Annotated in this window: 52 protein-coding genes and 1 pseudogene (1 of these 53 running past the window's edge); 20 read left to right on the plus strand and 33 right to left on the minus strand. The window is 64.8% G+C overall.

Features of this window, described 5'->3' with window-relative positions; translation table 11 throughout:
• The 3 genes and pseudogenes from WC729_RS28525 to WC729_RS28535 form a co-directional block, all read left to right on the plus strand.
• A pseudogene (locus WC729_RS28525) lies at positions 1-127 on the plus strand (5-aminolevulinate synthase); the annotation flags it as partial.
• A gap of 252 nt (positions 128-379) precedes the next feature.
• Positions 380-2119, plus strand: a complete 1740-nt coding sequence (locus tag WC729_RS28530) for a PAS domain S-box protein (protein ID WP_372858292.1) — start codon at positions 380-382, stop codon at positions 2117-2119.
• Positions 2112-2732 carry a response regulator transcription factor gene (locus WC729_RS28535; RefSeq protein ID WP_372858131.1) on the plus strand — a complete coding sequence of 207 codons (621 nt, stop codon included), beginning with the start codon at positions 2112-2114 and terminating at the stop codon, positions 2730-2732. The genes WC729_RS28530 and WC729_RS28535 overlap by 8 nt, the downstream gene beginning before the upstream one ends.
• Positions 2733-2736: 4 nt before the next feature.
• Here the strand turns inward: WC729_RS28535 and WC729_RS28540 are convergent, their stop codons facing one another.
• The 6 genes from WC729_RS28540 to WC729_RS28565 form a co-directional block, all read right to left on the minus strand.
• On the minus strand, positions 2737-2937 hold the full coding sequence (locus tag WC729_RS28540) for a hypothetical protein (protein WP_372858133.1): 201 nt from the start codon (positions 2935-2937) through the stop codon (positions 2737-2739).
• A gap of 863 nt (positions 2938-3800) precedes the next feature.
• Entirely contained in the window at positions 3801-4961 is a 1161-nt protein-coding gene (locus WC729_RS28545; protein WP_372858134.1) for an acetyl-CoA C-acetyltransferase, read from the minus strand.
• Positions 4962-5040: 79 nt separating this feature from the next.
• Positions 5041-5802: an SDR family NAD(P)-dependent oxidoreductase gene (locus tag WC729_RS28550; protein WP_372858135.1), complete on the minus strand. Its 762-nt coding sequence runs from the start codon at positions 5800-5802 to the stop codon at positions 5041-5043.
• Between the two features lie 56 nt (positions 5803-5858).
• The gene (locus WC729_RS28555) at positions 5859-6176 is read right to left on the minus strand and encodes a ferredoxin (protein WP_372858137.1); all 318 of its coding nucleotides are present in this window, start codon (positions 6174-6176) and stop codon (positions 5859-5861) included.
• 115 nt (positions 6177-6291) lie between these two features.
• A complete protein-coding gene (locus WC729_RS28560) occupies positions 6292-8772 on the minus strand; it encodes a TonB-dependent receptor (RefSeq protein WP_372858138.1) in 2481 nt (826 codons plus the stop codon).
• A gap of 716 nt (positions 8773-9488) precedes the next feature.
• Positions 9489-10640 carry an LLM class flavin-dependent oxidoreductase gene (locus tag WC729_RS28565; RefSeq protein ID WP_372858140.1) on the minus strand — a complete coding sequence of 384 codons (1152 nt, stop codon included), beginning with the start codon at positions 10638-10640 and terminating at the stop codon, positions 9489-9491.
• A gap of 341 nt (positions 10641-10981) precedes the next feature.
• On the opposite strand from WC729_RS28565, the gene WC729_RS28570 reads away from it, so the two are divergent.
• Positions 10982-11593 (plus strand): TetR/AcrR family transcriptional regulator, encoded by a 612-nt coding sequence (locus WC729_RS28570; RefSeq protein WP_372858293.1) that lies wholly within the window; start codon positions 10982-10984, stop codon positions 11591-11593.
• A gap of 112 nt (positions 11594-11705) precedes the next feature.
• Here the strand turns inward: WC729_RS28570 and WC729_RS28575 are convergent, their stop codons facing one another.
• The 3 genes from WC729_RS28575 to WC729_RS28585 are packed head-to-tail and all read right to left on the minus strand — an operon-like array spanning position 11706 to position 15368.
• Positions 11706-12452 (minus strand): SDR family NAD(P)-dependent oxidoreductase, encoded by a 747-nt coding sequence (locus WC729_RS28575; RefSeq protein ID WP_372858141.1) that lies wholly within the window; start codon positions 12450-12452, stop codon positions 11706-11708.
• A gap of 47 nt (positions 12453-12499) precedes the next feature.
• Positions 12500-13660: a 3,4-dihydroxy-2-butanone-4-phosphate synthase gene (gene ribB / locus WC729_RS28580; protein WP_372858143.1), complete on the minus strand. Its 1161-nt coding sequence runs from the start codon at positions 13658-13660 to the stop codon at positions 12500-12502.
• Positions 13661-13694: 34 nt separating this feature from the next.
• Entirely contained in the window at positions 13695-15368 is a 1674-nt protein-coding gene (locus WC729_RS28585) for a class I adenylate-forming enzyme family protein (protein WP_372858144.1), read from the minus strand.
• Positions 15369-15537: 169 nt separating this feature from the next.
• Here WC729_RS28585 and WC729_RS28590 point away from each other — a divergent pair, with 169 nt between their 5' ends.
• From WC729_RS28590 to WC729_RS28630, 9 genes are all read left to right on the plus strand, one after another.
• Positions 15538-16644 (plus strand): LLM class flavin-dependent oxidoreductase, encoded by a 1107-nt coding sequence (locus tag WC729_RS28590; protein ID WP_372858145.1) that lies wholly within the window; start codon positions 15538-15540, stop codon positions 16642-16644.
• Between the two features lie 150 nt (positions 16645-16794).
• Positions 16795-17655: a crotonase/enoyl-CoA hydratase family protein gene (locus WC729_RS28595; protein WP_372858147.1), complete on the plus strand. Its 861-nt coding sequence runs from the start codon at positions 16795-16797 to the stop codon at positions 17653-17655.
• Positions 17656-17669: 14 nt separating this feature from the next.
• Positions 17670-18608, plus strand: coding sequence for an SMP-30/gluconolactonase/LRE family protein (locus WC729_RS28600; RefSeq protein WP_372858148.1), 939 nt, complete (start codon positions 17670-17672; stop codon positions 18606-18608).
• Between the two features lie 44 nt (positions 18609-18652).
• A complete protein-coding gene (locus tag WC729_RS28605; RefSeq protein WP_372858149.1) occupies positions 18653-19294 on the plus strand; it encodes a TetR/AcrR family transcriptional regulator in 642 nt (213 codons plus the stop codon).
• A gap of 138 nt (positions 19295-19432) precedes the next feature.
• A complete protein-coding gene (locus WC729_RS28610) occupies positions 19433-20515 on the plus strand; it encodes a zinc-binding dehydrogenase (RefSeq protein ID WP_372858151.1) in 1083 nt (360 codons plus the stop codon).
• A gap of 23 nt (positions 20516-20538) precedes the next feature.
• On the plus strand, positions 20539-21804 hold the full coding sequence (locus tag WC729_RS28615; protein ID WP_372858152.1) for a cytochrome P450: 1266 nt from the start codon (positions 20539-20541) through the stop codon (positions 21802-21804).
• A gap of 3 nt (positions 21805-21807) precedes the next feature.
• On the plus strand, positions 21808-22578 hold the full coding sequence (locus tag WC729_RS28620) for an enoyl-CoA hydratase-related protein (protein ID WP_372858154.1): 771 nt from the start codon (positions 21808-21810) through the stop codon (positions 22576-22578).
• A complete protein-coding gene (locus WC729_RS28625; protein ID WP_372858155.1) occupies positions 22563-23072 on the plus strand; it encodes a flavin reductase family protein in 510 nt (169 codons plus the stop codon). Before WC729_RS28620 ends, WC729_RS28625 begins: the two co-directional genes overlap by 16 nt.
• A 300-nt stretch (positions 23073-23372) precedes the next feature.
• Entirely contained in the window at positions 23373-25532 is a 2160-nt protein-coding gene (locus WC729_RS28630; RefSeq protein WP_372858156.1) for a TonB-dependent siderophore receptor, read from the plus strand.
• Between the two features lie 70 nt (positions 25533-25602).
• Here WC729_RS28630 and WC729_RS28635 read toward each other — a convergent pair whose 3' ends face one another.
• The 8 genes from WC729_RS28635 to WC729_RS28670 form a co-directional block, all read right to left on the minus strand.
• Positions 25603-26037, minus strand: a complete 435-nt coding sequence (locus tag WC729_RS28635) for a hypothetical protein (RefSeq protein ID WP_372858157.1) — start codon at positions 26035-26037, stop codon at positions 25603-25605.
• A gap of 3 nt (positions 26038-26040) precedes the next feature.
• Positions 26041-26655, minus strand: a complete 615-nt coding sequence (locus WC729_RS28640) for an FMN-binding negative transcriptional regulator (RefSeq protein WP_372858158.1) — start codon at positions 26653-26655, stop codon at positions 26041-26043.
• A 3-nt stretch (positions 26656-26658) separates the two neighbouring features.
• Entirely contained in the window at positions 26659-27612 is a 954-nt protein-coding gene (locus tag WC729_RS28645) for an alpha/beta hydrolase fold domain-containing protein (protein ID WP_372858159.1), read from the minus strand.
• 103 nt (positions 27613-27715) lie between these two features.
• Positions 27716-29254, minus strand: coding sequence for an amino acid permease (locus WC729_RS28650; RefSeq protein WP_372858160.1), 1539 nt, complete (start codon positions 29252-29254; stop codon positions 27716-27718).
• A gap of 109 nt (positions 29255-29363) precedes the next feature.
• A complete protein-coding gene (locus tag WC729_RS28655; RefSeq protein WP_372858161.1) occupies positions 29364-30122 on the minus strand; it encodes a helix-turn-helix domain-containing protein in 759 nt (252 codons plus the stop codon).
• Positions 30123-30225: 103 nt separating this feature from the next.
• A complete protein-coding gene (locus tag WC729_RS28660) occupies positions 30226-31239 on the minus strand; it encodes a YncE family protein (RefSeq protein ID WP_372858162.1) in 1014 nt (337 codons plus the stop codon).
• Positions 31236-32333 (minus strand): PepSY-associated TM helix domain-containing protein, encoded by a 1098-nt coding sequence (locus tag WC729_RS28665; protein WP_372858163.1) that lies wholly within the window; start codon positions 32331-32333, stop codon positions 31236-31238. The genes WC729_RS28660 and WC729_RS28665 overlap by 4 nt, the downstream gene beginning before the upstream one ends.
• A 231-nt stretch (positions 32334-32564) precedes the next feature.
• Complete coding sequence (locus WC729_RS28670; RefSeq protein WP_372858164.1) at positions 32565-32918, minus strand: hypothetical protein; 354 nt, start codon at positions 32916-32918, stop codon at positions 32565-32567.
• Positions 32919-33173: 255 nt separating this feature from the next.
• On the opposite strand from WC729_RS28670, the gene WC729_RS28675 reads away from it, so the two are divergent.
• A complete protein-coding gene (locus WC729_RS28675; protein ID WP_372858165.1) occupies positions 33174-33788 on the plus strand; it encodes a helix-turn-helix domain-containing protein in 615 nt (204 codons plus the stop codon).
• Between the two features lie 25 nt (positions 33789-33813).
• Here the strand turns inward: WC729_RS28675 and WC729_RS28680 are convergent, their stop codons facing one another.
• From WC729_RS28680 to WC729_RS28695, 4 genes are all read right to left on the minus strand, one after another.
• Positions 33814-34266 carry a RidA family protein gene (locus WC729_RS28680; protein WP_372858166.1) on the minus strand — a complete coding sequence of 151 codons (453 nt, stop codon included), beginning with the start codon at positions 34264-34266 and terminating at the stop codon, positions 33814-33816.
• Entirely contained in the window at positions 34263-35501 is a 1239-nt protein-coding gene (locus WC729_RS28685; RefSeq protein ID WP_372858167.1) for a hypothetical protein, read from the minus strand. The genes WC729_RS28680 and WC729_RS28685 overlap by 4 nt, the downstream gene beginning before the upstream one ends.
• Before the next feature lie 103 nt (positions 35502-35604).
• Positions 35605-35940, minus strand: coding sequence for a hypothetical protein (locus tag WC729_RS28690; protein WP_372858168.1), 336 nt, complete (start codon positions 35938-35940; stop codon positions 35605-35607).
• Positions 35941-35965: 25 nt separating this feature from the next.
• Positions 35966-38029, minus strand: a complete 2064-nt coding sequence (locus WC729_RS28695) for an alkaline phosphatase (protein ID WP_372858170.1) — start codon at positions 38027-38029, stop codon at positions 35966-35968.
• A gap of 156 nt (positions 38030-38185) precedes the next feature.
• On the opposite strand from WC729_RS28695, the gene WC729_RS28700 reads away from it, so the two are divergent.
• The 3 genes from WC729_RS28700 to WC729_RS28710 are packed head-to-tail and all read left to right on the plus strand — an operon-like array spanning position 38186 to position 39972.
• Complete coding sequence (locus tag WC729_RS28700; protein ID WP_372858172.1) at positions 38186-38596, plus strand: DoxX family protein; 411 nt, start codon at positions 38186-38188, stop codon at positions 38594-38596.
• Positions 38597-38607: 11 nt separating this feature from the next.
• Positions 38608-38979, plus strand: a complete 372-nt coding sequence (locus WC729_RS28705; protein ID WP_372858173.1) for an iron chaperone — start codon at positions 38608-38610, stop codon at positions 38977-38979.
• A 21-nt stretch (positions 38980-39000) separates the two neighbouring features.
• Positions 39001-39972 (plus strand): phosphatase PAP2 family protein, encoded by a 972-nt coding sequence (locus tag WC729_RS28710; protein ID WP_372858175.1) that lies wholly within the window; start codon positions 39001-39003, stop codon positions 39970-39972.
• A gap of 43 nt (positions 39973-40015) precedes the next feature.
• Here the strand turns inward: WC729_RS28710 and WC729_RS28715 are convergent, their stop codons facing one another.
• The 3 genes from WC729_RS28715 to WC729_RS28725 form a co-directional block, all read right to left on the minus strand.
• Entirely contained in the window at positions 40016-41014 is a 999-nt protein-coding gene (locus tag WC729_RS28715; protein ID WP_372858176.1) for a hypothetical protein, read from the minus strand.
• Positions 41011-41172 (minus strand): hypothetical protein, encoded by a 162-nt coding sequence (locus tag WC729_RS28720; RefSeq protein WP_372858178.1) that lies wholly within the window; start codon positions 41170-41172, stop codon positions 41011-41013. The genes WC729_RS28715 and WC729_RS28720 overlap by 4 nt, the downstream gene beginning before the upstream one ends.
• A gap of 77 nt (positions 41173-41249) precedes the next feature.
• Positions 41250-41816 (minus strand): ABATE domain-containing protein, encoded by a 567-nt coding sequence (locus WC729_RS28725; RefSeq protein ID WP_372858179.1) that lies wholly within the window; start codon positions 41814-41816, stop codon positions 41250-41252.
• Between the two features lie 156 nt (positions 41817-41972).
• On the opposite strand from WC729_RS28725, the gene WC729_RS28730 reads away from it, so the two are divergent.
• On the plus strand, positions 41973-42707 hold the full coding sequence (locus WC729_RS28730; RefSeq protein ID WP_372858182.1) for a helix-turn-helix domain-containing protein: 735 nt from the start codon (positions 41973-41975) through the stop codon (positions 42705-42707).
• 6 nt (positions 42708-42713) lie between these two features.
• On the opposite strand, the gene WC729_RS28735 is transcribed toward WC729_RS28730, so the two are convergent.
• From WC729_RS28735 to WC729_RS28750, 4 genes are all read right to left on the minus strand, one after another.
• The gene (locus tag WC729_RS28735) at positions 42714-43055 is read right to left on the minus strand and encodes a hypothetical protein (protein ID WP_372858183.1); all 342 of its coding nucleotides are present in this window, start codon (positions 43053-43055) and stop codon (positions 42714-42716) included.
• Positions 43056-43159: 104 nt separating this feature from the next.
• Entirely contained in the window at positions 43160-45070 is a 1911-nt protein-coding gene (locus WC729_RS28740; RefSeq protein WP_372858185.1) for a glycoside hydrolase family 2 protein, read from the minus strand.
• A 22-nt stretch (positions 45071-45092) separates the two neighbouring features.
• Complete coding sequence (gene uxuA / locus WC729_RS28745; RefSeq protein WP_372858187.1) at positions 45093-46268, minus strand: mannonate dehydratase; 1176 nt, start codon at positions 46266-46268, stop codon at positions 45093-45095.
• A gap of 128 nt (positions 46269-46396) precedes the next feature.
• Positions 46397-48691 (minus strand): TonB-dependent receptor, encoded by a 2295-nt coding sequence (locus WC729_RS28750; protein WP_372858188.1) that lies wholly within the window; start codon positions 48689-48691, stop codon positions 46397-46399.
• Positions 48692-48907: 216 nt separating this feature from the next.
• Here WC729_RS28750 and WC729_RS28755 point away from each other — a divergent pair, with 216 nt between their 5' ends.
• Entirely contained in the window at positions 48908-49648 is a 741-nt protein-coding gene (locus tag WC729_RS28755) for a FadR/GntR family transcriptional regulator (protein ID WP_372858189.1), read from the plus strand.
• 114 nt (positions 49649-49762) lie between these two features.
• A complete protein-coding gene (locus WC729_RS28760) occupies positions 49763-50326 on the plus strand; it encodes a hypothetical protein (RefSeq protein ID WP_372858191.1) in 564 nt (187 codons plus the stop codon).
• Between the two features lie 47 nt (positions 50327-50373).
• Here the strand turns inward: WC729_RS28760 and WC729_RS28765 are convergent, their stop codons facing one another.
• From WC729_RS28765 to WC729_RS28785, 5 genes are all read right to left on the minus strand, one after another.
• Positions 50374-52767, minus strand: a complete 2394-nt coding sequence (locus WC729_RS28765) for a TIM-barrel domain-containing protein (RefSeq protein WP_372858192.1) — start codon at positions 52765-52767, stop codon at positions 50374-50376.
• Entirely contained in the window at positions 52764-54020 is a 1257-nt protein-coding gene (locus tag WC729_RS28770; protein ID WP_372858194.1) for an MFS transporter, read from the minus strand. The genes WC729_RS28765 and WC729_RS28770 overlap by 4 nt, the downstream gene beginning before the upstream one ends.
• A 232-nt stretch (positions 54021-54252) precedes the next feature.
• Positions 54253-56418: a TonB-dependent siderophore receptor gene (locus WC729_RS28775; protein WP_372858195.1), complete on the minus strand. Its 2166-nt coding sequence runs from the start codon at positions 56416-56418 to the stop codon at positions 54253-54255.
• 283 nt (positions 56419-56701) lie between these two features.
• Positions 56702-57091 carry a hypothetical protein gene (locus WC729_RS28780; RefSeq protein ID WP_372858196.1) on the minus strand — a complete coding sequence of 130 codons (390 nt, stop codon included), beginning with the start codon at positions 57089-57091 and terminating at the stop codon, positions 56702-56704.
• 38 nt (positions 57092-57129) lie between these two features.
• On the minus strand, positions 57130-57671 hold the end of the coding sequence (locus WC729_RS28785) for a DNA/RNA non-specific endonuclease (RefSeq protein ID WP_372858197.1). It continues 676 nt past the right edge of the window; the window shows 542 of its 1218 coding nt (coding positions 677-1218); its start codon lies off the right edge, out of view; its stop codon occupies positions 57130-57132.

A 57671-nucleotide genomic window follows, 5' to 3' on the forward strand; every position in this document is an offset into this window, starting at 1 on the left:
GGTGCCGCGCGGCACCGAGCGGCTGCGCTTCACCCCCGGCCCCGCGCATGACGAAGCGATGATGCGCGAGCTGACCGGCGCGCTGGTCGAAATCTGGAGCCGGCTGGACCTGCGCAAGGCCGCCTGACATGGATGCAGCGCGTCTGGATCGGCCGATTGGCGACCCACCCCATTTGCTGGCCACGACCGGATGGACTAGCATCGCGATCCCCGGGGAGGGGCTCACCAGGTGACCATCGTAAACCGGAGTATCGATCGGGCCCAGCTGGGAACCCCAATTTTCCGCTACGCGCTTGCCTGTGTCGTCGTGGGCATTGCGGCATTGGGCAATGCGGTCCTGGAGCCCTGGATACAGGGCGAAGCACGATTCCTCTTCTACATGGTCGCCGTCCTGGCGGCGGCCGCCTTTGGTGGCACCGGGCCCGCCATCGTCGCGACGGTTGCCACGATGATCATGGCGGTCGCCGTCGGCGGGCTGCCCGATGGATCACCGGGCTTGATTCAGCTCTCTGCCTTCCTGGTCGCCACGACCATCATCATCGTGATCGCAAGGCGTCTGGCCACGTTGCAGGATCATTCTCAGGTTTCGGAGGACCGCGCGAACAAACGCGCCCGCGCGGCAAACGAGATCGCCGATGAACTGAACCTCCTGATCGACGGTACCGCGGGCTATGCGATCTACATGCTGGACCCGACCGGCCACGTCACGATCTGGAACCGGGGTGCCGAGCGGTTGAAGGGATGGATAGAGAAGGAGGTGGTGGGCCGTCATGTCTCGATCTTCTATCCGGACAGTGCCCTTGCGGCGGGCAAACCCCAAATCGACCTCGACCGTGCCCGTGCGCTGGGCAAGTACGAGGAGGAGGACTGGCGGCTCCGCAAGGACCGGACGGAATTTCTCGCCCATGTCACGATGACAGCGCTCTACGACAGCGAGAATGTGCTGCGCGGCTTCGGCAAGGTGATCCGCGACGTGACGGAGCAGCGCGCCGCCGAGCGCGAGCTGAGCGCCAATGCGGCGCTGCTGCAGTCGATCCTGTCGACTGTCCCGGACGCCATGGTCCTTATCGACAATCGAGGCCTGATCCTGTCGTTCAGTGCGGCGGCAGAGCGGGCCTTCGGCTATTCCGAGGCGGAGATGATCGGGAAGAACGTGTCCGTCCTGATGCCGTCGCCCTATCGCGAAGCGCATGACGGCTATCTCGAACATTATCTGCGGACGGCCGAGCGCCGCATCATCGGCATCGGCCGGGTCGTGACCGCAATGCGCAAGGACGGCAGCCATTTTCCGATGGAACTGGCGGTCGGCGAGGCTGTCGCGGGCGATCAGCAGGTGTTCACGGGCTTCATCCGGGATCTCAGCGAGAAGCACAGGGCCGAGGCCGAGATCGAAGAGTTACGGTCCGGCCTGGTCCATGCCGCCCGGGTCAGCGCAATGGGAACCATGGCCTCGACGCTTGCACATGAGCTCAACCAGCCGCTGACCGCGGTCGCCAATTATATGGAAGGGGTGCGGGACCTGTTGGAAAAGCCTGATCCGGAAGACCTGCCAATGATCCGCGAGGCACTTCACGACGCGGCCGGCGAAGCGATGCGCGCCGGGAACATCGTTCGCCGGTTGCGAGAGTTCGTTGCGCGCGGGGAGGTCGACAAGACGATCGAGAACCTGCTGCCCTTGATCGACGAAGCGGCCAAGCTCGGCTTGATCGGCGCCGCCCAGAAGGGTATCGACGTGCGGTTCGACCTCGCACGCACTGTCCCTGTCCTTGTCGACAAGGTCCAGATCCAGCAGGTGCTGATCAACCTGATGCGCAATGCCATCGACGCCATGGCGGAGAGCGAGCATCGTCAGCTCCTCATCGCTACCCGCGAAGAATCGCCGGGAGTCATTCAGGTCACCGTTTCGGATACGGGCCATGGCATCGCGGCGGACATCGCGGAAAACCTGTTTCAGGCGTTCAATAGCACGAAGAGTGAGGGTATGGGGCTTGGCCTGTCGATCTGCCGCACGATAGTTGAGGCGAATGGCGGGCGAATCTGGATGGAGCCGCGCGCCGGCGGCGGTACCAGCTTCCACTTCACCCTTGTCGGCATGACCCAGGAGACAATTGATGAGTGAAAGGCGCCTGATCCATATCGTCGATGACGAGGATGCTATCCGGCGTTCCGTAAGCTTCATGCTCAAGACATCCGGGTTTGCCGTGGAGGCATGGTCCTCCGGCGTCGCCTTTCTGAAAGAGGTGAAGCATCTTCAATCAGGCTGCATCCTTCTCGATGTGCGCATGCCGGAAATGGACGGCCTGGAGGTCCAGAAGCTGCTCGGCGAGCGGGGCATCGCCATGCCCGTCGTGATCCTTACCGGGCATGGCGACGTGTCGATCGCGGTACGGGCGATGAAGGCAGGTGCGGTCGACTTCCTCGAAAAGCCGTTCGACAAGGCTTCGCTGCTTCAGGCGATCGACGCTGCGTTCGACCGGATCGACCAATCCGAGAATGCCGCCGCCCGTGCCGAGGACGCCACGATACTGATCGGCGCGCTCACCGCACGGGAGCGTGATGTGCTGGAAGGTCTCGCAAAGGGGCTGCCGAACAAGACGATCGCGTTCGATCTCGGCATCTCGCCGCGTACGGTCGAGGTGCACCGCGCGAACATCATGGCGAAGTTCGATGCACGCAGTTTTTCGGACGCGCTCCGCATCGCGTTCGCTGCGGGCTACGGCCAGGGCGTCTGACGCTTCAAGCTGACAGTCCTGCGCTCTTGCCAGCAAGGGCAGCGGCCAGCTTGTTTCCAACGCGGTCCGCTGCCTTCAGGGATGGATCGAGTTGCACATGGGCATAACGCATGGTCGAGAGATTGACGTGGCCGAGGATGGCTCCGGTCAGGGCAAAGGCCTCGCCTGATGACCTCGACATTGCACCCATGGTGTCGCGAAGCATGTGTGGGGTGACGTCGATTAAACCAGCCCGTTTCAGGATCCCTCGGCCAAATTCCCGTGGTGCCCTGGAGGTGCCTCTCGCCCGACATCGCCGGGAAGACATAGTCGCTGCCCTCCTCCCGTTCGATGCCCTTGAGAAGGAGGCCGGCTGCCGTCGCGTCGACGGATTGACCTGCCGGTCTTGCTGTCACCAAGGGCCAGGACGCCACGCTCGAAGTCTCTACCTCATGCCATTTGAGCGCCGCGATCTCGTCGCGACGACACCCGGTCAACACTCATAGCCTATGTGAATGCTCGTTATTCACCCCACTACTCCAAAACCGATGAGCAGCTTGCCTGGCCCGTCGAGCGAGTCTCTGAATGCGCAGCTTGCTGGAGAGCGTCTGCCGCTATCGCCTGAATGCATGAGGGCGCGATCTGATTTGCCATCCATTTTGCTACCTCTAGCGCGGCTGGTTTTCCGCATTCGGCGCAGGTTCGTGTCCCGATTTTTGTCAGGGGCCGCGTTGGGGCCACGTATTGGAGAGGTGTAGAATAATCATCTAGTATCATGATGTTAATTGGCGGGTTCGAGTCCTGTAAGCGCACCATTTCCTCCCTACAAATTCCCGACGATCAGAATGGCGTAGCGACCGCCTGTCATGACCCGACACAGCCTCCATCGGACCTCAGCGATGGGCCGGTCACGGAACCCGCCTCCAGTGAAGTAACGAAAAGCCAGGCGTCAACGCCTTCCCTCAAGGAGCCGCACTGCCGTGCCGGCGCCCCGGGCATCGGGCCTACCAGGGATGAAACCCGCCTCGCGGCACCGGCGATGAACACCTCGCGACCATCCATTGGTCCCGAACGGTCCTTCATTGCCCGTCAGAGGCGTTCGATGATCGTCACATTGGCGATGCCGCCGCCCTCGCACATCGTCTGCAGGCCGTAGCGCCCGCCGCGTGCCTTCAGCGCGTGTACCAATGTGGCCATGAGTTTGGTGCCGCTCGCCCCGAGCGGATGGCCAAGCGCGATCGCGCCGCCATTGACGTTGAGCTTCGCCGGATCTGCCCCGAGCGCTTTCAGCCACGCCATCGGCACCGACGCGAACGCTTCGTTCACCTCGAACAGGTCGATATCGTCCAGCGTCAATCCAGCGCGCCGCAGCGCTTTCCGGGTCGCCATGATCGGCTCCTCGAGCATGATCACCGGGTCGCCCGCGGTCACCGTCAGGTTGACGATACGGGCGAGGGGCGTGAGGTCGAACCGCTTCAACGCCGCCTCACTGACCATGAGCGTGCCCGAGGCGCCGTCGGCGATCTGGCTGGCATTGCCGGCGGTGATCGATCCGCCCTCCGCGAGCGTCTTGAGACCCGCCAGGCCTTCCGCCGATGCATCGAAGCGCACGCCCTCGTCCTGGTCGAAGCGGCCATCGGCGGTCTCGATCGGCACGATCTCGTCGCGGAATGCTCCAGCAGCTATGGCCGCGGCGGCACGGCGATGGCTCTCGAGAGCATAGCCATCCATGCCCTCGCGGCTGAAGCCATATTTGGTCGCGATGGCTTGTGCGCCGTGGAACTGGCTGAACCCGGTGACGCCGAAGCGATCGAGGATCTTGCTCGACCAGGGGCCTTCACCGATCCCCGCCTGCGCGTGCAGCGTATAATTCGAGCCCATGGGCACGCGCGTCATGCTTTCCGCGCCGGCGGCGATCACCACGTCCTGCATGCCCGACAGGATTGCCTGGGCAGCGAAATGCAGCGCCTGTTGCGAGGATCCGCACTGCCGGTCGATCGTGACGGCGGGGACGGTCTGGGGCAGGCCGGATGCGAGCACGAGGTTGCGGCCGAAGGCAAAGGCCTGCTCGCCCGCCTGGCTGACGCAGCCGACGATCACATCCTCGATTGCCGCCGGATCGATGCCCGAGCGTGCGACCAGCGCGTCAAGGATCATGCCGCCCATGTCGGCGGGATGCAGGCCCGACAGCGCGCCCTTGCGGCGGCCGGATGCGGTCCGGACGGCTTCGACGATATAGGCCTCGGCCATGCTCAGATTACTCCAGTGACACCGGGCGCGTGCGCCGGGACAGCCGTCGCGGACGGGCTCGGCATCGCGCTGGCGGGGATCATCGCGGCGCCATGCGGATCGCGCCGTCGAGGCGGATCACTTCTCCGTTGAGCATCGGGTTCGCGAGGATGCTCTCGATGAACTGGGCGAATTCCTCGGGCCGGCCGAGCCGGCTCGGGTGCGGTACCTGCGTGCCGAGCGACTCCTGCGCGGCCTGCGGCAGCCCCATCAGCATCGGCGTGAGGAAGATGCCGGGCGCCACGGTGACGACGCGAATGCGGTGCTGTGCGAGGTCGCGGGCGGCGCTCAGGGTCAATCCGACCACACCGCCCTTGGACGCGGCATAAGCGACCTGGCCCACCTGGCCGTCATAGGCAGCGACGGAGGCCGTATTGACGATCACGCCCGCTTCCTCACCCTCGATGCGTGCCGCGATCAGCCGCGCGGCGAATTTCGATAGCATGTTGAACGTGCCGACCAGATTGACCTCGACGGTCTTGCGGAAGGTCTCGAGCGAATGCGGCACGCCTTCCTTGTTGACGATCCGCATGGCCGGCGCGACGCCGGCGCAGTTGACCAGGATCCGGGCGACACCGTTCCTGGCCTCGGCTTCGGCGAGCCCGGCATTCACGCTATCCTCGTCGGCGACGTTCACCGCGACGAACTGGCCGCCGATCTCCGCGGCGGTTTTTTTGCCCTGCTCGGCATTGAGATCGAAGATCGTGATCTTCGCTCCCTTCGCCGCCAGCATTCTCGCGGTCGCGCCGCCCAGGCCGGAGGCTCCGCCCGTGACGATCGCCGCAATCTGTTCGACATTCATGGTGGCTCTCCCAGGATCAGATCAGGTCGATGGCTCGTCACATGCATCGAGTACAGTCACGTGTCAGGCGCGACCTCGACCCGGAGACCGTCGAGCAGGTCGTTGAGGGGGATCTGGCAGGCCAGACGCGATCGCTCGTTGCGGGCGCCGCTGCTGTCGAGAAGCTCGCTTTCGTCATCGGACATTGCCGGCAACAGGTGAGCGAAGGCCGGATCGACATAGATATGGCATGTCGCGCAACTGCAGCAGCCACCGCACAGCGCGAGAAGTTCATTGACGCCGCCATCGCGTATTGTCTCCATGACGGTCCGGTCCGGCTGGCCGGCAATCCGAAGCTCGTCGCCCTCACGGTTGGTCACAATGATGTGGGGCACTGAAATCATTCTCTTTCCACCGATATGTCGAGCGTTGACCCTGCCGCCCGGATGCCCGCACTGACGTCGGCAGCCCGCGGCCACTGGCGCCCCGGGAGGCGCCAGTGAGTCGTTTCTAGAATTTGACCGAGACTTCCGCGCCGAAGGTCTGGGGTTCGCCCGGGATGGCGGTATTGAAACCGCCCGATGCGCCCTCGACATAGCCGGCCTGGTAATATCCCTTGTCGAGGATGTTCTTGGCATAGACGGCGAGCGAGAATTTGCTGCCCATGATGTCGTTCCAGCTCACGCGCGCGGCCACCGTCGTATAGCCCGGCAGCTGCGTCCCCGGGGTGATCGAGTAGTTGTTGCTCGAGAAGAAGGTCGAGCTTTGCGAGAACGTGTCGGCGCGGACATGGATGTCACCCCATTCGGACGGGGTCGGCAGCGTCACGTCGGCATAGAAGGACCCCGACCATTTCGGAGCGTCGGGATAGGAGTCGAACGGCACGATGAAGCCCGGATTGCCGGTCTGAAGTGACAGGTCGACGAGATTCTCGGTGTATTTCGCATCGGTATAGGCGCCGGACACGCCGAGCTTGAGCCAGTCGCTCGCCATGATGTCGGCATCCATTTCGATGCCCTTGATCTTCGCCTTCGGCACATTGACGGTGAAGGCCGACGGCGCCCCTGCAACGACCGCGTACAGCGAATGCTGGGCGTTCTTCACGATCTGGTCATAGGCGGCGATGTTGAAATGGGCGCGCCGTCCGCCGATCAGGCCGTTGAATTTATAGCCGATCTCGAAATCATAGGTATTCTCGTTGCCGAAGAAGTTCGCAAAATTATAGGGCACCACGGCGCCATTGAAATTGCCCGCACGAAAACTGCCGCGATGGGTGAAATATATCTGGTTCTGGGGATTGAACTGCCACTGGATGTTCGCGTTCCAGCTCGGATCCTGCAGCGTACGCTTTTCCTTCGGGAAATTGGCGGCGAACGCATGGTCGGCATAGGGCTTCAGCTCCACCGTTTCCCACGTATAGCGGCCACCGCCGGTGAGGCTGAGTCCTTCGAGCAGGTTGGAAAAGTCGTAGGTAGCCTGGCCGTAAAGGGCGCGTGACCGACTGACGCCGAAGGTGTGGTACAGCACCTCGCCGAGCGGCGCCGCCAGCTCCCCGCCGACGATCACCGGGATCGCCTCTTCCTTGGTCGAGTAATTATAGAAGAAGCCGACGATATATTTCAGATTGCCGGCGGTGCCCTGCAACTGCGCTTCTTCCGAGAAGCTCTTGTTGCGAAACACTTCGCCGCCGGGCGGGCCGGTAAAGGCGCCGCTGCTGTTATAGAGATCGAGCGAGGCGAACGGCGTGCCGCTGAGGATGCCGGGCGTCCGGGCATAGGTGCGCTGGAAGCCGAGGATGTTCTTGAAGGTCAGGGCGTCGCTGATGTCGAGCGTCGAGGTGTTCGAGATGAAAGTGCTGTGTGCCTTGTGGGGCAGATCGTACGAGAGATAGGTCTTGTACATGTTCGCCTTCTGCCAGGCGAGATAGCCGGCAACCGCACCCGGGAACGTGCCAGGGCCCGGCGGGCCATTGCCGACGCCCGGGAACAGGCCATTGCCATAGACGGTGTCGAGCGTCGTCGTCAGCGGATAGGTGATGCCGGTCTGCGCGGACGTATTGGTCTGGCCGAGCTTGTAATAGGAGAAGAGCTGCCCGTTCGATTCGGTGCCGCCGAAATCGCTATATTGAGCCACGGTCACATTCTCGAAGCCATCGAACGGCCGCGCCAGCACGGTGATACGGCCCGACTTGCTGTCGATATCGCCCAGGGTATTACCGGTCAGCAGGTTGCGGACATAGCCGTCCTGCCTGTGGTAATTGCCGGCGACACGGATCAGCAGTTTCTCCGGGATCAGCGGCAGATCGATCGCACCCTGGACCTGGACCATGTTGCGCTCGCCACCGCGGATGGTGGCGAAGCCGCCGATGTCGTTGCCTGGGAGGGTGGACGCGTAGAGCACCGCGCCGCCGGTCGCGTTGCGTCCGAACAGCGTGCCCTGCGGCCCTTTCAGGACCTGCACCGATGAAAAATCGTAAAAGGCGGACGCGGAATTGCCGCCGGTGAAGGGGACTTCGTTCAGATAGGTCAGCACCGCCGGGCTGGCGCCGGAGAACGGATCGAGCGTCTGTCCGCGGAGCGTGAAGCTGAGCTGATTCTGGTTCTGGCCATTCTTGACGACGAGGCCGGGTACGAGCGCCGCCAGATCCTGCTCCTGGGTCACGACGCGCTGCTGAAGCGTGTCGGCGCTGAGGGCGGAAACCGAGAGCGGTACCTTCGACAGGGATTCTTCACGGCGTTGCGCCGTGACGATGATGTCGCCGTCGCCGACTGCGGCTTCCTGGGCCGGCGGGACGGCATTTTCCACTGCCGGGGCGGCGGGAACGTCGGGCGATGTCTGCGCCATGGCGGGGGTGGCGGCAAAGGCGACCAGCGCTACCGCGGCCGTCATCATGGCCGGCCCGACGTCGATCGATCGTGCGCCGACCCTGTCGAGCGAAAATATCGTTGAACGACGCGTCGACCGTGCCGACAGAATCCTCTTGCTGGACATTCATCTTCTCCTTGTCAGGTCGGTGGCTTGTCTCGCCACGTTTCGTGTTTTTCAGGCGGATTGACGGGCTACGCCGCTCTGGTCGGTAGCGCCGCTCCAAGGGAGGATATGCCAAGGCCAGCGTCGCCAACCGGCGCGGACCAATTTCAGATTAGGGGCCGCCGCCCCGCCAGCATCGGCGGGCGAGCGCTCTGCCAGCATCGCGAATGCATGTTCGATGGTTGAATTCGCCATTCAGCCTCTCCCCATAAGTGGGGCCACGTCTCCGGTGGCCTCCTCTGCGCCGGGCTGTTTGCCCGGTCGATTTGATAACCTAATCACAATTAGTCTGGGTCGGCAATAGGCAATGATTACTAATCGTCGCATGTGTTGCGCAAAAGGCGCGGTAGAGTGAAGGGCGCAGGCTCTTCTAGTATTATCACTATGATTTATATGAATAATTTATGATTCTATCGCAGCCTTGCCGCTAGTTGCACGCAGACGCCCGCTTGATGACGCGCAGATGCAGCACGCCAGCCGGCGGCTGGCGGCGAAGAATAAGAATTAGGCCGACATCTGCGATGCCGACAAGAGTTGGCCCATCAACACGCGCGAACCCGGCAATGCTTCGCACCAGCCTATGGGTCTATGGTCTTCCGCTCCGAAGATCGGCCACAATTGTGCGCCTTGCACTGATCGAAGGGAGCGGGCCCGCAAGGCCCGCTCCATTTCTCGTTTCAGCTCATCGCCGCTTCCGCGGGCCTGGTGATCGACGCCTGCCCGGGAAGCGTGATGCGCGGCGCAACCTCTTTGGCGGCCAGTTCCAGCGAGTGGAACCATGGTGCCGGATCGTCGTAATAATCGTGGCTCTCGATCTGCAGCGTGCCCCAGCCGCCGACCTTTGCGAACAATGTGTTGATCTTGTCGACGACGGTATCCGGCGATCCGACCACGAAAACGTGATCGACGAGGAATTCGAGATCGGCCGTGAGCGGATCAATCCCCGCATCCTTGGCGAAGCCGTCCATCATGCCGAACCGGCGCCAGATGGGGATCAGATATTTGTTGAAGCAATAGCCGATCGGGCCCTCCATCACTTCCTTCTTGGCTTCGGCATCGGTGTCGCCGACGAAGACGGTCTGGGAGACGGCATGGCGCTGGCGGTCCGGCGTGAAGCCGGCCTTGATGTTCGCCTCGGCATAGATATCCCAATGCCGCTTCAATGCCTCCTCGCCCGAGAAGATCGAGACCGGCTTGAAATTCTTCTCGCCCGCGAGCCGCATCGAGGGCGAATTCGCGCTGAAGCCGGTAACGGCGAATTCCGGGAAGGAGCCGCCCCAGGGCGCGTAGTTGGCGAGTTTGTGCTGCTCATCCTCCTCGGTCAACGCGACTTCCTCTTCGGGGAAGCCGGCATCCCAATATTTGCCCTCGAAGAAGAAGGGCTCGCGCTTCCAGATTTTCTCCATGATCTCGAGCGATTCGCGGACCATGGAATTGAGGTGCTCGGTTGTCTGGTCGTCGCCGCGGATGCCATGCATGTAGGAAGCGAGCGGATACGCGCCCGCGCCGATGCCCATGAAATAGCGGCCCTCCAGGATCTGCGACAGCCAGCCGACCATCATCGCCAGCTTGGTCGGATTATGATGCGGCAGGATATGCGCCATCGGTGCGAACTTGATGTTCTTGGTCTGCAGCGCAGCAGCGGCGATGATCAGCTCGGGATTGGGAATATTCTCCCAGATCTGCGACGCGTGCTCGGAAATCATCATCGAATCGAAGCCGGCCTTGTCGCTCGCGACCGAGCTCTGCACACCCCATTCGAACGTCTGCCGCGCGGTTCGGCCCGGCCGCATATAGGGGTGGAAGATGAGTCCGGTTTCCATTGCCATGATCGCTCTCCTTGCGGGCCATTTGATAAGACGGCGCCAGCGCTGCGCTGGTCGCTTCGCCCGCGTTGCAAGGATGATGTCGCAGGAGCTCGATTAAGTCAATCGTTTGATTCTAGTGGAGCCAGTCCAGTGACCGGTGGGGCAAAACACCAGTTCAGGCACGCGGCGGGGCACGGAAAATCATTGTATATTAGATAGATATGGCTCTATTCCGGCCATTGTCGACAAGCCGGGCGCCCAACGGTACAACAAAGGAAACTAAAACACATGTCTCAATGGAGCGCGGTTTGACTGAGCCCGACACATTTTCTCCCGGACCTGAGATCGACGGGAAGGTGCGGATGATTCTGGTGGCCGAGGAAATGTTCGCGGAAGGCGGCATCAACGGTGTGTCGATGCGCAAGATCGCCTCGAATGCCGGACAGGGCAATCACTTCGCGGTTCAGTATCATTTCGGCTCGCGCGAGGGCCTGGTCGAAGCGATCTTCGACTATCGCATGGAGCAGATGGAGCCGGTCAGGGCGCGTATGCTTGAGGCGGCGGAACGGCAGAACCGCCTGACCGACGCGAGAACGTTGCTCGATATCGTTCTTCTGCCGCAGCTCGAACTGCCGGACGGCAAGGGTCATCATTCCTATGCGGGATTTCTCAGCCAGTATCTGATGCGCAGTCGGTCGCACCGTTTCGGCGATTTCGGCGGGACGGCCCATTTCCATCTCAACCGCACGTTCGATCTCCTGCGCGCTCGCTTGTCCTATTTGCCGGAAGAGGTCGCGCAGCGCCGGCTGGTGACCGGCAGCTTCATGTTTCTCGCGATCCTTTCGCGCCATGAAACATTCGAGACGCGCGCCGCCGGCGAGGAGAGTTTCGAGGAAGCGCTCGACGACACGATCGAGCAGGTCGTCAGCTGCGTTTGCGCACCGCTGCGGCTCGATAGCGACTTTGGGAAATGACCCTGGCTGCGTCTGGGGCCGCGTCTGGCTGACCGCCAACGGCGTCGCGATCGGGAAAGATCGCGACGCGGTACGGGGCGCCGGGCCGCGCCCGGCGGTTTCCGGCAACAGGTTACTGCGCGAGCATCCCGGCATCGACGAGATGCTCGGCACCGGTGATGTAGGACGCTTCGTCCGACGCGAGGAACAGCACGAGATTCGAGACTTCCTGCGGGTCCGCAATGCGCCCCAGCGGAATCAGCGACAGCGCATCGCCGCCCTCTTCGTTCGTCGCTTCGACCATCATCGGCGTCTGGATGAAGCCGGGATGCACGGAGTTCACGCGAATGTTGTGCGGCCCATATTCGATTGCGGTCGCCTTGGTCATGCCGCGGACCGCGAACTTGCTCGCGACATAGGCCAGGCTGGGGAAGCCGTAATTGGCGGCAAGCCCCGCGATCGAGGAAATGTTGACGATCGATCCGTGCCCCGCCTTCAACATCGAGGGCAGCACGGCGCGCATGCCAAAGAAGACGGAGTGCTGGTTGACCGCGCACACCGCGAGATAATCCTGCTCCGTAAGATCAGCGGTCCGTGCCATCGCGCCGAGGATGCCGGCGTTGTTGACCAGGATATCGACCGGGCCGAAAGCGGCCTCGGCCTGTTCCACCACGGACACCCATTGCGCGAGGTCCGTCACGTCATGCTCGACGAACAGGGTCGCATCGCCCAGTTCCTTCTGCAACGCGCGCCCGGCGTCGCCGCGCAGATCGGTCATGACGACCTTCGCACCCTCGCGCGCGAAGGTGCGGGCATGCGATTCACCCATGCCGCGCGCCGCGCCGGTAATGATTGCTATCTTGCCGCTCAGTCTGCCCACAATCGCTCTCCTTTGATTTCTGGTTGGTCAGATGTTTTTCGCGCTGGTCAGGCGATGCGTCGGCCACCCACGACCGTCGCTCGGCCGTTTGCGGCGTCGCCTGCCGTCTGATCCGGTATCGGCAGACGGCCGACGACGCTCAGTCCGAAACCTTCAAGCGCAGTGAGCTTGTCGTTGCTCGAGGTGAGCAGGATCATTTCCTGCACGCCGAGATCGCGCAGGATCTGCGCGCCGACCCCGTAATCGCGGATTGCATGGGTCTCATGATAGGCTTGGCGGCCACCCTTGATCCGCGCCGAGATCGATACCGGATCCGGATCCTGGACGAAGACCGCCACGGCGGGGCCGTCATGCGCGGCGATCGCGGACAGCGCGCGGGGCACATAATCGCGGCGCGCGAGCGACCAGCCGAGCAGGTCGGCCGTGAGGTCGACCTGATGGACGCGGACCAGCGTCGGCTCGCCTGCATGGATATTGCCGCGCACCAGCGCGATATGCTCGCCGCCATCGATGCTGTTGCGATAGACGTGGATCGTGAAATCGCTGCCATAGACGCTGTCGAACGCTGCGCTCGCCTCATGCGTCACGATGCGCTCGGAGCGGCGGCGATACGCGATCAGGTCCGCGATCGTACCGATCTTCAGTCCATGCTCGCGGCCGAAGCGAATCAGCTCTGGCAGTCGCGCCATCGTGCCGTCGTCATTCATCACCTCGCAGATCACGCCGGCCGGATTCAGCCCCGCCAGGCGCGAGATATCGACCGCGGCCTCGGTGTGACCGGCGCGCACGAGCACCCCGCCTTGCCTCGCGACGAGCGGGAAGACGTGGCCGGGAGAAACGATGTCGCGGCGCCCTTTGGTCGGGTCGATCGCAACGGCGATGGTATGCGCACGGTCCTGCGCCGAAATGCCCGTCGTCACGCCCTCGCGTGCCTCGATCGAGATCGTGAAGGCCGTCCCATGCCCGGACTGGTTGTTCGCGGCCATTGGCGGCAGTTCGAGCTTCTCGGCGCGCTCCGCCGACATCGCCAGGCAGATCAGGCCGCGCGCGTGGCGCGCCATGAAATTGATCTGGCTCGGCGTCGCGAACTGGGCGGGGATGATCACATCGCCCTCATTCTCGCGGTCATCGGCATCGACGAGGATATAGGGCAGGCCGTCGCGGGCATCGTCGAGGATCGCCTCGATGGTCGAGATGTCGTCGGTCACTGGGCGAGACTCCTTTTCATGTGCCGGCCGTGGCTCACGCCGCTACGCCCGCGGCCAGGAGCCGCTCGGCACGGTCCTTGAGCAGGTTCTTCTGCACCTTGCCCGTGCTGGTCTTGGGCAGTTCGGCAGGGTCGATGAACCAGATGTCGCGCGGCATCTTGAAGCGCGGCAGGCGCGATGCGAGAAAGTCGTTCACCTCCGCGACGCTCGGTGCGATCGGGCCGGCCGCGACCAGCCAGGCGCAGCCGCATTCGCCGTCGCGCTCGTCGGGCATGCCGATGACATAGGCTTCGCGCACGGCGGGGTGCGTGGTGATGACTTCCTCGATCTCCTTGGGCGAGACGAGTTCGCCGCGGCTCTTGAACAGCTCCTTGGTGCGTCCCGTGAGCAGCAAATTGCCGTCTTCCCGAAAATAGCCCCGGTCGCCTGTACGAAGCCAGCCGCCTTCCGCGAACAGCGCGGCGGTGTCCGCCGGGCGATCGAGATATCCCAGGCTGTTCATGGGCCCGCGCGTCCAGATCTCGCCCGCGATACCCGGCGGGCTGTCCACGCCGCTGTCCGGATCGACGATACGAAATTCAGCGATATCGCCGCCGCACGCCGGGATGCCCGACACGCCACCTTTCACGATGATTCCCTGGGTGGTCGCGACGACGTCGATCGGATCGCCCGGCTGAGTGCAGATGATGGTCGCGGTCGCCTCGGTCTGGCCGTAGCTGGTGAAGACCTCGCCGCAGCCGAAGACCTCTTGGATCCGCCGCCAGACCCAGCTCGGCGTCGGGGCGGCCGCGCTGTGAATGGCGGTCAGCGATGACAGGTCGAACGATTCCTGTTCGGCCAGCTCGAGCATGGCGACCGTCATCGTGGGCACGCCCATCAGATAGGTCGCACGGTGGCGCGCGATGCCGGTCAGCATGGCCCGCGCATCGAAGCGGGGCAGGGGCACGATCGACCCGCCGACGACGATGCCGGACAGCAGGCCCACGACCAGCCCGAAGCCATGATAGAGCGGCACCGAGAAGATCGCGCGACGCCCGTCTTCGAACGCCTGGTGATGCGCTCCGGCATAGGCGGCGCGCAGCAGATTGTCGTGACTGAGGATGACGCCCTTGGGGCTACCGGTCGTGCCCGAGGTATACATGATCACTGCCGGTATCCGAGTGGCATCGGCCAGGTCGCCGTCTGCGATGGTCGACACCGCGTCGATCGCGGCGACGAGATCGCAGGCAGCAGGCGCGTCGGGATCATAGAGCAGGAGATCGGTTCCACCCGGCAGTACCGCGGGAATCTCAGAAGCGAAGTCACGCTTGAGGAACCGGGTCATCGCGATCAGCAATCGTGGTGCGGATTGGCGGAGCACGAAACCAAGCTCGTCGGGACGATACAGGGTGTTGAGCGGCACCGCCGTGGCCTCGGCGCGCCAGATGCCGAAGAGCAATGCCACGGTGATCGGGAAATTGGCCATCAGCATCGCCACCCGATCGCCCGGCTTCACGCCGCGGTTCCGCAGCATCTGCGCGATGCGCGTCGCCGCGGCATCGACCTGGGCGTAGCTCATGATGCCGTCGTCGGTGATGACCAGCGGCCGGTCGGTGAAATCGGCAACGGCGTTTTCGAGGTACCGGTCGAGCGTCATCGGGACCCATAAAGGGTGCCGGCGCTCCATGGCCGCGCGCCGTTCGCCGACGCTGGATGTGGCCGCCTCCATCATGACTCTCCGTTCCTCAACCTAATTCTCATTATTCTGCCACGCAGGCCATATCGTCAAGTGCATCGCCTGAGTTTGCGATAAATTTGCCTCGCAATCGAAAGGGGCTTGCGCTCTCAACCTAATCACTATTAGGTTAGATCGACAATATGAGCAAGGGATAAGGGCGATGGATGTCGGGCTTGGCCTCACTTTCCAGAATTTGCGCGACCAGCTTTCGGACAAGGAAGTCTATCGCCACCAGCTGAAGATGGCGGTCGACACGGAGGCGCTGGGCTTCGACTCGGTGTGGACGCCCGAGCATCATTTCAGCAATTACAACATGACGCCGAACGTGCCGCAGTTCCTGTCGTTCGTCGCCGGCCAGACCAAGCGGATCAAGCTCGGCACCACGGTATGCGTGCTGCCGTGGCAGGACCCCGTCCGCACCGCCGAAAACTTCATCCTGCTCGACTATTTTTCCGAAGGGCGGGCAGTGCTGGGCATCGGCCGCGGGCTCGGCGCTTCCGAATTCGAGGGTTTCAAGGTCCCGATGGGCGAGTCGCGCAATCGCTTCAGCGAATATGCCGAAGCCGTCCTCACCGCTCTCGAGACTGGGGTGATGGAATATGACGGTACGTATCTCAAGCAGCCGCGGGTCGAATTGCGTCCCAGGCCGTACGCAAGTTTTCGCGGTCGGGTATTCGCCTCGGCAATTTCTCCGGAATCGGTCAACCTGATGGCGAAGCTCGACGTCGGCCTGATGGTCATTGCACAAAAGCCCTGGGACAAGGTCGCCGAGGACCTCGCGGGGTATCGCCAGCTGTTCCTCGAGCGGAACAGCCGCCCTGCGCCAAAGCCGGTCTTCGCGGTCTTCGTCGCGGTGCATGAGGATCCGGCGGTGGCGCAGGAGATGCGCGACAAGCACATCCAGGCCTATACCCGCTCGACGTCGGACTTCTACCAGTTCGACAACGCCGAGTTCGCGAATATCGAGGGTTACGAATATTATGGCGGCCTGGCGAAGAACATCGCCAAGCACGGCCTGCACAAGTTCAACGGCTTCCTCGCCGATCTGCAGGTCTGGGGCACGCCCGACGAGGTTGCGGACAAGCTGGCGGCGATGGTCGAGGAATTCGATATCGGCAGCTTCATCACCTATTTTCAATATGGCGAAATGCCGCAGGAAATGGGTCGCGCCAACTACGAACTTTTCGCGCGGAAGGTCCTGCCCAGGTTGAAGGATATCGACACCGGTACGACGCGCGCGGTCGAATCGGCGCTATCTGTGGCCTGAAGAATCCGCACCGGTGACTGGGTGGCGACGGTCGAAATATCGTGACGGGCGACGGGTCGAAGATCGACACAGAGCGCTCGCGTGAATGGACGAGGAAGGAGCTGAAATGGTGATCGTTGATCGCGAAATCGGACAAGAAGGCGCAGTCGCGTGACGCAGGCTGACGATCGCTACGCCTTCATTCGCTACGAACGCGCCGATGGACGCGCGCGGATCACGCTCAACCGCCCGGAAAAACGCAATGCCCTCAATGAAGAATTGCTGACCGAGCTGCACGACGCCTTGTGGGAGGCGGATGAGGACAACCGCGTCCGGTGCGTGATCCTCGCTGGCGCCGGATCGGATTTCTCCTCGGGCTATGACCTGCAGCGCTATGATCGTCCGGTAGCACTCCAGGTCGAACATCGCCGCGGTCGTGCGAAATTCGACGACGACGCCTGGCATCAGGAACGCCTGCAGCGCCTGCGCATGGCGCTCTTCGACATGCACAAACCCGTGATTGCCCAGGTTCAGGGGCGCTGTCTTGCCGGCGGTACGGACCTCGCTTTGTTGTGCGACATGATCATCTGCGCTGACGACGCGAGCTTCGGCTTCCCGCCGGCCCGTTCGCAAGGCTCCTTGCCGAGTAACATGTGGCTCTACATGGTCGGGCCGCAATGGGCGAAGCGCCTGCTGCTCACCGGCGATCTCATCGGCGGAAACGATGCCGCCACGATCGGCCTGGTGCTGAAAGCGGTGCCGGCCGACCGGCTCGCCGCCGAGGTCGAGGAACTGGCTGACCGATTGGCACTGATCGACGCCGATCTGCTCAGCGCGAACAAGCGCATCGTGAATCTTGGCCTAGAACTGATGGGCGCACGGACGCTTCAGCGTATGGCGGCAGAGATGGATGCGCGTGGGCACCTCGCCGACAGTCGATCGGCCTTCAATCGCACCGTTCTCGAACAGGGCGTCAAGGAAGCCGTGCGACAGCGCGACGCGCCGTTCGGCTCGGGTCGAGTGCAATTGTGACAAGGGAGAGCGGCATGGACATGGAAGGACCGGGCTGGCGTTGCCTGTGGCAGGCAAAGGCCACGCTCGGCGAAAGCACCCTGTACGATGCGCGCGACGGGCGCGTCTATTGGGTCGATGTCGAGAACCCGAGCATCAACTGGCTGCACCTCGATTCCGGCGACAAGGGCCGCTGGGTGCCGCCGATGTGGATTTCGGCGCTCGGATTGCGCGCCAAGGGTGGCTTTATCGCATCGACGCGCGACGGGCTGGCCTATGTCGATCCCACGGCCGGAACATTCGAGATCTTCGCCGATCCGCGCCCCGACGGGCAAGTCGCGCGGCTCAACGACGGTGTCGTCGATCACAAGGGCCGGTACTGGACGGGCAGCTGCGACGTCACCCAGTTCGAGGACAGCACAACGTCCGAAAACAAGGAAGACAGCGTCCGCGATTTCGACAAGCGCAGTACCGGCGAATTGTATCGGATCGATCCGGACGGCACCATTGCGACGATGGAACGCAACGTCGTGACAGCCAATGGGCCGGCGTTCAGCCTCGATGGCAAGACGATGTACTTCAACGATTCGCTGCCGCGCATCACCTGGGCCTATGATCTGGCCGAGGACGGATCGGTTTCCAATCGCCGCGACTGGCTGAAATATGGCGAGGACGACGGCTTTCCCGATGGCATGGCGGTGGACGTCGAAGGCGGCATCTGGATCGCCTTCTACGAAAGCTGGACGCTGCGGCGCTATTCGCCGGATGCCGTCGTGCTGGACGAACGCAGGCTGCCCGTACGCCAGGGACTGCGTCCCGGCTTCGGCGGCGCGAACATGGAGCGGTTGTTCCTGACGTCGGCCGCAAACGCCCTGAGCGAAGAGGCCAGGGCCCAGCAACCGTTGGCCGGCAGCCTGTTCGAGATTCTTGATCCGGGTGTTCGGGGTATGCCAAATGTCGCATTCGCCGGCTGATCGACCGACCTGCGGCCCGGGGTCGATCATGGGGGAGCAGGATCGTGCGCGTTCGTCCTCTTCCCTTCCAGGGGCCGATGCGCGATGCGAGGCATATGGACGAAATTTCTTCACGCACGCGCATTCTGGACGCAACGGCCGATTTGCTGCGGACCAGCGGCCTTCAGGGCACCAAATTGTCCGAGGTGGCGAAGCGCGCCGGGATGCTCGCGCCAAGCCTCTATCATCACTTCTCCTCGAAGGACGAGCTGATCGAGGAAGTCCTGGTGGAGGGTTGCCATCGCAATACGCGATTCATCGTCACGCGAGTGGAACGCCTGGGTCCCGCGGCGTCGCCGGTGGAGCGTCTCGAAGAGGCGATTACCGCACACCTCGTCTTCCTGCTGACGGGCGACCAATATTCCTCGGCGGTCTCGCGCGTGTTCCCGGATTTGCCGGACGAGATCAAACGGCGTGTGCTGGCTGCCTATGCCGGGTTCGACAATTACTGGCGGGACCTCATTCTGGCGGCCCGCGCGAGCGGCGATGCACGCGCCGATCTGGACCCGACGGTCGCGCGCAAGTTTCTGATCAACATGCTCGACTCGACAGCCGAATGGTATCGGCCGGGACATCTGGAGATTGCGGAGATCGCACGCCAGGCCTGCCAGTTGTTCATGCACGGGTTCGCTCGACCGAAGAGCTGAACGGGCTCGCCCATCACTTCCGGGACTCTGACCCCAGGCGGGATGGCGGTGCCGTGACGTCCGCGCATCGCGCCGTGCCGACACGATCAATCGGCCGCTTCCAGGCGCCCGGTACGCACCTTCACAGGAGAACATGACATGGCCACAGGCAGGGCAACCGTTCTCGTCGAGCCGAATCGCCTCGAAACCTGGGACGTTCCAGTGGTCGATCCGGAGCCGGGCGGCGCGCTGGTCCGCGTCGTCATCGGCGGCGTGTGCGGGAGCGATTTGCATATCACGACCGGCGAAGCGGGTGTCATGCCGTTCCCGATCATCCTTGGGCACGAAGGCGTCGGCCGCGTCGAGAAGCTCGGCCCGGGCGTCTCCACGGATTATGCCGGCATCCCGGTGAAGGTCGGCGATCTGGTCTATTGGTCACCGATTGCGCTGTGCCATCGCTGCCATTCCTGCACGGTGCTGGAAGAGACGCCGTGCGAGAACTCGCAATTCTTCGAACATGCCGAGAAACCCAATTGGGGCAGCTATGCCGACTTCGCCTGGCTGCCGAATGGCCTGGCTTTCTTCCGGCTGCCTGACGGTGCTGATCCGGAAGCTGTCGCCGCGCTGGGCTGTGCGTTGCCCACGGTGTTGCGCGGGTTCGATCGGTGCGGGCCGATCATGGTCAATGAGACGGTCGTCGTGCAGGGGGCCGGTCCGGTTGGCCTGTCCGCCGTGCTGGTCGCGGCGATTGCCGGCGCGCGCGAGATCATCGTCATCGACAGCGTCGACAAGAAACTCGAAACGGCAAGGCAACTCGGCGCCACCGCGACGGTGTCGCTGACGGATTCGGCCGACGAGCGCCGACGCCAAATCTACGATCTATGCGGACATAATGGCCCCAATGTCGTGGTCGAGGCGGCAGGCTATCTGCCGGCCTTTCCCGAGGGTGTCGACCTGACCGGGAACCACGGTCGGTACATCGTCCTTGGTCTCTGGGGTGCGATCGGCACGCAGCCGGTCAGCCCACGGGACCTGACGACGAAGAACCTGACGATCGGCGGCGCGAGCTTCCCCAAGCCCAAAAACTATTACGGCGCGATGCACCTGGCGGCCCGGCTGCAGGATCGCTTTCCGCTCGCTGCCCTGGTCTCGCACCGTTTCGCGATCCGCGACGCCGACAAGGCACTCGCGACAGTGAAAAAGGGCGAAGTCATCAAGGCAGTGATCGATCCGACACTTTGAGCGACGAGAGAGAGGATATTTCCATGGCTGACGCAGATCCGAAGGTCGCCCGCCACCGCACGCCGCGGCCGGCGCATGTCCCGGAGCACCTTGTTCGCGACATCGACATGTATGATCCAGACGGGATCGAGGACGGGTATCACGAGGCGTGGCGCGCCTTGCAGCGTCCTGACATGCCCGAGCTCGTCTGGACGCCGTTCACGGGCGGGCACTGGGTCGCGACGAGAAGCCAGCTGATCCAGGAAATCTATACCGATCCCACGCGCTTCTCGAGCGAAGTGATCTTCCTGCCGAAGGAGGCCGGCGAGAAATATCTCATGGTCCCGACGCGCATGGATCCACCCGAGCACACGCCGTATCGCAAGACGCTCGACAAGGGTCTGAACCTTGGCCAGATGCGGCGCGTCGAAGATCATGTCCGCGGGATTGCGGTCGAGCTTATCGAGGGAATAGCGGCACGCGGGGCGTGCGAATTCTCCAGCGATTATGCCCGGATCTTTCCGGTCAAGGTGTTCATGGCCTTGTGCGACCTGCCGATGTCGGACGCGGCGATGCTCAGCCGCTTCGCCGAGGACATGACCCGCCCCCCTGGGGCCACGCCGGAGGAAATGGGCGCGGCGCTGGAGGCGGCGCAGGCGGGGTTCGACAATTATGTCGAGCCGATCGTCGATGCGAGACGCGGTGGCGACGGGCTCGATCTCATCACCGTGATGGTCAACAACGACATCAACGGCGAACCGATCAGTCGCGAACGCGCGATCGGGCTTATTTCGCTGCTGCTGCTCGGCGGCCTGGATACGGTGGTCAATTTCCTCAGTTTCATGATGCTGCATCTGGCGAAGAATCCCGGGATCGTCGACGATCTGCGCAGCGACCCGTTGGTCTTGCTGCGCAGCGTGGAAGAGATGTTCCGTCGTTTCCCCGTCATTGCGGAAGCGCGGATGGTGTCGGGTGACCAGGAGTATCGCGGCGTCACCTTGAAGCACGGCGACATGATCCTGATCCCGACCGCATTGCACGGCCTTGACGAAAGCGAGAACGCCGATGCCATGACCCTCGACATCCGCCGGAGGAAGATCGCCCATATGACCTTCGGCGGCGGCCCACATCGTTGTGCCGGGATGCATCTGGCACGGATGGAAGCGATCGTGACCTTGCAGGAATGGCTCAAGCGCATCCCCGAATTCCATGTCGCGGCCGGCGCGAGCCCGGTCTTCCGATCCGGCATCATCGCGGCGGTCGACGATATCCGGCTCGAATGGACCCCGCAGCCGGTCACGGGGGCCTGAGCCTTGGCGGAGATCGCGTTCAGGTGCGAGGGTCGGGTCGCTCATGTGCGGCTCAACCGGCCCGAGCATCTGAACGCCATCACGCCGGAGATGGACGACCTGCTCGTACCGGTGTGGGGTAGGATCAACGATGATCCCGACATCTGGTGCGCGATCCTGTCGGCGGCGGGTGAGCGCTCCTTCTCGATCGGAGCCGACATGTCGGCCGGTCGAGGCGCCTCGCGGCGCCTCGCATTGGGTGGGGGGCTAACCGGAATCGGCGGTCCTCTGGTCACCCTGAAGAAACCGTTGATCGCCGCAGTGCAGGGGTTTTGCGTCGGCGGCGGGTTTGAGCTGGCGATGTGCGCCGACATCATTGTCGCGGCGGACACCGCGCAGTTCGGTTTGCCGGAAACGAAGGTCGGGATCATCGGCGAATGCGGCGTGGTTCACCGCGTCGTTCGCCGGCTGCCGCATCACGTGGCGATGGCGATGATCCTGACAGGAAATCGCCTGCCGGCCGGCGAGGCGGAGCGCTTTGGACTGGTCAACGAAGTCGTCCCATTCGCCGATCTGGATGCCACCGCGCTACGCTGGGCCGGGATGATCAATGCGGCGTCGCCACTTGCGAACCAGGCGGCGAGGGCGGCGGCGCTTGGTCGGCTGGATTACCCACTCGAGGTCGCTCTCGCCACCCGGTTCGAGCCGATCGAACGTTATGCAAACAGCGCCGATCGCCGCGAAGGCGAAGCAGCGGCGAAAGAGAAAAGGAAACCGGTGTGGGCGGGACAGTAACCACCGAACAACCCATCGATGGAGCGACCTTCAGGCGGGTCCTCGGACATTATCCAACCGGCGTATGCGTCGTCACGGCGATTGAACCCGACGGCAACCCGGCAGCGATGGTCGTCGGATCCTTCACCTCGGTCTCGCTCGATCCTCCGTTGGTGGCGTTCTTCCCCGACCGTGGTTCCACCAGCTGGCCACGGATCGAACGGGCCGGCAAATTCTGCGTCAACGTGCTGGGCAGCCATCAGCAGGATCTTTGCCGCCGCTTTTCCGCCAAGGGCAACGATAAGTTCGTCGGACTGGAGTACCGCCTGTCCAAACGCGGATCGCCGGTGCTGGAGGATGTCGTGGCATGGATCGACTGTACACTTGATGCCACGCACGTGGCGGGCGATCACCTGATCGTCTTGGGTCGCGTGTGCGACCTGGACATTGCGCGGGCCGAACAACCCCTGCTCTTCTTTCGCGGTAGATACGGCAATTTCGCGCCGCTCCTGTAACCTTGCGGCCCACCAGGTTACGCCGCAATGCCTGAGAGCCCCGCGTCCGGCATGGGTAGGAGCCACGCTGGGGCCATTCGCTCACTAAGCGCATGCCTGCTTCGGAGCGTCGATTCCAGATAGCTGCCGCTCGCAACGAGTTCCCATCGCGTCACTCCCGCATTCGACGCGCGATCACCCCGGTCTTTGTCCCGACTGCGATAGCAAAGGACCCGCTTGCGGATGCGGCTCGCAGGCTTGCGGCCTAACATGATGGTGGGGGCTGCTTCGGGCCGATCTCTCGAAATTGGGGGTAGTGACATGCGACATATCTGGCAGCACAGGATCAACCGTTCCGTCTGCGCGGCGTTGCTCGGCGGCACCGCCATGATCGTCTTTACCGCGCCGGCCATGGCCCAGGACACACCGGTTCCCACGGGCGCGTCGTCGACGCCCAACGAGACCATGGAGAGCGACGGCGACATCATCGTCCGCGCGCCGAATTATGTCCCATCGGGCAGCATGTCCGCGACCAAGTCGGACGCGCCGTTGATCGAGACGCCGCAATCCATCTCGGTCATCTCGCGCGACCAGATCGACTTGCTGAGCTTTGTCGATGTGCAGCAGGCAGTGCGCTATACCTCGGGCATCGTCGGCGAGAATTACGGGCCGGACCTGCGTTTCGATTTCCTGACGCTGCGCGGTTTCTCGCCGATCCAGTATATCGACGGCCTGCAGGCGCCGATCAGCTCGACGATCCCAAATGTCGGCGTCGATCTCTACGGCTTCGAGGGCATCGACATCCTGAAGGGCCCCTCATCGGTGCTGTACGGCACCACGCCGCCAGGCGGCATTTACAACCTCACCAGTCGTCGGCCGTCCTCGGAATTCGGCGGCGAGATCGGGGTGCGGTACGGCACCGACGACTATAAGCAGGTCAACGGGACGATCACCGGCGGGCTGGGCAGCGGCATCAGCGCGCGCCTGACCGGCCTGTACCGCGACCGCGACAGCCAGGTCGATTTCGTCAAGGCGAACCGCGTGTTCGTGGCGCCGACGGTCAAGGTCGTCCTGCCCTGGGGGACCGAGATCACTGCGCTCGGCTATTATCAGCACGAGCGGGTCGAGGGCGACACCAACGGCTTCCTGCCGGCGGTCGGTACGCTCTACGCCAATCCGCTCGGCCGGGTCGGCGTCGGCACCAATCTGGGCGAGCCCGACTACAACTTCTATGAGCGCGACCAATATGGCGTCGGCTATCAGCTGGTCCAGCCGATCGTTGCCGGCGTTCGCTTCGAGCAGAATGTGAAATGGTTCGATTACAGCGAGCTGCAGCATGTCATCTACGGTGCCGGCCTCGGCGCGGACAATCGTACCGTTTCGCGCTACAATTTTCCCTACAAGGAGGACGTGCAGGAATTCGCGGCCGACAATAGGCTGCAGGCCGACTTCGACACCGGGTCGATCAGGCACCGCGTGACCGGGGGCGTGGACTATCGCAACTTCCGCAACGCCAGCTTCTTCGGCTTCGCCGTGGCGCCGTCGATCGACCTGTTCGCGCCGGTGTACAATTCAGTGCCGTTCGTCACGCCAACCTTCTTTCCCTACACCTCGGCGAAGCGCGAGCAGACCGGCGTGTATCTGCAGGACCAGATCAAGGCCGGCGGGCTGGTGGTGACGCTGGCCGGGCGGCAGGATTGGCTCGACACGGTCGATCGGGCGTCGGGCACGCGGACCAAGGACGACAAGTTCACCTATCGCGTCGGCGTGAACTACGTGACCGAGATCGGCATCGCGCCTTATGCGAGCTACGCCACGTCGTTCGTGCCGATCGCCGGGCGCGATCGTCTGGGCAATCTGTTCATACCCTCGACCGGCACGCAGTTCGAAGCCGGCGTGAAGTACGAGCATGGCAAGCGCGGCGATCCGGTGCGGATCTTCGCGACGATCGCCGGCTTCAGCATCAATCAGAACAACATCGCGACGCTCGATACCTCGGCCGGCGCCGGACCGTTCGACCAGGTCCAGCTGGGCAAGGTGCGGGTCAACGGCATCGAGGTCGAGGGCGTCGCCCGAATCCGCGACCAGATCAGCATCAACGGCTCCTACACCTATCTCGATGCCAAGGTGACCGGGAGCAGCGTGCCGGCCGAGGTTGGCCTGAGGCTGGTCACCACGCCGCGGCACAAGCTGTCGCTGCTGGTCGATTATACGATCCAGCAAGGCAGCCTGGGCGGGCTCGGCTTCGGAATCGGCGGGCGCTATCTGAGCTCGAACTTCGGCGACAATGCCAATGTGTACCGCATGCCCGGCACGACCCTGTTCGATGCGCTGATCCATTACGACCTGCCCGACTGGCGCTTCTCGATCAACGGCAGCAACATCTTCGACAAGATCTATGTCGGGCGCTGCTCGGGCCCGGTCGGCTGCATCTATGGGCAGCGGGCGCAGGTGATCGGATCCATCACCCGCAAGTTCTGAAACGGGCACGGGTGACACGAAGAAGGGCGGCGGATCGATCGATCCGCCGCCCTTTTCCGTTCCGGTTGGATCAGGGCTTCTTGCGCGTCGCCAGATAGTCGGCGGCGGTGGTCGGGCCGCTGACGAAGGTGTCGCTATGCTCGGCGACATAAGTGCGGAATTCGATGAAGAAGTCGGCGCCCGAGGGCAGGCCGAGCTTCTGCCAGGCGGCCTCCAGCGCCGCGGCCTTGTCCGGCGGCGTCGCCGCGGGCTGGATCAGCATGAAATCCCAGTCGGCACCGTCGCTATGGACATAGAGCTGGCGCGGCGGGAGGCCGGCTATCCGGTTGGCTTCGTCATATCTGGCGATCGCCGCGAGGAAGGCCGCGTGCTGCCCAGGCGCGATGCGATAGATCTCCACCAGCATGCGCGGCACGGGCGCCGGCGTATCGGCGAGCGGTGCGCCGGCGAGCGCCATTGCCGGCACTATCGCCAGCGCAACCCAGAATCTGCCCAGAGCCCCCATGTCCTAGTCGTCCCTATCGAGTTGAGAAACCGGATCGCGCGCGCGTTGCGCGCGCATCATGCCAGCCAGCGCGGTGTCGCCGAGGCCGTCGACGATCTCCGCGAAGGTCGCCGGCTGCTCGTCCTGGCCGAGCTTGAACGTCGTGTCGGCCGCGCGGACATGCGCCCGGAAGGCGACGATATGGGTAGTGAGCTGTTCGTAGCGCGGCCCCATTGCGGCCACCGTCCAGGTGCCGTTCGGCTCCAGATGATCGGCGAGCCGTTCGACCGCGGCCGCAGCCTGACCCTCCAGAAATTCGATCCCGACCTCGAAGCGGGCGACGGCATAGTTCCAGGTGGGGCCCCATGTCGCATTCGATACGAGGGTGGGCGAGACATAGGCTTGCGGCCCCTGGAACAGGATCACCGCGCCCGGGTCGGCCGTCAGGCTCGCGACCTGCGGGTTGCGCCGGGCGAAGTGCCCGAACAACGCGACGATCACGCCGTCGCTGTCGGTCTCGGCCAGCAGGGGCAGGGGCGTCGCCCGGAAATCGCGCGAGACGATCCAGGCAAGCGGATGTGCGGCAATCAATGTCGCCACATCGGCGGCGGACCGCGGCGCGAAGGCCCGATTCCCCATCCGTCAGCGCCCGATCCGGGCGCGCAGCCATTGTGCGCCGTCCTCGATCGCCCGATCGGCCAGCGGCGAGATCGAGACCGCCTCGAGGAAGCTGTGCGTGGCGCCCGGATAGACATGCGCCTCGACCGGCACGCCCGCCGCCTCGAACCGCGCCGCGATCAGGCGGTTGCCGTCAGCCAGGATGTCGCATTCGGCGATGGCGAGAAAGGCGGGCGGCAGATCGTGGAGCTCCGCCCGCAACGGGGCGGCGAACGGGTCCGCGAGATGGCCGGGGTCGTCGACATAATTGTCCCAGAAACGGTCCATCTCCTCGACCGTCAGCATGTAGTTCGGCCCGTCATACCGGGCATAACTTTCGGTCGGCCGGGAATCGAATGCGCCATAGTTGAGCAGCATCGCAGCGAGCGGCGGCAGCCCCTGGTCGCGCAGCTTGAGGCTCGCCGCGACCGACAGGTTGGCGCCGGCGGAATCCCCGCCGATCGCGATCCGGGCAGTGTCGATGCCGTACGCCTCACCCTCGGCGCGCAGCCAGGCGATCGCTGCGACCACCTCGTTCAGTGCGTGCGGGAACTTGGCCTCGGGCGACAGGCTGTAATCGATCCCCGCCACGATCACCCCGGCGCGCGCGGCATATTCGCGCATCAGCCGGTCATGCGTTTCGACGCTGAACATCGTCCAGCCGCCGCCATGGACGTAGAGCATCGCGGGCAGGGCCGCGGCATCGCTCGGCACATAGAGGCGCAGGCCGACAACATCGACGCTCAGGTTGATCGTGCGATGCATCGCCGGGCCGCCCTCGCGCCAGGGGCCGCGGACGGCCTCGGCTGCGGCGCGGCGTTCCGGCAGGGGAAGGGAAGCGAAATCGGAGAACTGGCCATAGCCGTGGTTCAGCGCGTCGACGAAACGGCGGATGTCGGGATCGACATCGTCGGCGTCTATATGCGCGGCATCGCTCATTATTCTCGGTCCTCCCCGTTGTCGGGCGAGACTAGCCGAGCGGCCGGTCCGGGGCTTGCGTGGATCGGGTCGAACTCTGCCGCGTGCGGGCCATTCGGCCGGTTCATGCAGCGGCAGCCGGCGCGCCGTCCAGCGCGCGGCCGAGCCTGGAATTGCGCCAGCCATAGGCGCGGTAGAGTATCACGCCGACGAGCAGATAGAGGCCGAGGATCGTCGCCGGGATGGTATCGCCAGCGAACGCCTTCAAGGTGATGTCGGCAAGCACCGGGCCGACCATCGACAGGCACAGCACAAGCGCGAGAACCGGCACCACGCCGATCCACACACCGCGCACCCGGATGCCGCCCAGCGGCACGCGGAACGGGCGGTGAAGATCGGGCTGGGCGGTGCGCAGCCACATCACGCTGATTGCGACGATCGAGAAGGCGAAGGCCGTGCCGAGGCTGACGAGGTCGCCGAGGATCGAGATCGGCAGCAAGGCGGCCGCGATCGCCGCCACCGCCGCGACGAAGATCGTGCCGTGATGCGGCGTCTGCCAGGACGTGTGAACCGAGGAGAAAAACCTGGGCAGCAGGCCGTCGCGCGACATGGCGAAGCAGATGCGGCTATGCCCATACGTGTTGACCAGCAGCACCGAGGACAGGCCGAGCACGGCGCCGAGCTTGATCACCAGGGTCAGCGCGGGCAGGCCCATCCGATCGACCGCAAGCGCGATCGGGTCAGGCACGCCGAGCATGCGATACGGGACGAGACCGGTCAGGACGAGCGCGACGGCGATGTACAGCACGGTGCAGACCCCAAGCGCGCCGAGGATGCCGACCGGCATGTCGCGCTGCGGGTCGCGCGCCTCCAGCGCGGCGGTCGAGACCGTCTCGAAACCGAGATAGGCGAAGAACAGCACCGAGGCGGCGCGCAGCACGCCGGGCATGCCATAAGCGAAGCCGCCCTGGTTCTCCGGCACGAACGGCGTCCAGTTGGCGGGATCGACATGGAAGACGCCGACGCCGACGAAGATCAGCAGCACCGCGATCTTGATCGTCACCATCACCGCATTGACCGTCGCCGACTGCGAAACGCCCCGCACCAGCACCATCGCGACGAGGCCGAGGCTGGCGGCAGCGATCAGGTTGATGCCCCCGCCCGTGGTGAAGGATACGCCCTGCGGCGTGAGCACGCTCTGGACGAACGGGGTGCGCACCGCCTCTGGAATATGCACGCCGAAATCGCCGAGCAGGCTGGAGAGATAGCCCGACAGGCCGGCGGCGAGCGCCGATCCCGCCAGCCCATATTCGAGCATCAGCAACCAGCCGAGCGACCAGGCGAATACTTCGCCGAGCGCCGCATAGGTGTAGGTGTAGGACGAGCCCGACACCGGCAGGGTCGAGGCCAGCTCGGCATAGCAGAGGCCAGTAAAGGCACAGGCAGTGCCTGCGATGACGAAGGACAGGATGACGGCAGGTCCGGCATAATTGGCCGCTGCCGATCCAGTCATCACATAGATACCGGCACCGACGATGCAGCCGATGCCGAGCAGGACGAGCTGGATCGGCCCAAGCGATCGCTTCAGGCCGTGAGTCTCGACGTCGCTGCGGATATCGGCGAGCGGCTTCCTGACCAGCAGCCTCTTTGCGCGCATTCCCATCGGCTCGTCCCCCAGCGTTATCCGCCGAGACTAACCGAGAGGACTGGGGGCGGCGCGCGGGTTGGGGCCGTTAACCCGTGCCGCCGGGCCAGGCGGACAAAGGGGTGGGTTAGCGCACCATATAGGCGCTGGGCGGGACGCCGAACGCGCGCCGGAACATCGCGGTGAACGCGCTCGGGCTGTCATAGCCGACATCGAACGCCACGGTGGTGACGGGCCGCCCCGAGGCGATCAGCGACAGGGCCTCCATCAGCCGCACCTGCTGGCGCCATACGGCCAGCCCCATGCCCGTCTCGCGCTTGAAGGCGCGCGTGAAAGTGCGCCGGCCCATGCCGGCCATGTCCGCCCAGTCGTCCACGTCGCGCTGGTCGCCCGGTTCGGCAACGATGGCACGACACACCCGGAGCAACCGCGGATCGGCGGGCATCGGCGCACGATACGGTGCGCTGGGCATCGTCGCGATCTCGTCGAGCAACATGCCCACGATCCGGCCTTCGCGCCCGGCGATGTCATAGTCATGATCGAACGACACGACCTCCAGGATCATCGCCTTGAGGAAGTCGCTGATCTCGACCACCCGGCAGGTCGGATCGACCAGATCGTAGCGCGGATCGATGTACAATGTCCGGAGCGATACCGGGCCGCGGCACGACACCTCATGTTCCACCCCGGCCGGGATCCACACGGCGCGCTGCGGCGGAATGACGAAGCAGGTTGACTGGGTGACGCAGGACATGACGCCGGAGCAGGCATAGAGCACCTGGACCCGATCGTGGCTGTGCATCGCGTCGACGAACCCGGCGGGGTATTCGTCGTACAGGCCCACGACCGGGCGTTTGCACAAATCATAATCGCTGGTGTGTCGCATGGCCAAATCCAAATAGATCAGCGCCGATTGTCGAAGTCTGTCACAACCCGATGATTACACAATCATTACGACGGTGGATGGCCCGATATCGCTGGAGTCAGGCCTATTCGCGCGAACGGGCACTGACCGAGACGATGCCGAACTGCTTCGATGCCCCGAGATAGTTGCCTGCGGCATCGTGCTCGACGGTCGCGAACGGCAGGTAGAGCCGGCCCCGCACATTATCGTAGGCGGCCGTTCGTGCGCCTTCCCGCGTGCGGATCGTCTGGGTGACCGTGGCAGCGCCCTGGGCGTCGAGGCGATAGATCGTCAGCGTCCCGTCGAGTGCCGGGACAAAGCCCGTCCGGCTGGACGGGTCGAAGAGCGATCCGTCCGCGCGCGCGCCGATCGGTAGAGTCCCCCGGTCCTTTCCGGTGGCAGCGTCGATCAGCTTGGCGACGGCATTCCTACAGGCCGAGATCAGCGTGCCGCTTGCCCGATCATAGGCGATGCCGGTCGGCTCCTCGCACGACGGCAGCGGATAGCGCGCGACGATCCTGCGCGCGGCGATGTCGATGACGGCGATCTGGTTGGTGTCTTCCACATTGACGAACAACCGGCCCTTGCCGTCGCCGACCGCCCCTTCCGGGGTGCCGCCGATCGCGATGGTCGCGAGTCTTCGCGCCTTGGCGATATCGATCACCGAGACGTCGCCGCTGCCGCCGTTCATCACGAACGCAAGGCCGGACGCCGTGTCGTGGTACGCACCGTCCGGATCCTCGCCGGTCGCGATATCAGCCGTCACGACGCCAGTGTCGCGATTGAACAGGGTAGCGGTGTTCGACGGGCCGTTGGTGCTGAGCATCAGCCGCGTCCCGGCGATCGGCAGGACTGCCGCCACGCCGTTTCGCGCGAGCAGCCTGGCGGTTTTCGCGGTCGCGGGATCGAATATCATTACGCCGAAATCGCGGCCGACGAAGACGCGGCCGGTCTGCGGATCGATCGAGATATAGTCGTAGCCGCCGTCCGGCCCCGCGACGATATCCTGCACGGCATAAGGCGGATCGGCGGGTCGCGGCGCCGCGCTACAGGCGCCCATGATCAAGGCGATGGCGAGGATCGGCATAGCGCGTTTCATGATCTTTCTCGTCCGGGGCGGGGCCGTCGGCGCCACCACAACAGGACGCCCATGACGATCATCGCAGCGAGCCACAGGCCGAGCGCGAGAACGAGGAGACGGCCGGCCAGGCCGCTAAACTCACCGGTATGGACAGCGTAGAGGCCGTCCATAAAGGCGCGCGCCGGCGGCGCCGCATCGGCACGGGCGACGCTGCGCACGGTACCCGTGCCGGCGTCGACGAAGATCGTGGTCGTGCCATAAGCGCGGCGACGCTCCCCCGGCGCGAGGACCCGGATACGATAGACCGGTTTGTCTGCCGCGGGCATGGCGACCGCGGTCAGTTGGCTGCCCGGCACCGCGGCGATCGCCGCACGGACGGCAACGGCAAACCCCACGGACTGGCCCGCGAAGGCGCTCACTGGCGGAGCGGCGACCGGCTTCGCTCCGATCAGCTTGGCGGTGCCATCCTCGAATTTCAGCAGGACGCCCGCACCGACCAGGAACAGGGCAGGGACCACCGCCCATAAGCCGATGGCGCGATGCCACGAATACAGGCGGGCGACGAGCGGACCCTTGCCGGCCGGGGTGAGGCTCCGTCGCCACCAACCCCGTTTCGGCCAGGCGACGACGAGGCCGAGGATCAGGTTGGTGCACAGCAGCAGGCCGCTGACTCCGACGATCCAACCGCCCGCGTCGCCGGCGAGCAGTTCCTGATGGATCGCGACGATCGTGCCCATCGCGCCGCGTTCCCCCTCGCCCTTGTCGCGCAGCACGGTGCCGTCGCCGGCAATGCGGACCGCGCGCTCGCGCTCACCCTCGGCGACGGTGACGTCGTAACGGTCCGGCGCGCCGGCGGTCGTCCAGACCGAGATGATCCGCCGGCCGGAACCCTCGGGTGCGAGTATGCCGAGGCGGCGGTTGATCGCAGCAAGATCGGTCGGGCGGTGTGCGCCCGGGACGCCCGCATCCTCGAGTTCCCAGTGGAACACGCTGAGCACGCCGGTCGCCGCCTGGATCAGCCAGAAGGCTGCGGCGGCGAGGCTGAGCCAGCGATGGATGCGCACCGGCAGGGGGCGCGCCGGCCGTTTGCGGGCGGTCGTCACTTCGGTCATCCACCTGTGCTGCGACAGCGCGCTGGATGACGAAACATCCAATTTTTGCAGTGGATCGGGGACCAACCGAAAGGACACGAGCGGGGCAGCGTCCGACCGACCGCTCGCCGATCCCCCGCTGCTGGACCGCAACGGCCGCGGGACCGACGACATTGGTCTGTGGGAGCTGAACGAGGTCCTTAACGCCCCCGGCTCCCGATTTCACGGCCCGCCACAATCTGAAAGCGGCCGTCAATCGGGTAGCAGCGCCTGCCCATGGAACGCCACCTTCCACGCGTCGCCCCGACGGACATAGCCCGAGGTGACGATTGCGCGGTGCCGGTCGCCGCCCTTTCGCGTTGCGCCGATCTCATAATTGATCAGCGCGAACTCGGGAGTCGGGTGGACGAAGCCGCATGGCGCGATGTCGATTTCGCTCCAGGTTGGTGCGTCATGGGCCATGGCCGCGATATCCGCGTTCTTCTTGACGCCGGCCATATCGGCAAAGGAGATCAGGCATTCCTCGTCCATATAGGCGCGGAAATGCGGCTCGCCCTTGTCCCAAAAGCCCCGTTCGATGGCGAAAAGCTGCTGTTCAAGCGTCATGGCGAACTCCTCGGATCACGGGCGCGGCGCTGCCGAGCGGCCGGCGCGGCCTTCATGCGCCAGCCGGCGCGTCGCGGTCTTGAACTGATGTGACTGCCTTCTCCGAGCGCCGATTCCGCGCTAGGATCGGCCGTCACAGGAGCCGCGTCCATCACTCTTCCCGGCCATCTTTTCCGCAAGATCAAGCCCGGGTTCGAGCGCATCGAGGCCGGCGTCGGCAAGCCGCGCCACGCGCATCTTTCCGCCTATGTTTCGGTGATCCTCGACGGCGGCTATAAGCAGTCGGGATATCTTGGCCGCGTCCGCCTCGAACCGGGCGATGTGCTCGTCCAGCCGGTGCTCGATCGTCACGAGAGCTGGCCGAAACCCCGCCAGGCGCCGCACCTGCTTCGGCTCGCATGGAAACCGGATCCCGGGCTCGGCGGACTATACCGGCCTGGCAATATCGACCTGGTCATCCGCACCGCCGAACGCGACCCCGAGGCGGCGAGCGCGCTGCTCGACGAGGAGCTGGGCATCGCGGACCCCCTGCCGATCGCCATGCATGACTGGCCCTACCTGCTCGCGGCCGCGCTGCGGTCCGGACCCGTGGGCATCTCCTCCTGGGCGCGCGATCACGGGCTCAGCCGCGAGACCGTTTCCAGGGGATTCTCGCGATGCTGGGGCGTCTCGCCGCAGGGTTTCGCCGGGGAGCTCCGTGCGCGGCAGGCCTGGGTCCGCAGCGTTTGCGGAAACGATCGGCTGGCGGACGTCGCTGCCGATCTCGGCTTTGCCGATCAACCTCATATGACCCGCGCGGTACGGGCCCTGACCGGCGCGCCGCCCGCAGCGTGGCGCCGACGCGTCGCCACACGCGAAGTGACGCTATGACCGGGGCATTGCTCCGCTCAGGGTCTCATGCCGCAGCGATCGCTTCGATCTCGAGCAGCCACTCTTCGCGATAGATGCCGCAGATGATGATCGTCATCGCCGGGCAATGATCGCCGAGCACTTCGTGGCGCACTTCATAGGCCTCGCCGCGATATTTCCGGTCCGAGAGGAAAATCGTCATCTTCACGATGTTGCGCACGGTCATCTGCGCTTCCCTGAGTTGCGCCGCGACATTGGCCCAGGCGAGCCGCGCCTGGTCCCGGAAGGTTTCGGGCACCCGGTCCTTGTCGTCCTCGGGCACCTGGCCGCTGACGAAGACAAGGCGGCGGACATCGGTCACTTCCACCGCCTGCGCGTAGGAGGCATCAGTGGGGTTGATCGCGCGTTGCTTCATGTCGGGGTCCTTGATCTGGAATGGCAACAGGGCGGCGAGCGAAAGCCCGGCAAGAAGGTCCCGGCGGGCCAGAGCGTCGATCATGCGGTGACTCCTGCGGCAGTGGTGAGGGACTGACGGCGCAAGGCGCACCGGGCGAAGAGCAGCACGAGCAGCGGGATCAGCAGCGCAAGCGCATATTGCGTGCGCGAGACGCCGACCCCGAACGGGAACCAGATGCCGACAAGGCCGATCGCCGAGAGCTCCTCAGCGAATTGTCCGACGGCGACCAGCAGCAGGGCGAGCAGGGCGGGCACACGGTCCGGCCCGTCGCGCGCGATACGGACCGCGGGGAGCAGGAAGCAGATCGCGAAACCGAGCCGGGCGGCGGCGCGGGCGATCGTCATGGAGTCGTCGGCAAGGGCAACGAGCCCGCAGACGACGGCAAGCCCGAGCGCCGCGTGGTCGAGCCTCGCTCGCGGCGGCCCTGGCCACCGGTTCCATGCGAGCACCCAGGCAAGCAGGCACAGCGGCTGGAGCAGGGCATATTTGGCGATCGTGAACTCCTCTATGCTCAGGACGGAGAACCAGAAGAGGAAAACCTGATTGGCGCGGAGCAGCGCGGTCAGCGCGAGCGCGGCGGCGAACCCGAGCGAAGACCGCCTGTCCGGCTCGAGCCGACCCGCGAACAGCGCGAAGCCGGCGACGGCCAACAGCAACAGCGGCTCGATCGCATCGGCAACATAGCCGAGGATCGTGCTCGTCCATTGCACGACGTGGCGCGCCTCGCCTGCCTCGCGCGTGGCCAGGACCGGCGCGATGTGGATTCCGCCGGCATCCCCGTCACGTCGCACCAATGGTGTGAGGAAGGTGCGGATCGCGACTACCGCTTCGCCGCTGGCGCCTGTTTCGGGAACGCGAAGAAGCGTCGGCTTCGCCGCGTAAGCGACGGGCACGGCATACGAGAAGTCGCCGACGCCCCCGATCAGGCGGCCGTTCCAATAGACCTGATAGGCATCGTCGATCATCGGCGGACCGAGCAGGACCAGCCCGCCAGCCGGCGCGCTCCAGCGGATGCGCAGCCGGTACCAGGCAAATCCATGATAGCCGGCATGGCCCCGAAGCATCCAGCCCGGCACATAACCGGCAAGCCCGACATCGGGGTCGTGCGCGCCTGTGGCCGGTGCAAGGCTGACGGTTTCCCAGCCTTTGTCGTCGAAGCGCGGATCGGCCCGGCGCATGTCGTCGCCGGTCGCGAATTTCCATGGCCCGTGCAGCGGCGCTTCGGCGTGGCCCAGATCGACAACGCCTTGCGCACCGGCCCGGACGGGTATCAGCATCAGAAGCAGGATAAGACAGGCCAGTCGCATGCCGAGTGCCTAACCCGACAAGGCCGGTGCATCTTGAAGCCGTGTGATCTTTCGCGCCGAGCCGGACGCCCGCTCAGCCAATACTCGCGGAGCGATTCACCACGCGGTGGTGCTCGACATGATGCGGCCGTTCGAGAAGGAACTGGTCGTCTTCGGGATAATAGCGTGCGACCTCGATATCCTCGCCGGCAAAGCCGCGGATCGCATCGAGCGACTCCCACCAGCTGAGCGTGGTCACTTCGGTGCGGCCGTTCCCCAGCGCGCGCAACAGCATCTGGAAGCCACGATTGCCCGGCGTGCTCTCATAGTCGGCGGTGCCCGTCTCGGCGATATAGGCGACATAGGCTTGCTCATCGGCGGTGCGGATCACGCCGGTCCATTTGCGCAGGATCAGGTCGGTCTCGGGCATGGCTCATCTCCTTTTCTCGCGCCGCTTATAGCGAAAGACCGGCATCGCCCTCCACCAACCGCTGCTCGAGCCGCGGCGGCTCGCCAGGCCGCCAGAGCGGCGCGCGGTGGATCACGCGATAGCGCACCGGGCCACCGTCGGGCGTCGCGCTGCGGGTAATCGGTCGCGGAATGCAGACGAACGTGGTCTCGATCGCCTTGCCATCGGCGCGCACGACGGCATAGCCATGGCCGCCCAGGTCGAGGAAACGGAGATGCGGCGCATTGTCCGGATTGGATACGGCCTTTGCGCGATCGAGATCGCCATGCGCCGCATAGTCGAGACAGGTGCGCACGCCGTGGCGAAGCAGCAGGTTGACCGAAGGCTCCGGCCGCTCGCTTCCCGGCCGGTCGACCAGGAACAATGGGCGCAAGGGATGTTGCTTGGGAAAGCCGTACTCGAAGGATTCGACCAGCCCGGGCGCCGAGATCGAGCCAGTCACGAAGGCGACGCCCACGGGCTCGAACCGCGCCGGCGGCAGCGCCTTGGCCGAAAAGCCGGCCCAGAAGCTGTGCCGATCCCCCGCGACGGTCGCAAAACCGGTGATCCGGTTCTTCGCCACGAAATCATAGATATCGCCGCGTTCGACCCAGGCCGTTCCGTGATCGCCGCCGCCGCCGAAGATTGCATAGCCCGCACCCGGCCAGGGCCGCGTCAGTCCGAGCGGAAGATTCTGCGGATCGGCGCGCCAGTCGAGTGTGCCAAGCGTGCTGCCCCAGATCTTCCACGTCGCCCGCGATCGTTTGAGCCGGTCGAGGAACCATGTTTTCTGCCGCGCCCCGAGCACCGTCTGCGGCGGCGCCTCGCGCTGGAAGTTGGGAAGGTCAGCGCCGTCGTGGCGGATTGTGGCAGGTGCGCCGCCAGGCCAGGCCTTGCCGGCGTCCCAAATTTCCATCGCCTCCTGCGGTACCAGCTCGGGGAAGGCGTCGCTCGAGAAGGGTTTCGCCTCGTCGCGTCCGCTCGGCTCCTCCGAGCGGAAGCTGTGCTCGTCAGTGACGATCAGCTCGACATGCCGGCCCCAGCGGATCGCGCGATAGGCCCGCAGGCTGTCGATCGCGGTCAGGTTGTTGGGCTCCTGGCCAAGGCCATGGTCGTCAAAGGCCGTGATCGCGGCATTTTCGACCTGCGGCGCATCGAAGATCGTGGCGTCGGCCCCGGGCTTGGGCACGCGGGCGGTCTGGTACTCGAACCAGGCCTGGTTGGCGGCGACCTTGCGGCTCTGCGCCGGGAAGGTCTTGCCGCCGAGCTTGGCAAAGCTCTGCCACCCCATCCAGCTGAACTCGTGATTGTCCCACATCGTCACGAACGGCCAGCGCGCGCGGGCGTCCTGGATGTCGGGATCGCGGAGATAGGCACGGTAGACCGCGCGGTAATCGTCGACGTCCAGGGGCACGTGGAAATCGCTCACCTTTTCGCCGCGCACGAAGCGCAGGATCTCGGTGATCCTGCGGTCATACATGCCCTTCGGCCGGTCCTCGGGATACCAGACCAGTTCGTAGATGAAGTCGCCGAGGTGCAGCACGAAGCCGAGCCGGTCGGCGGGTGCGGCGCGCTCGTCCTCGAAGATCATCCGGCGCCACGCATTCTGCGCGCCATAATTCACATTCTGGCACGAGACGAAGGCGAAGTGGACGGCGCGCGGATCGTCATTGGCGGGCGCGGTCAGGGTCCGGCCGATCCGGCTTCCGGCACCATCGGCCCGAGTGAACCGATACCAATATTCGCGGGCGGGCTTCAGACCCGCGACCAGCACGCGCGTCGTCCAGTCCGACGCGGCGGTCGCCATCGCGGGCGCCGTCGCGACGACTCGGACGAAATCGGGATCCTCGGCGATCTCGGCCCTGAGCGGCACCGCGGCGTCGCCGGGGCAGCGTGTCCACAACAGCACGCTGTCCGCGGTCGGATCGCCCGAGGCGACCCCTTCGGGGAAAAGCTCGCGCCGCTCGCGCCAGGCAGTGCGCGATCTGCTTGCGGCGGCGCCGCTCCAGGCGAGCGACGCACCGATCGCCGCGGCGGCCTCAAGGAATTTCCGTCGATTCACGTCGCGCATGCCGTGGCTCCCATGCACCCGGAATAAGCCGGCCCGACCGCGGCGGTCTTGAAGGGATGTGATGGCGTCAGGCCAGGTCACATGGCTTCAAGACGCGGTCATGCGACCGCGTCATCCTGCATGGCAACGAAACACACCGGAAAAGAGCTGAACCCGATGACCTCAAGCGACGCGACGACGATATCCGCAGCACATTGGGCGGGGCGCGCGCTGAGCGGCCTCGCGATCCTGTTTCTCGCGTTCGATGCCGCGATCAAGCTGATCCCGATCGACCCGGTTCTCCAGATCATGGGAGAGCTGGGCTATCCGGGCACGGTCGATTTCGCGCGCTTCCTGGGTGTGGTCACGCTCGCCTGCCTGCTGCTCTATGCCTATCCGCGGACCGCCCTGCTCGGAGCCGTGCTGTTGACCGGATTGTTCGGCGGCGCGATCGCCAGCAAGATCCGCATCGGCGCGCCGCTGTTCTCGGACATCCTGTTCGGCGTCTATCTCGGGCTGTTTGTCTGGGGCGGGCTCTATCTACGCGACGCGCGGCTGCGGTCTCTCTTCCCCGTCATCGCCCGCTAGAGGACCTGGTTGTGACGGACGCCAAAAAGCCCCCGATCAAGGATGTCGATGCCTATCTCGCGGGCGTGCCGCCACGTATGGCGCCGGCATTGCGGGCGCTTCGCGCGACGATCCGCGCTGCGGCGCCGCACGCCGAGGAAGTCATGCGCATGGGCGCACCGACCTACCTTCATCACGGCACCCTCGTCTCCTTCTCCGCTGCCGCGAAGCATTGCGCCTTCTACGTGATGAGCCCGGGTCCGATCGCGCGGCGCAAGGAGGAGCTGCAGGGCTATGACACGGCACCGAGCGCGATCCGCTTCCAGCCCGAGACGCCGTTGCCCGAGGCGCTGGTGACTGCGATTGTCCAGGACAGAATCCGCGAGAACGAGGCAAAGCGATAGCAGCGCGGATCGAGGGGGATCATGCATCAACTGCCGTTCGATATACGGACCATGGAGTTCCTGGCGGACCATCGATTCTCACCGCTGACGGAGTTCTTCCTGTTCGCCAGCAACATGGGCGAGGTGCGTGGCTATCTCCTGATCACAACGCTGATCTATGTGGCCTTCGACAAGCGGCTCGCGGTGCGGCTGGCGCTTCTGATATCGCTGACCATGGGCTTCAACCACCTTCTCAAGATCATCATCAAGAATCCCCGCCCGTTCATCGTCGAGGGGGACTATCTGCAAAAATGGGCGGTGCCGCTCGACAACGCACGCGACCTCGCCACCGAATGGTCGACGCCGTCCGGCCACGCGATGGGGGCGGCTTCCTTCTATATCTTCCTGGGCGGCTGCCTTCGACGTCGCGCCATCTATATCCTGGCCGTGGTGGCCATTCTGGCGACGGGCGCCTCGCGGCCGTATCTCGGAGTCCATTATGTGGAGGATATCCTCCTCGGGTGGGCGATAGGTCTCGGCGTCGGGCTGACGGCGCTGCGCTATGGGGAGCGGGTCGCCGCAAGATGGAACCGAATCCCCTACGGGCGGCAAGTCGCGATCGCCCTGGCCGGGAGCCTCGTCTTCTGGCTGCTGACGATTGCAGTCAATGGCGGGCGGATCGACGGCCAGCCACGCGCCTTTCTCGGCTATGCCGGGATCGCGACGGGTGTCGTGATCGCCTGGCCGTTGGAACTGCGCTTCGTGCAGTTCGACCCTCGTAGCGGTTCCGTGCTGTTGAAAGGCCTCCGATATCTTCTCTCGGTTGCCTTGAGCGTGGCAGTACTCGAAGGTCTCGGCTGGGCGTTCAACGGTATGGCGGACGACTATTCGCTTGGCGGCTATATGCTGCAATATCTCCGCTACATCCTTGTCGGGGTCGTCAGCCTATTCGTCTCGCCCTGGATTTTCACCCGGCTGAGACTGGCAACGACTCTTCGGACAGCGCAGGACTAAATGAGGTATTCGTCCTGCCCTGCGCCGGGCCATCCAAAGCAGCCTAGAAGACCATGTTCAGCGCAACGGCCGGCGTGATCGACGCAGGCCCCGTCGGCCCCGCCGCCACAAATCGTGTCGCGACCAGCACACCGATGGCGGGCGTCCAGCTATATTCGATGCCGGGTGCAACGCCGTGGCGCCAGCCCGACCGCAAGCGATAGGCCGTCGCGACCAGCGAGCCGTTGCTGTCGGGAGCGGTGCCGGCGACAATCGTCGCACTCCGCCAATCGGCGATCGTATCGAATGCGAGGGCCCAGCGCCGCGTCACGCTGTATTCGACGGCGATGCCGATATGAGCCGCGTGGCCGCCCTCGGCCCTGCCGCGAAAGCCCGAGTCAGTGCCGTAAACGCTGACGCCGCGAACGCGGGGCGCTGTCCGGACGGTGCCGGAGAGATTGAGCCTGGCGCGCATGATATGGCCGTTGGCAAGGTGCCCGGCGGCCTGCGCGTACAGGGCGACCGTCGTGCCGAACGACCCGCTGCCGATCCCGGCGGCGGGTCGTTCGCCCAGTCGATCGTATCTGGCGGTGGGGAGGCTCTGCTCGAGCGAGATCGACAGTGCGGGCGACCAGTTTCGGAGACGTGCCGAGCGTAGCTGATATTGGGCCTGAAGAGACAGGTCGCCCATGGCAACGTACTTTTCCCGGCCGCGACCACCCTCGACAAGCGTGAAGGATGGTTTCGCGCCCAGGGTCAGGTCGTCGGAAACGCCATAGAGGATATAGATCAGCGACCCGACGCTGTGATGTCCGGACACCGCGACATCATAGAGATACGGCTCGATCAGGAAATGACCGCGCGGCAGGGTGCTGGCAGAGTTTGCCAGCATCGGCCCGGTGAACCATGCCTCGTCCGCTGTCGAGGCTTGAGGAGGCGCGGTTTCAGCGGCATCGCCCGATTGCGCCGTTGCGGCCAGCGGCCAGGAGGACGCGATCGCCCCGGCCAGGAGCAGCGTCGGGAAGAGCGGGGCCTCGGCTCGGCAGTCTCGGGCGCGATTCACGTCAAATCTTCCAGCGGAAGAAGCAGGCGGGGGCGCTGCGGGTCCGCCGTTTCGCGAACCTCCCCTCCATGTGGGTGCAGATCGTCGATGAGCGTCAGCAAAAGTCCGGTGCCTTTTCCGAAGTGATCAGGTCTGGCACTGAACCAGGAAAGCCGCATGCACGGCTATCCGCTGCTTGCTCTCTAATTCCCGGCCGGTCTTGAACGCAGGTGACGGGTGCTCGGCTGGCGCGATGTCATATACGCACGCGCGCATAGTGGCGCCCCGCCTTGGCGCGATTGCCGCAGTCGCTCATGCTGCACCAGCGCCGCGGGCTGTTGCCACGTGAGCGGTTGAGGAACAGCCAGCCGCATCCCACGCCTTCGCATTGCCGGATCGATGCCACCCGGTCCGACATGAGCAACTCGACGGCGGCAGACAGGATAGGCGCCAGGCCGCGCTCGAGCGCTCCTGCGGAATCGGCCCAGGACAGGCCCACGCGCCCGTCCTCGACGACGAGCCGCCGCGCGCTCCCGCCCGCGCGCCAGCAGCGGTCGACGACGGCGAGTGACGCCGCAGCGGGCGGTTCCCCGCACGCGAAGGCAAGGAACAGCTTGTGGAGGTGCTCGCGGAGATCGCGGGCACGGTTGAGATCCGGCTCGGTCAGCCCTTCGACCGCGCCTGATCCCGCCGCGGCGAACCACGCCGTCAGGTCGGTCGGCGTGCGCAGCAGGTCGCCCGTCTTCGCCGAGTCCAGGCGATTCGCGACGGTGTTGACGAAGTCGAGCGCGACGTGACCCGCCAGAAAATCGAAATCCGACAAAGGCTTCTCCAGATCCGGTGTGGCGTCCTTGCATGCCGCGCAGTTGCTATATAACCTCTATACGGCAAATAAAGGGGTTATATGTACGCATCACCCTATCCATTCCGTACGGGCGAGGCCTGCGCTCCGCCATATCGGGGCGATGACTATGGGGCAGTGCGCGCGTCGTTGCGCTGGCCGCGGGGCGTCGAACGCTATCAGGTGGGCACGGCGCGGGCGCGGCACCGGCATTTCCGGGCGCATGCAAGCGTCGTGCTGGAGACAGGCTTTCTCCAGACCGGCTATGCGGGCCGCTTCCGGCTCGAGCCTGGCGATATCCTGATCCAGCCGACGCTCGATCGCCATCACAGTCGGACATTCCCGGATCGCGCGGCGCGGGTGCTCCATTTGCCTTGGCAATTCGAGCCCGGGCTTGGCGGCGTCCACCGTGTATCGGGGCTCGATGCGGTCGTTCGCGAAGCCTGGCGGGATCCGTGGCAATCGTCGGCGCTGCTTGCAGACCTGATCGGCAGCGCGGCCCCCGAATCGCCGCCGATCTGGGACTGGCCCGACCTGCTCGCCGGTGAATTGCGCAAGGGGCCGGTGGAAATCGCCGAATGGTCGATGCGCCACGGACTGGCGCGCGAGTCCGTCGCGCGCGGCTTCCATCGGACGTTCGGCGTTTCGCCAACGTCCTTCGCGTGCGAATTGCGTGCGCGGAGAGCCTGGCTCAGGGTGATTGGGGGAAGGGACTCACTCGCCGGAATCGCTGCGGATACCGGCTTTGCCGATCAATCCCATATGACGCGCGCCATCCACACCCTCACGGGCGCGCCGCCCGATGCATGGCGTCGGCGGCTTCCTGTCTCCGGCGAACCGGGATGCGAGCACCGGTGTCCGTTCGACGCCTGATCGCGGCTAGGGCTTCCGCTTGACCGGACCACCCGGGAGCGAGGGGATCAATCCCGGCAACTCGGCGATGCGCGGCGCGAAGAAATTGTGCAGCGGCTCGATCTTGATCTGCATCTCGCGCGTGATGCCTTCCGCTTCTGCGGCGGGCGCCAGGCGGTCGGCCAGGAAGGCGTCGAAACCGGCTTCCGAATCCCAGATCTCGACGACCCGGTACCCGAAATCGGTCTGGGCCGTCAGGTGGAGATAGATGCCGGGCGCCGGATCTTCTTCCACCCCGAGGCGATTCATTACCCTGGCATATTCCGCCGCCGTCATCCCGTGCACGTCGATCGTGGTCACTATCGTCATGCTTCACCTCGCCGTTGATCTTCGGCGATCGATCGCACCCAACGGCAATCGCGTCTTGAAACGATGTGACGATTGGCCCCGCGCGTCCAGGACGGGGCGTCAGGTCACCGGTTCGCCGCCCCGGCTCTGCCCGTGTAATAGTTGGCGAGCACGTCGAACGCCTGCTTGCGCTGTCCCGTTTCCGAGATGAGCCCCTTGCGGTTCCAGCCTTGCTGGAAATCGGGGTTCTGCCGGCGCGGCGAGCGGAAGTCCTTGAGAATCCAGGGCGACATGCCGCGCAAGGTCGGCACCGAATCTGCCATCTTGAGCGTCGCACGGTAATAATCCGCCTGATATTCCTCGGAGAATTTCTGCGGGCCGGTCAGGTCGTGGAACCCCGCCCGGGCGTCAGCGCCGAATTCGGAGAAGACCAGCGGCTTGTCGGCGGGCACCTTCCAGACGCTGCCGGGCAGGTCGGTCAGCCGGTCGTTGGTATACCAGCCATTATAGGTGTTGATCGCCAGCACATCCAGGACATCAGCGAGCGGATCGGCCAGGGTCATCGTCGGAGTCTTCGCGTCTTTCGAACGCTCGACCAGCAGCGCGGCGCTGACCAGCCTCGAATCGTCGAGGCGGCGGACATCGCTGACCAGCGTGCGCAGGAAGGTGTTGCGCGCATCGCTGACGGGCGTCTCGTTGGCGACGCTCCAGATCGCGATCGAGGCGCGGTTGCGATCGCGCAGGATATTCTCGGCCAGCATGTTGCGCGCCGTCGCCAGCGTGTCGGGATTGGACCAGGCGACCAGCCAATAGACCGGCACTTCGCTCCACACGAGCAGGCCGAGCTCGTCGGCGGTGCGCGTCATCATTTCGGAATGCGGGTAGTGCGCCAGGCGCACGAAATTGCCGTGCAGACCGTCCTTGATCTCGCCGAGCAGGGCGCGCGCCGCCGCTGGACTGATCGCGCGCGTCGGCTCGCTGCCCAGCTCCTCTTCGTGCAGCGAGATGCCGCGCAGGAAGATCGGCTTGCCGTTGAGCAGGATGTCCGGTCCCCGCACTTCGATCGTGCGGAAGCCGATGCGGTCGCGCCACTGGTCGTCGCCGCTCGCGATCGTCACGTCATAGAGTTTGGGGCGCTCGGGCGACCAGCGGACCAGCGCGCGCGGTGCCGCCATGGTCGCGCGCCAGTTGCCCGCGGCGTCGGTGGTGCCGGCCTGGTCGAGGCCGAGCTCGGCGATGCGCAGCCGGACCGCACGATTGGCGGCCTGCGGCCCGTCGAGATGCACGTCGACTGCCATCCGCCCGTCGCGCGTCAGGCGGACCCAGGCGTCGTCGACATAGGTGTCGGGGGTCGAGATCAGCCGAACCGGACGGGTGATCCCGCCATAATTCTCCCAGTCGGTGACGGGTGGGGGCACGGTGGCCTCGGTCGCCTGCGAATCGACACCGACGGTGATCTGATTGTTGCCGTCGCGCAGCAGGCGGGTGACTTCGAAGGCGAAGGGCGTGAAGCCGCCCTCATGCCGACCGACCGGCTGACCGTTGAGATAGACGACGGTCGTGTAATTGGCGGCGCCGAAGCGCAGGAAGGAGCGCCCCTTGCGCTGTACCGGCACCGGGAACGTGCGCTGATACCACATCAGCCCCTGATAATAACGAAGCTCAGGGGCCTCGGTCAGCCAGGACGAGGGCAGGGTGGTGACCGGCGAATGGGCAAGGTCGAACTCGTAGAGGACGCGGCTGTCCTGGGCCATTTCCTTGCGCACATCGACATCGCGGTAGCGCTGCTGGCCCTTGTCGGGCGTTTCGCCGTGAAACCCGGCAAGGCCGGAGCGGTAGGGATCGATCGAATAATGCCATGCGCCGGACAGGTCGGTCCCCTGGCGCATGTCGGCCGAGACCAGCAACGGCCCGGTCTGCGCCGTCGCCTTGGGCAGGGCGGGGGCGGCTTCCGGGCTGGGCCTTTGCGCGGTAGCGGGAGCTGCCCACAACGCGGCGGCGGCGATGAGCCATGCTGCCTTCATTCCCTTAAGCACATCCGTCTCCCGTTGCCGTTCTTTATGATATCCCGGGCGTCGCGTGCGCGATCCCGCGTTCGAGCCCGCGCAGTTCCGCCAGCCCGCGCATGCGGCCGAGCAGCGAATAGCCGGGATTGGTCGCTTTGGTCAGGTCGTCGAGCATCTGATGGCCATGGTCGGGGCGCATCGGAATCGAGCGGCCGGTCCGTTGCTGCAGCCGGTGGACTGCCGCCACGATCTCCGTCATCCCGGCATCGCCCTCGAGATGCGCTGCTTCGTGGAAGGCGCCGCCCGGCTCGCGCTGCACGGAGCGCAGGTGCAGGAAGCCGATCCGGTCGCCCAGCCGATCGACCATGCCGGGCAAGTCGTTGTCGGCCCGCACGCCGAACGATCCGGCGCAGAAGCACAGGCCGTTGGACGGGTTGGGGACGCGCGCGAACAGCGCCGCGACGTCGGCCTCGGTGCTTACGACGCGGGGCAGGCCGAAGATGGGGAAGGGCGGATCGTCCGGATGGACGACCAGCTGTATCGCGAGTTCGTCCGCGACCGGGCAGACCGCGGCGAGGAAGGCGACATGGTTTGCGCGCAGGCGCTCCGCGTCCACATCGGCATAGGTGTCGATCGCCGCGAGCAGCGCGGTCGAGGTGAAGCTCTCCTCGCTGCCCGGCAACCCGGCGATGATCGTCCGCTCCAGCCTGTCGCGCGCCGCTTCGTCCATCGCGTGGAAGCGCCGCGTCGCGGCCTCGACCATCGCGGGCGTGTAGGAGGCGTCGGCGCCGGGCCGGCGCAGGATATGGAGGTCATAGGCGGCGACCATCTCGAGCTCGAAGCGCAGCGCCAGGGCGCCGTCGGGAAGCGGCCAGGCAAGATCGGTCCGGGTCCAGTCGAGGATTGGCATGAAATTATAGGTGACGGTGGTGATGCCGCAGGCCGCGAGATTGCGCAGGCTCTCGCAAAAGCGATCGACCAGCTGGTCCCAGGCCGGCCCGCGGGTCTTGATCTCTTCGTGCACGGGCAGGCTCTCGACCACGGTCCAGCCCAGCCCCGCCTGCTCGATCTCGTGCTTGCGCGCGGCGATCGCCTCACGAGTCCAGACTTCGCCGTTCGCGACCTCGTGCAACGCCGTCACCACTTCGGCCGCGCCTGCCTGGCGGATGTCGCGCAGCGAAACCGGATCGGACGGCCCGAACCAGCGCATCGTCTGCGTCATGAACATACGCGGCTACTCCCTGGCCGGCATCGCAGGCCTTGCGATGCCGGCTTCCTTGCATTTTGCGTCCGGGACGCGAAGTCGAACTCGAGCGGCAGGTCCAGGGCCTTTTTACCCAGCCTGCCGCCCGTCGGTTAGAAGTTTATGCCCACGCGCACCCCGCCATAGCGGCGGAAGTCGCGCGGCAGCAGTGCCTGTGTCGCCATCTTGCTGCCGAAGTTGCCCGCGCTGTTGACCAGCGACGGGAAATATTGCTGATCGAACAGATTGTTGACGAAAGCGACCACTTCCCATTTGTGGTCCTCGGCGCGCACACCAAGGCCGATATTGACGATGCTGTAGGCCTTTTGAAACGTCTGCGGATCTTCCGCCACGTAATAGACGCCGCTCTGATATTGCCAGTTGGCCTGCGCCACCCCGCGCAGATCGCTGCCCAGCGACGGCGAGTAATCGGCGCCGACCGAGAATTTCCACTCCGGTGCCTGCACCGCGCGCTGGCCGGTCAGGTTCTGGAAGGTGGGCGATGTCGGGGGAAGGCACGTCGCCGGGACTTGCTGCAACGGATAGCATTGGGCGACCGGGAACGAGGTATATTTGGCGTCGAGATAGGCCACCGATCCCGTCAGGTTCAGGTCGTCGCCGATGCGGGCCGAGCTGTCCAGTTCGATACCCTTGGTATTCAGGCCGCCGACATTGGTCAGCCGGAAATTCTGGGTACCGTTGATGGTTTCGATCGTCTGCGCCTGCAGGTCCTTATAGTTGGTGTCGAAAAGGGTGAGGTTGAACGTCAGTCGCCGGTCGAGGAACTGCGCGCGCACGCCGATTTCCTTGTCGCGCGATGTCTCCGGCCTGATCGGCCCCGCATTTGCGCGGCCCGCGTTGAAGCCGGTGGTCAGATCGTAGGTCTGGCCCTTGTAGCCGGTCGAATAGGTCGCGAAGACCATGATGTCGGGGGTAAACTCGTAGCGCCCGCTGATGCGATAGGTGCCCGCGGTGTCTTCGGCATGGCCGCTGAAGGAGGCAGCGTTGAGAATGTCCTTGAAGGTATAGGCAACCTTTTCGTTCTGGACGCGCCCGCCGCCGCTCAGGGTCAAGTGCGGTACGATCTCCCAGTCGATCTGCGCGAAGGCGGCGAGCTGTTCCGACTTCGATGTCGCGAACCAGTTGGCCAGCGAGAAGACGGGGCCGCGAAGGAAAGGCCGATCGAACTTCACGTTCGCGTAATAGGCACCCAGCGTATAGCGGAACGGCTTGTCGCCGGGCGAGAGCAGGCGGATTTCCTGCGTGAACAGCTTCGAGTTGAACGTGCCCACCTGGATGTTGCTGCCGCTGGGGGTGGTGGACGAGGTGTCGTCCTGGTCGAGATAGTCGTTGAGGCGGAACCTGTCGTACGACGTGATCGATACCAGCGTCATCTCGCCCAGTCCGACTTCGGCGCGGAGCGACCCGCCACCGCCTTCATATTTGGTGCGCGCATCGTAATTGTTGCTGATGTTCTGATTGTCTTCGTTGATCGTCACCCCGGGCATTGCCACTGCCGCGGTCTGGCCCGCGATGCCGCGGAACAGGGCGGCCGGGTCCATGCGGATGAACGGCCGGCCGACGCTGGTATTGCCGTTGAGATAATTGCCCGACAGCGTGACGGTGACGTCGTCGGTGGGTTGCCAACGGAGCTTGGCGCGGGTGTTGAACGCCTCGCGCCCGTTGACTTTCTTGCCGTTGAACAGGTTGCGGACATTGCCGTCCCAGTTGGAATAGCTGGCCGACAGGACATAGCCCAGTTCCGGGGTCAACGGGCCCGAGACACTGAAATTGCCGCCATATTCGCTGTCGGTGGTCGCCAGCGCATTCGCACGGAAGTGGAAGGTATCGGTCGGCTGGCGCGTGATGATGTTGATCAGGCCGGCTGAAGCGGACTTGCCGTACAAGGTGCTCTGCGGACCGCGCAGCACTTCGATCCGCTCGACATCGGGCAGGTCGGTGAAGGCGCGCGCCTGGAAGGCGAGCGGCACTTCGTCGACCAGCACCGCGACACTCGGCTCGACGCCGATGCCGAAGGCGAAGGTGCCGACGCCGCGCAGCGACACGTTGGCGTTGACCGGGTGTTCGGCCGGACGCACCGTCAGCGAGGGGGCGATCCTGCCGAGATCCTGGAACTGGCGCACGCCCGACGCCTCGAGCTGGGCCTGCGACACGACCGAAATGGCCAGCGGCACGCGCTGGACATTCTCCGCGCGCTTCTGCGCGGTGACGATGATGTCGCCGGGGTTGTCGGGCGCCTGTACCTCGCTGGTCGGACCAGTCGGCGCGCTCTGGGCGGGATCGGCAGCCGGGTCGGCCGCCCTGTCCTTCGCGAAGGCGGGCGTCGCGCCCAACGCGAGCGACGCGATCAGCGCGGCGCGGCAAACGGAATTCCGATAGTTGATCATTTTTTGTCCCCTCGTCCCAGCCGCGGATCTATCGCCCGCAAACCTGTCTGACGTGTGACTAGCAAATGGTCTTACCACATACAAGCGGTCACGCTCAGCGGACTACCATCATGTTGCAGCGTTGCCACACCGGTGCTAGGCGTTGAGCGCGTTATGCCCAGAAAACAACTGACCAGACCAATCGCCCCGCCTTCGGCCGCCAACCTGCAGCCGGACTTGCGCAAATTATACCAGCAGGTCGCGGCGGCCGTCGCCGGTGCGATCCAACGCGGCGAGTTCGCGCCGGGCCAGCGCATTCCGTCCGAACGCGACCTGGCCGAGGAATATAAGGTCAGCCGCCCGACGATCCGCGAAGCGATGATCGCGCTCGACGTGATCGGGCTCGTCCGGACGCGGCACGGGGCGGGCATCTTCGTCGTCGACAATCCGCCCAAGGATGCCGCGATGATCGGGCTCGACATCGGCGCCTTCGAACTGACCGAGGCGCGACGCCTGTTCGAGGGCGAGGCAGCGGCGCTCGCCGCGGTCTCGATCACCGATGAGGAGATCGCGACGCTCGAGACGCTGATCGGCGAGATGGAGCGCGAGAATCTCGAGAATATCAGTGGCGAGCATGCCGACCGATCCTTTCACCTGACGATCGCACGGGCGACGCGCAACTCGGCGGTGGTGGATGTCGTCGAGTCGCTATGGGACGCGCGCTACCGCTCGCCGCTCTGCGCGCATATGCTGGAGCGCGCGCGCAGCGTCGGCGTGCAGCCGCGCATCGACGAGCATCAGCGCATCCTCACGGCGCTCCGCGATCGCGACCCCCATGCGGCAAGGCGCGAGATGCGCGACCATCTAGCGCGCGTCATCGACGGCCTGCTGACCGCGACCGAAAGCGATACCTTCGAGCGCGCGCGGGCAGAGGTAGAAGCGAAGCGAAGCGATCTTGCGCGCCGGGTGGCGGTCTGAGCTGGGTCGTTAACCCATGATCGCGAATAGCCCGAGGCCAGGGAAAGCGCTCGTTAAGGCGGTCTCCTATAGGGGAGAGATAGAACGCAAGGCGGACTATCTGGAGAAGGCGAAATGCTGCGCTGCTGGTTGATCGCCGTTGCTGCTCTTGTCTGCCCATTTTCCGGCGAAGCAGCGCACGCCTGCCGGGTGAGCGTGCCGCTCGCTCCCGGCGATATCAAATATGCAGACATGGTCATTGTGGGCCGCATCGAGAACTATAAGGTCATTCGAGATCCTGTGTTCCGTCAAAAGATGCTGGACAGTCCCGCTTTGTCGCCAGAAATGCGCAGGTTTTACGAAGACAAGAACGCCAATCTATTAAGTGATTATGCACGCTTCGACATAGTGGTGGATCAGGTGCTGGTTGGGAAAGCCCCGTTCAGGCTATCGGTAACCTGGGACAATTCCACCTTCGCGGAGCCCAAGGCAATGGATGCCGGGCCATATCTCATCGCGCTGCGTAAAGCGGACTCCAGCATGCCGCCGTTGCGCGGCCCAAGCGCTACGATCATACCCAGCCCGGAAGCGGGTCTTTTGACAGTCCTGCAAGCGCCCTGTTCGAGTCCGTTCATCCTGGCGAGCACGGGTGATGAAGCACGCGCAGTTCGCGAAGTTCTGAGCGCCCGCCCGCGATAGGCGCTGACCTGGATCGCCTCGGGTCGGCCCGTTTGCGACTCCACGACTTAGACGGTGATCGTAACGCCACGGCGCCCATCATGTGTCACGATATCGCCGGCCCCGCCATTGACCTGCAACACTCGCCGCTCGTCGACCGGCAGCAGGAGCGTGATCGTTCCCTCACCCCCGCTTCCCAGTCCCTCGCGCCGCACCGTGATCGCGATGCGCTCAGGGTCGGCGTGGCCGTCGAGATGCCAGCGATCGACCGGCTCTTCGCCGTCGCCCGCATCCTCGATCGCACTCCAGGTGAACGCCCCCTCCCGCGGCGGAAACAGCCAGACGCCGCGCCGATAGGGTTTGGGATGCCATCCGCCCTTGGCGAGGTCGACCAGCATCGCCGATCCGGCGCGTGCGAGCAGGGGAGGCGGTCCATCGAGCGGTGCGGCAAGGGTGACGTTCGTGCCGCCTGCGATATGATCGCCGGTCCACACATGGACCCAGTCCGCACCTGCCGGCGTCCGCAGCGTCCGCGTCGTGGCATCCGGTTCCATCACCGTCGCGACCAGCAGGTCGGGGCCAAGCAGATGCTCGTCATTCTCCTTCCAGGCATGGGCGTCGCCGGGAAAGTCGAGCCAGGTCGGCCGCACCATCGGGTCGCAATCGGTATGATAGCGATGCAGCAGGTCGTAGAAGAACGGCACCAGGGTCTGGCGCAGCGCCATCAGCCGGTGGATGGCGGGCACTATCTCCGGATACATCCATGGCTCGTTGACGGTGCGGTCGTCGTTCCAGCTATGGATGCTGAACCGCGGCATGAACACACCCGCCTGCACCCAGCGCAGCAGCAGCTCGGGTTCCGGCGCTGGCCCGGCAAAGCCGCCGACATCATGCCCGCTGTTCGACACGCCCGACAGCGCCAGCCCGATGGCCATGCGGGCGTTGTAGCGGAGGGTTTTCCACTCGGTGCGGTTGTCACCGCTCCAGGTTTGGGCATAGCGCTGCAGCCCCGCCATACCCGAGCGCGTAACGACATAGGGCCGGGATCCGGGAGCCGCCTCCTGTTGCGCGCGGCGCGAGGCGCGGGCCATCAGCAGCGGCTGCACCGGCCGCATCGAGGCGGCAGGGCGGGGCGCGCCGAAGCCGTGGAAGCGGGCGCGCTTATCCCAGATCTCATATTCGTTATTGTCGTTCCATGTCGCGACGATGCCGTGATCGAGCAGCGCCGACGTGACCTGGTCGCGCCACCAGGCGGCTGCTGCCGGGTTGGTGAAGTCGATATAGCTGCCGACCTCGTCCCAGAATTGCGCCTCGATCGGCGCGCCGTCTGCGTCGCCGACGAGCAGCCCGGCGGCAGCCACCTCGTCATAGCGTGGATGGCTGCGCAGCAACGCCGGCTTGATGTTGGGCACCAGACGGACGCCCGCATCGGCATAGCTGGCGACAAAGGCGCCGGGATCGGGGAATTTGTCGTTGTTCCAGTTGAACACATAACGCTTGTCGCCGATCGAGGTGTAGCCCGACGACAGATGGAAGGAGGTGCAGCCGAGATCATGCTCGCCGAGCTTGTCGAGGAAGCCCGCCATCTGGGCCGCCGCATCGGGCGCGTCGGTATAGCTCATGGTCGAGCCGGAATAGCCGAGCGACCAGCGCGGCATCAGCGCCGGGCGCCCGGTGAGCCAGGTGAAACGCCGCGTCACGGCCAGCGGATCGGGGCCGGCGATCATCCACAGGTCGAGATCGCCGCTGTCCGCCACGACATGGCGGTAATGTCCGTGATAATTGTCGAGTTCGCGCCCGAAGTCGAAGGCGACATCCGCAACGGTGTCGTAAAAGGCGCCGTGGCAGCGGCCGGCAGCATCGGCGACGAGGACGTACGGGATCGACTTGTAGAGCGGGTCGCTCTGCTCGGCGTCATAGCCCATCGGATCGAGATTGATCAGGCGGAAGCTGCGCCCGGCGCGGTCGTTGTCGCCAGTCCGGTCGCCCAGTCCATAATAACGCTCGCCCGCATGGCGTGCGCAATAATGATAGGCGCGGCCGTCCCACCAGCCGAAATCATAGGCCTGGGTCGGGCGATCCGCCGCCATCAGGTGCCATTGCTCCCCCTCGCGCTGCTCCCAGGTGCAATGCAGGCCGTGGAGCTGGACGGTGAGGCGCAGCCGCGCCGTCTCGATGACGATCTTTTCGTCCTCGACGACGAGCGCGAAGTCCGGGCAGGTGAAGCCGGCCACGTCCATTCGGTCGCGCCCCGGCTCGGTGATATCGCTCTCGCCGGCCGCGATCGCCCAGCTTGGGGGGCTCGTCACCGCGCCGTCAGCCAGCAGCAGGAGCCGCGCGATATCCTCCTCGAGTACGAAGAGATGCGCCACCGCACCGGTGTCGGCGACCAGGGTCAGGCGGCCGCGACTTTGCTCCGCCAGCGCGAACAGCGGCGGGTTGGAAAGCGTGGCGCGTCTCATCGGCGGGGCTCCGGAACGATCAGATGTCGAATGCCGAGGATCAGGACGACGGCCCCGATCAGGTCGAACACCGACAGGGCAGCAAACAGCGGTGCGTAGCCCACCGTGTCGGCGAGCTGGCCGATCAGCAGCGAGAAGAGCAATCCGCCAATCCACCCCGCCTGACCGACAAAGCCGTTGGCGGTGCCGACTTCCTCGGGCGTGAACACGTCGGCCGAGAGCGTGTTGATCAGCACCGAGATCATCTGGTGCGCGAAGCCGCCGACGCAGAACAGGGCGATGGCGGTATAGGGGCTGACGGCAAGGCCGATACAGCCCGGCGCGATCATCAGCACCGCAGCGAGGCTGACGCCCGCGACGCGCGAGGTGATGAGCCGCACGCCGAAGCGTTTCACCAGGAAAGGCGAGAGATAGCCGCCGAGCACGCCGCCCATGTCCGCTGCGAGGAAGGGCAGCCAGGCGAACAGCGCGATCTGCTTCAGGTCCATGCCGCGCTCCGTCGCGAGATAGAGCGGGATCCAGAAGCTGAAAGTCTGCCATGCCGGCTCGGCCAGGAAACGCGGTACTGCGATCACCCAGAATTTCGTCGAGCCGAGGATCTCGCGCGCGGTCGCCTTCGGCCCCGGCACGCTCGGACGATCCGCCGCGATCATCGCCTGTTCCTCGGGCGTGATCGCGGGATGCACCGCGGGGCTGCGGTAAAAGGCGTACCACGCCGCCGCCCAGACCAGGCCGGTCGCGCCGGTGACGATGAACGCCACCCGCCAGTCGGCCCAGAGCGAGACGGCGATCACCACCGGCGGCGCGATCAGCGCCCCGAGCGAGGTGCCGGCATTGAACCAGCCGACTGCCACGGAGCGCTCGCGTGCCGGAAACCATTCGGCGATCGCCTTGATTCCCGATGGCACCGCAGCGGATTCGGCGAGCCCGAGCAGCCCGCGGAAGAAGGCGAGCCCCAGCCAGCCGGCGGCGAACGCATGCAGCATGTTGGCGACCGACCAGGCGACGCCGAACAACGCGAAGCCCGCACGCAGGCCGAAGCGATCGACGATGAATCCGGCGACCGGCTGCATCACCGTATAGGCGAGCTGGAACGCGCCGACGACGTAACTGTATTGCTGGGTGGTCATCGCGAGGTCGGTCTTCAGCTGCGGCGCGAGCACGCCCAGCGAATTGCGCGCCAGATAGTTCGCGATCGTGCCGGCGCAGATCAACGCGACGATCCACCAGCGCAGATGGGGTATCCGCCTCATGCCCTCCCCTTTCTCCGCGCCATTTTTTTCGGGTGTTGCGTATCGTCGGCCGCGTGGAAGCCATCAATGGCAGGCACGCTATCGGCGGCCGTCCACGTGTCAAACGCTACCGCACCGATAATGGTCTGTCCAGAGAGGTCAGACCAATCCGCTGACGTGCTCGGTGATCGGGATCAACATCGAGCGACCCTTGCGGGGCAAGCGAGGGGGCGCTCGCTTGCCCGGCGGCGGGTCAGTATTTGAAGCTCAGCGAGAATTTCACCAGGCTCGGCAGATTCTCCGCGAGGATATTGGCGCCGGTCGCGGCCCAATAGCGCTTGCCCGTGATGTTCTGCGCATTGACGCGCGCCACGAGTTGATGGTCGTTGAAAGTGAAGGTGTAGGACCCGCCCAGGTCGAACGTCGTATAGGGATCGGTAAAGGCGTTGTTGGCCGCGTTGAGCGCCTGAGTGCCGGTATGATAGGCGCCGGCAGTCAGCTTGAGGCCCGGATCGAGCCAGGACACCGTATATTCGCCGGCCAGCGACCAGGTGTTCTTCGGCGTGCCCTCGACGCGCTTGCCGGCGATGTTCGGAGTCTGGTTGTAATGGGCCGACAGCGCAGTGAAGGTCGCGTACAGCGCCAGATCGTCGATGACATTGCCGGTCAGGCTGAACTCGAAGCCCCGATAGCGCTCCCGGCCGTCGGTATAATAATGCTGGTTGCCCGTGGTCGGATTGATCGCCTGATAGGAGGCGCCGCGATCGATGTCGAAATAGGCCGCCTGGATCAGCAGATTGTCCTTGGGCTCGAGCTTGATGCCCGCTTCATACTGGATGCTGTTGGTCGGCGGGAAGCTGTCGGTATTGTTCTCGGTCGCGATCGGCGCGGCCGGCGTGCCCTCGAATCCTTCGATATAGGTGCCGTAGGCGCTGATCCATTTCACCGGTTTCACAACCACGCCGCCGGAGAGCGAGGTGGGGGTGGCCTTGAAGGTCTTCCCGCCATTGATGATGCTGGAATCCCGATAATCGCTGAAGCGGATGCCGCCGAGCAGCTGGACGATATCGTTGAAGCTCAGCCGGTCGAAGAAATAGAGGCCGCGATCGTCGATGCGGGTCGGTTTGGGTCGCGCGGCGAACGCCAGGTTCGGGTTCGCGATGAGCACCGGATTGAGGAAGTTCTGGGCGATGCTGACTCGCACTGGCGAAGGCGAGGCGAGATCGCGCAGGGCACGCGAGGCGCCCAGCAGCATTTCGTTGCGGATCGTCCCGAAGCGGAGCGTCCCCGCCAGTTCCGCCGCGTAATTCTCGTTCTCGAACAGCGTGTTCTGCGCGGAGAAACGAACCACGCCGGTACCCGTGGTGAGCGCCGTGGTGAGATTGGTCGGGGTGAATTGCGGGTTGTTGCGAATCCGGACCAGCCGCGACTTGCCGTAATAGGCCGACAGATTCCAGTCCCGGGAGAATTTGTAGACCGCCTTGCCGAGATAGTTCAGCTCGGTCGTGTCGTTGGCGGCCCAGGGCGCCCCGGCGAGGTTGTTGTGCGGGTCGAGCCGCGTCACCGACGGCAGTTGCACCGTCGTCGCACCGGCGGGAACGTTGAGCAGGAAGATCGCGGGTTCGACCACGCGCCGGCCGAAATATTCGATATCGGCGGTGATCGTCAGCTTGTCGGTGGGCTTCAGGTCGAAGGCGCCCGACGCGAGATAGCGGCGGCCCGTCGAATAATCGACGCCGGTGTCGATATGCGCCAGCACGCCGTTGAGGCGATACCCGAACATGCCGATGGTATCGCCGACGTCGATATGCTGGCCATAGCCGCCGTTGCTGTCGGCAAAGCTGTTGGCATAGAGGCTGAACTGGTTGGTGGGTCGCTTCATCGTCAGGTTGACGATGCCGGCCGGCGTCGAGAAGCCGTAATAGAGCGCGGAGGCGCCCTTCAGCACCTCGACCCGGTCCTTGTTCTCGAGCGGGAAGGCCGTCGAGGAGAGGATGTTCAGCGCGCCATCGAGCTTGAAGTTGCTGCGCGTGTCGACGGAGATGCCGCGGATGGTGAGGTTGTTATAGGCGACCGGGCCGACGCTGCTGGTCGACACGCCCGCCGTGTTGCGGACAGCGTCGATAAGGTCGACCGCCTGTTGCGAGCGCAGCACGGCCGACGGGATCACCGAGATGGTCAGCGGCACGTCGAGCGCCTTGGCGCCTCGGAAGCTGCCGGCCTGGACGACGTTGGTGCCGTATTGATTGTTGCGATCTCCGGTGACGACGATGTCCTCGCCCGGAGGCGCAGGGTCCTCGCTTTTGGTATCGGCCGGTCGTTGGTCCTTGTCCTGCGCCCAGGCTGAACCTGCGGCCATCGACAGCACCAGCGCGCTCGTCACTGCCAGTGCATGACGGGCGCGAGTCTTCGTAAACATGGTCAACCTCCCCTGGGTGGATGCGCCGATCGTTCGCTTGGACCGCGACTCTACTTGTCAGGGAGTATATTCGATATATTGTACTATGCAATTACAAAGTGCAAAATATGGTTGTGAACGCTAGCATAGATGCTGAAGGGAGTTGCCTTCAGCACGGACAACGGCTTGCCAAAATGCAAAGAATGGCACCGCGAACGGATGACGGGATCAAAGACCAGGCTAGCGACGCGGCAGCGATAGCCGCGCGTGGGGAGGGGATCGGTCGTCCCGGCCCGTCACGGCCTCACGGCTTGAGGCGGGCGACCATCTCTTCATGATTGCCCGGCGTTACTACCCAGTCGCCGGTGTCGTCATAGTCGAAGCGGATCGCGACCTTGGGACCGGGGCGCGATATCTGCACGAGGCAGCGCGTCCAGCCATTGCCGCCGGCGGCCATTACCCGGTTGAGGTCGGCGGCACGCTCGATCACGTCGAAATCGTCGGGAGTCTCGGCTTCCCAGTCGCCATCGGCGAGATAGACGAAGCCGTACATGCGCTTGCGCTCGGCGACCTCGACTACCAGCGCGATGCCGCTCCACTCGCGTTCGGCGTAGTTGGGATCGGCGATCACCATCTGGCCGATCTCGTGCACCAGCGCATCGGCGCGGGCCTGGTCGAATGCCATGCTGGTCATCGAAACCACCTCCAGAAACGCTGCGACCGGGGCGCCGGTCACTTGGCGAGCAACTTGCGGATGTCCGCGGTCGAGACCCGGTCGAACACCTGCCCCGCCGCATTATCGAACAGCTCGCTATTCTTGAAGACCCGTTTGCCCGCCGCGTTCAGCACTTCGTACACGACGCCCACCTGCGCTGGCCGGTCGGCGGTGCCGCCCTTCAGCGCGACATTGATCTTCACGGTGCCGCCGGCCTCGATCCAGGCCGCCCATTCATTCTCCATCGTCTTGTAGGCGGAACGGTTGAAGTTGAAATTCTGCGGGAACATGTTCCGCTCGCCCTGGTCGCCGAGGAAGCGGTGGCCGATGATATGGCCGGCATCGTCGTCATCGAGCCCGCGGCCGCGGACATGATCCTGGGCGGAAAGCTCGTCGCCGCCGCGCACCGCGCCCTTGGGCTGGAGTTCGGAGAGCGTGGCCGAGGCGGAGGTCGGCCGGCCGCTCGCATCGAGCGTCCAGGTCACCGCATTGTCGCCGACCTTCGCACTGTGCACGCCGGCCGCCGCGACGGTGTCGGCCTTTTTCGCGGCGATCGAGG

This window comes from Sphingomonas sp. (assembly GCF_041661825.1).
Classification (GTDB): Bacteria; Pseudomonadota; Alphaproteobacteria; order Sphingomonadales; family Sphingomonadaceae; genus Sphingomonas.

Bases quoted from the DNA above. Each gene is read 5' to 3' on its own strand.
- WC729_RS28530 (WP_372858292.1), top strand. From the start codon at position 380: ATGGTCGCCGTCCTGGCGGCGGCCGCCTTTGGTGGCACCGGGCCCGCC.
- WC729_RS28535 (WP_372858131.1), top strand. From the start codon at position 2,112: ATGAGTGAAAGGCGCCTGATCCATATCGTCGATGACGAGGATGCTATC.
- WC729_RS28540 (WP_372858133.1), bottom strand. From the start codon at position 2,937: ATGCTTCGCGACACCATGGGTGCAATGTCGAGGTCATCAGGCGAGGCC.
- WC729_RS28545 (WP_372858134.1), bottom strand. From the start codon at position 4,961: ATGGCCGAGGCCTATATCGTCGAAGCCGTCCGGACCGCATCCGGCCGC.
- WC729_RS28550 (WP_372858135.1), bottom strand. From the start codon at position 5,802: ATGAATGTCGAACAGATTGCGGCGATCGTCACGGGCGGAGCCTCCGGC.
- WC729_RS28560 (WP_372858138.1), bottom strand. From the start codon at position 8,772: ATGTCCAGCAAGAGGATTCTGTCGGCACGGTCGACGCGTCGTTCAACG.
- WC729_RS28565 (WP_372858140.1), bottom strand. From the start codon at position 10,640: ATGGCAATGGAAACCGGACTCATCTTCCACCCCTATATGCGGCCGGGC.
- WC729_RS28570 (WP_372858293.1), top strand. From the start codon at position 10,982: ATGATTCTGGTGGCCGAGGAAATGTTCGCGGAAGGCGGCATCAACGGT.
- WC729_RS28585 (WP_372858144.1), bottom strand. From the start codon at position 15,368: ATGGAGGCGGCCACATCCAGCGTCGGCGAACGGCGCGCGGCCATGGAG.
- WC729_RS28590 (WP_372858145.1), top strand. From the start codon at position 15,538: ATGGATGTCGGGCTTGGCCTCACTTTCCAGAATTTGCGCGACCAGCTT.
- WC729_RS28600 (WP_372858148.1), top strand. From the start codon at position 17,670: ATGGACATGGAAGGACCGGGCTGGCGTTGCCTGTGGCAGGCAAAGGCC.
- WC729_RS28610 (WP_372858151.1), top strand. From the start codon at position 19,433: ATGGCCACAGGCAGGGCAACCGTTCTCGTCGAGCCGAATCGCCTCGAA.
- WC729_RS28615 (WP_372858152.1), top strand. From the start codon at position 20,539: ATGGCTGACGCAGATCCGAAGGTCGCCCGCCACCGCACGCCGCGGCCG.
- WC729_RS28630 (WP_372858156.1), top strand. From the start codon at position 23,373: ATGCGACATATCTGGCAGCACAGGATCAACCGTTCCGTCTGCGCGGCG.
- WC729_RS28635 (WP_372858157.1), bottom strand. From the start codon at position 26,037: ATGGGGGCTCTGGGCAGATTCTGGGTTGCGCTGGCGATAGTGCCGGCA.
- WC729_RS28640 (WP_372858158.1), bottom strand. From the start codon at position 26,655: ATGGGGAATCGGGCCTTCGCGCCGCGGTCCGCCGCCGATGTGGCGACA.
- WC729_RS28645 (WP_372858159.1), bottom strand. From the start codon at position 27,612: ATGAGCGATGCCGCGCATATAGACGCCGACGATGTCGATCCCGACATC.
- WC729_RS28650 (WP_372858160.1), bottom strand. From the start codon at position 29,254: ATGGGAATGCGCGCAAAGAGGCTGCTGGTCAGGAAGCCGCTCGCCGAT.
- WC729_RS28655 (WP_372858161.1), bottom strand. From the start codon at position 30,122: ATGCGACACACCAGCGATTATGATTTGTGCAAACGCCCGGTCGTGGGC.
- WC729_RS28660 (WP_372858162.1), bottom strand. From the start codon at position 31,239: ATGAAACGCGCTATGCCGATCCTCGCCATCGCCTTGATCATGGGCGCC.
- WC729_RS28665 (WP_372858163.1), bottom strand. From the start codon at position 32,333: ATGACCGAAGTGACGACCGCCCGCAAACGGCCGGCGCGCCCCCTGCCG.
- WC729_RS28670 (WP_372858164.1), bottom strand. From the start codon at position 32,918: ATGACGCTTGAACAGCAGCTTTTCGCCATCGAACGGGGCTTTTGGGAC.
- WC729_RS28680 (WP_372858166.1), bottom strand. From the start codon at position 34,266: ATGATCGACGCTCTGGCCCGCCGGGACCTTCTTGCCGGGCTTTCGCTC.
- WC729_RS28685 (WP_372858167.1), bottom strand. From the start codon at position 35,501: ATGCTGATACCCGTCCGGGCCGGTGCGCAAGGCGTTGTCGATCTGGGC.
- WC729_RS28690 (WP_372858168.1), bottom strand. From the start codon at position 35,940: ATGCCCGAGACCGACCTGATCCTGCGCAAATGGACCGGCGTGATCCGC.
- WC729_RS28695 (WP_372858170.1), bottom strand. From the start codon at position 38,029: ATGCGCGACGTGAATCGACGGAAATTCCTTGAGGCCGCCGCGGCGATC.
- WC729_RS28700 (WP_372858172.1), top strand. From the start codon at position 38,186: ATGACCTCAAGCGACGCGACGACGATATCCGCAGCACATTGGGCGGGG.
- WC729_RS28710 (WP_372858175.1), top strand. From the start codon at position 39,001: ATGCATCAACTGCCGTTCGATATACGGACCATGGAGTTCCTGGCGGAC.
- WC729_RS28720 (WP_372858178.1), bottom strand. From the start codon at position 41,172: ATGCGGCTTTCCTGGTTCAGTGCCAGACCTGATCACTTCGGAAAAGGC.
- WC729_RS28735 (WP_372858183.1), bottom strand. From the start codon at position 43,055: ATGACGATAGTGACCACGATCGACGTGCACGGGATGACGGCGGCGGAA.
- uxuA (WP_372858187.1), bottom strand. From the start codon at position 46,268: ATGTTCATGACGCAGACGATGCGCTGGTTCGGGCCGTCCGATCCGGTT.
- WC729_RS28750 (WP_372858188.1), bottom strand. From the start codon at position 48,691: ATGATCAACTATCGGAATTCCGTTTGCCGCGCCGCGCTGATCGCGTCG.
- WC729_RS28760 (WP_372858191.1), top strand. From the start codon at position 49,763: ATGCTGCGCTGCTGGTTGATCGCCGTTGCTGCTCTTGTCTGCCCATTT.
- WC729_RS28765 (WP_372858192.1), bottom strand. From the start codon at position 52,767: ATGAGACGCGCCACGCTTTCCAACCCGCCGCTGTTCGCGCTGGCGGAG.
- WC729_RS28770 (WP_372858194.1), bottom strand. From the start codon at position 54,020: ATGAGGCGGATACCCCATCTGCGCTGGTGGATCGTCGCGTTGATCTGC.
- WC729_RS28775 (WP_372858195.1), bottom strand. From the start codon at position 56,418: ATGTTTACGAAGACTCGCGCCCGTCATGCACTGGCAGTGACGAGCGCG.
- WC729_RS28780 (WP_372858196.1), bottom strand. From the start codon at position 57,091: ATGACCAGCATGGCATTCGACCAGGCCCGCGCCGATGCGCTGGTGCAC.